50 protein-coding genes, 2 tRNA genes, 2 rRNA genes and 1 riboswitch (2 of these 55 cut by a window edge) are annotated in these 56,211 nt (G+C 64.8%); of the genes, 20 read left to right on the plus strand and 34 right to left on the minus strand.

Annotated elements, in window-relative coordinates:
* The 4 genes from F8237_RS11275 to F8237_RS11290 all read right to left on the minus strand — a co-directional run.
* Window positions 1–646 (minus strand): 23S ribosomal RNA (locus F8237_RS11275); it reaches 2,228 nt to the left of the window's first position.
* Between the two features lie 412 nt (window positions 647–1,058).
* A tRNA-Ala gene (locus F8237_RS11280) sits at window positions 1,059–1,134 on the minus strand.
* Between the two features lie 33 nt (window positions 1,135–1,167).
* A tRNA-Ile gene (locus F8237_RS11285) sits at window positions 1,168–1,244 on the minus strand.
* 191 nt (window positions 1,245–1,435) lie between these two features.
* Window positions 1,436–2,924 (minus strand): 16S ribosomal RNA (locus F8237_RS11290).
* The 16S and 23S rRNA genes sit together here with 2 tRNA genes alongside, the layout of an rRNA operon.
* 976 nt (window positions 2,925–3,900) lie before the next feature.
* Between F8237_RS11290 and F8237_RS11295 the strand changes: the two genes are divergently transcribed.
* A complete protein-coding gene (locus F8237_RS11295; protein WP_151644640.1) occupies window positions 3,901–5,979 on the plus strand; it encodes a M23 family metallopeptidase in 2,079 nt (692 codons plus the stop codon).
* A gap of 88 nt (window positions 5,980–6,067) precedes the next feature.
* Here F8237_RS11295 and clpB read toward each other — a convergent pair whose 3' ends face one another.
* On the minus strand, window positions 6,068–8,707 hold the full coding sequence (gene clpB / locus F8237_RS11300) for an ATP-dependent chaperone ClpB (RefSeq protein WP_151644642.1): 2,640 nt from the start codon (window positions 8,705–8,707) through the stop codon (window positions 6,068–6,070).
* Between the two features lie 241 nt (window positions 8,708–8,948).
* Here clpB and F8237_RS11305 point away from each other — a divergent pair, with 241 nt between their 5' ends.
* Window positions 8,949–9,734, plus strand: coding sequence for an MOSC domain-containing protein (locus tag F8237_RS11305; RefSeq protein ID WP_151644644.1), 786 nt, complete (start codon window positions 8,949–8,951; stop codon window positions 9,732–9,734).
* 155 nt (window positions 9,735–9,889) lie between these two features.
* On the opposite strand, the gene F8237_RS11310 is transcribed toward F8237_RS11305, so the two are convergent.
* Window positions 9,890–10,549: an NlpC/P60 family protein gene (locus tag F8237_RS11310; protein ID WP_151644646.1), complete on the minus strand. Its 660-nt coding sequence runs from the start codon at window positions 10,547–10,549 to the stop codon at window positions 9,890–9,892.
* Between the two features lie 204 nt (window positions 10,550–10,753).
* On the opposite strand from F8237_RS11310, the gene F8237_RS11315 reads away from it, so the two are divergent.
* Window positions 10,754–11,617, plus strand: a complete 864-nt coding sequence (locus F8237_RS11315; protein ID WP_151644647.1) for an alpha/beta fold hydrolase — start codon at window positions 10,754–10,756, stop codon at window positions 11,615–11,617.
* Window positions 11,618–11,730: 113 nt separating this feature from the next.
* Here the strand turns inward: F8237_RS11315 and metW are convergent, their stop codons facing one another.
* Window positions 11,731–12,393 (minus strand): methionine biosynthesis protein MetW, encoded by a 663-nt coding sequence (metW, locus tag F8237_RS11320; RefSeq protein WP_151644649.1) that lies wholly within the window; start codon window positions 12,391–12,393, stop codon window positions 11,731–11,733.
* 2 nt (window positions 12,394–12,395) lie between these two features.
* Entirely contained in the window at window positions 12,396–13,598 is a 1,203-nt protein-coding gene (gene metX / locus F8237_RS11325; protein WP_151650520.1) for a homoserine O-acetyltransferase MetX, read from the minus strand.
* An 86-nt stretch (window positions 13,599–13,684) separates the two neighbouring features.
* Window positions 13,685–13,764, minus strand: a riboswitch (SAM riboswitch).
* Between the two features lie 217 nt (window positions 13,765–13,981).
* Here metX and F8237_RS11330 point away from each other — a divergent pair.
* The 3 genes from F8237_RS11330 to F8237_RS11340 are packed head-to-tail and all read left to right on the plus strand — an operon-like array spanning window position 13,982 to window position 16,894.
* A complete protein-coding gene (locus F8237_RS11330) occupies window positions 13,982–14,830 on the plus strand; it encodes a chorismate mutase (RefSeq protein WP_151644651.1) in 849 nt (282 codons plus the stop codon).
* Window positions 14,831–14,864: 34 nt separating this feature from the next.
* Window positions 14,865–15,959 carry a histidinol-phosphate transaminase gene (hisC, locus tag F8237_RS11335; RefSeq protein WP_151644653.1) on the plus strand — a complete coding sequence of 365 codons (1,095 nt, stop codon included), beginning with the start codon at window positions 14,865–14,867 and terminating at the stop codon, window positions 15,957–15,959.
* Window positions 15,956–16,894, plus strand: coding sequence for a prephenate/arogenate dehydrogenase family protein (locus F8237_RS11340; RefSeq protein ID WP_151644655.1), 939 nt, complete (start codon window positions 15,956–15,958; stop codon window positions 16,892–16,894). Before hisC ends, F8237_RS11340 begins: the two co-directional genes overlap by 4 nt.
* An 11-nt stretch (window positions 16,895–16,905) precedes the next feature.
* Here F8237_RS11340 and F8237_RS11345 read toward each other — a convergent pair whose 3' ends face one another.
* The 3 genes from F8237_RS11345 to F8237_RS11355 all read right to left on the minus strand — a co-directional run bounded on the left by F8237_RS11345 (window position 16,906) and on the right by F8237_RS11355 (window position 20,295).
* Window positions 16,906–18,474, minus strand: a complete 1,569-nt coding sequence (locus tag F8237_RS11345) for a hypothetical protein (protein ID WP_201280191.1) — start codon at window positions 18,472–18,474, stop codon at window positions 16,906–16,908.
* A 264-nt stretch (window positions 18,475–18,738) separates the two neighbouring features.
* The gene (locus F8237_RS11350) at window positions 18,739–18,966 is read right to left on the minus strand and encodes a hypothetical protein (protein ID WP_151644657.1); all 228 of its coding nucleotides are present in this window, start codon (window positions 18,964–18,966) and stop codon (window positions 18,739–18,741) included.
* A gap of 144 nt (window positions 18,967–19,110) precedes the next feature.
* Complete coding sequence (locus F8237_RS11355) at window positions 19,111–20,295, minus strand: DUF2125 domain-containing protein (RefSeq protein WP_151644659.1); 1,185 nt, start codon at window positions 20,293–20,295, stop codon at window positions 19,111–19,113.
* A gap of 110 nt (window positions 20,296–20,405) precedes the next feature.
* On the opposite strand from F8237_RS11355, the gene F8237_RS11360 reads away from it, so the two are divergent.
* The gene (locus tag F8237_RS11360) at window positions 20,406–21,017 is read left to right on the plus strand and encodes a gamma-glutamylcyclotransferase (RefSeq protein WP_162005995.1); all 612 of its coding nucleotides are present in this window, start codon (window positions 20,406–20,408) and stop codon (window positions 21,015–21,017) included.
* Here the strand turns inward: F8237_RS11360 and F8237_RS11365 are convergent.
* From F8237_RS11365 to ftsE, 4 genes are all read right to left on the minus strand, one after another.
* Complete coding sequence (locus F8237_RS11365) at window positions 21,014–21,787, minus strand: lysophospholipid acyltransferase family protein (RefSeq protein WP_151644663.1); 774 nt, start codon at window positions 21,785–21,787, stop codon at window positions 21,014–21,016. The two genes, F8237_RS11360 and F8237_RS11365, sit on opposite strands and share 4 nt — an antisense overlap.
* A 46-nt stretch (window positions 21,788–21,833) precedes the next feature.
* Window positions 21,834–22,538, minus strand: coding sequence for a YdcF family protein (locus tag F8237_RS11370; RefSeq protein WP_151644665.1), 705 nt, complete (start codon window positions 22,536–22,538; stop codon window positions 21,834–21,836).
* 228 nt (window positions 22,539–22,766) lie between these two features.
* Window positions 22,767–23,735, minus strand: a complete 969-nt coding sequence (locus F8237_RS11375) for a cell division protein FtsX (RefSeq protein ID WP_151644667.1) — start codon at window positions 23,733–23,735, stop codon at window positions 22,767–22,769.
* A complete protein-coding gene (gene ftsE / locus F8237_RS11380) occupies window positions 23,728–24,387 on the minus strand; it encodes a cell division ATP-binding protein FtsE (protein WP_015688842.1) in 660 nt (219 codons plus the stop codon). The genes F8237_RS11375 and ftsE overlap by 8 nt, the downstream gene beginning before the upstream one ends.
* 181 nt (window positions 24,388–24,568) lie before the next feature.
* On the opposite strand from ftsE, the gene F8237_RS11385 reads away from it, so the two are divergent.
* Both F8237_RS11385 and F8237_RS11390 read left to right on the plus strand, forming a co-directional pair.
* Window positions 24,569–25,447 carry an MJ0042-type zinc finger domain-containing protein gene (locus tag F8237_RS11385; protein WP_151644669.1) on the plus strand — a complete coding sequence of 293 codons (879 nt, stop codon included), beginning with the start codon at window positions 24,569–24,571 and terminating at the stop codon, window positions 25,445–25,447.
* A 50-nt stretch (window positions 25,448–25,497) separates the two neighbouring features.
* Window positions 25,498–25,872 (plus strand): response regulator, encoded by a 375-nt coding sequence (locus F8237_RS11390; protein WP_151644670.1) that lies wholly within the window; start codon window positions 25,498–25,500, stop codon window positions 25,870–25,872.
* Between the two features lie 145 nt (window positions 25,873–26,017).
* Here the strand turns inward: F8237_RS11390 and F8237_RS11395 are convergent, their stop codons facing one another.
* Both F8237_RS11395 and F8237_RS11400 read right to left on the minus strand, forming a co-directional pair.
* Window positions 26,018–26,908: a DUF4175 family protein gene (locus tag F8237_RS11395; RefSeq protein ID WP_151644672.1), complete on the minus strand. Its 891-nt coding sequence runs from the start codon at window positions 26,906–26,908 to the stop codon at window positions 26,018–26,020.
* Window positions 26,909–26,911: 3 nt separating this feature from the next.
* Window positions 26,912–29,041: a TIGR02302 family protein gene (locus tag F8237_RS11400; protein WP_151644674.1), complete on the minus strand. Its 2,130-nt coding sequence runs from the start codon at window positions 29,039–29,041 to the stop codon at window positions 26,912–26,914.
* 166 nt (window positions 29,042–29,207) lie between these two features.
* On the opposite strand from F8237_RS11400, the gene F8237_RS11405 reads away from it, so the two are divergent.
* Together F8237_RS11405 and F8237_RS11410 are read left to right on the plus strand one after the other, a co-directional pair.
* Window positions 29,208–29,591 (plus strand): carboxymuconolactone decarboxylase family protein, encoded by a 384-nt coding sequence (locus tag F8237_RS11405; RefSeq protein WP_151644676.1) that lies wholly within the window; start codon window positions 29,208–29,210, stop codon window positions 29,589–29,591.
* A 234-nt stretch (window positions 29,592–29,825) separates the two neighbouring features.
* Window positions 29,826–30,734, plus strand: coding sequence for an NAD(P)-dependent oxidoreductase (locus F8237_RS11410; RefSeq protein ID WP_151644679.1), 909 nt, complete (start codon window positions 29,826–29,828; stop codon window positions 30,732–30,734).
* Between the two features lie 182 nt (window positions 30,735–30,916).
* Here F8237_RS11410 and lysA read toward each other — a convergent pair whose 3' ends face one another.
* The 3 genes from lysA to argH form a co-directional block, all read right to left on the minus strand.
* Entirely contained in the window at window positions 30,917–32,182 is a 1,266-nt protein-coding gene (gene lysA / locus F8237_RS11415) for a diaminopimelate decarboxylase (RefSeq protein ID WP_151644680.1), read from the minus strand.
* A gap of 23 nt (window positions 32,183–32,205) precedes the next feature.
* The gene (gene lptM, locus F8237_RS11420) at window positions 32,206–32,496 is read right to left on the minus strand and encodes an LPS translocon maturation chaperone LptM (protein WP_151644682.1); all 291 of its coding nucleotides are present in this window, start codon (window positions 32,494–32,496) and stop codon (window positions 32,206–32,208) included.
* Between the two features lie 93 nt (window positions 32,497–32,589).
* Window positions 32,590–33,987, minus strand: a complete 1,398-nt coding sequence (gene argH / locus F8237_RS11425) for an argininosuccinate lyase (protein WP_151644684.1) — start codon at window positions 33,985–33,987, stop codon at window positions 32,590–32,592.
* 105 nt (window positions 33,988–34,092) lie between these two features.
* Between argH and tlpA the strand changes: the two genes are divergently transcribed.
* Window positions 34,093–34,758 carry a thiol:disulfide interchange protein TlpA gene (tlpA, locus tag F8237_RS11430; protein ID WP_151644686.1) on the plus strand — a complete coding sequence of 222 codons (666 nt, stop codon included), beginning with the start codon at window positions 34,093–34,095 and terminating at the stop codon, window positions 34,756–34,758.
* Here the strand turns inward: tlpA and F8237_RS11435 are convergent.
* From F8237_RS11435 to F8237_RS11460, 6 genes are all read right to left on the minus strand, one after another.
* Window positions 34,755–34,949 carry a hypothetical protein gene (locus F8237_RS11435; RefSeq protein WP_151644688.1) on the minus strand — a complete coding sequence of 65 codons (195 nt, stop codon included), beginning with the start codon at window positions 34,947–34,949 and terminating at the stop codon, window positions 34,755–34,757. The two genes, tlpA and F8237_RS11435, sit on opposite strands and share 4 nt — an antisense overlap.
* Window positions 34,950–35,126: 177 nt before the next feature.
* On the minus strand, window positions 35,127–36,008 hold the full coding sequence (locus tag F8237_RS11440; protein ID WP_151644690.1) for a 3-hydroxybutyryl-CoA dehydrogenase: 882 nt from the start codon (window positions 36,006–36,008) through the stop codon (window positions 35,127–35,129).
* A 193-nt stretch (window positions 36,009–36,201) separates the two neighbouring features.
* Entirely contained in the window at window positions 36,202–37,152 is a 951-nt protein-coding gene (locus tag F8237_RS11445; protein ID WP_151644692.1) for an electron transfer flavoprotein subunit alpha/FixB family protein, read from the minus strand.
* Window positions 37,152–37,901: an electron transfer flavoprotein subunit beta/FixA family protein gene (locus F8237_RS11450; protein WP_151644694.1), complete on the minus strand. Its 750-nt coding sequence runs from the start codon at window positions 37,899–37,901 to the stop codon at window positions 37,152–37,154. Before F8237_RS11450 ends, F8237_RS11445 begins: the two co-directional genes overlap by 1 nt.
* Before the next feature lie 139 nt (window positions 37,902–38,040).
* Entirely contained in the window at window positions 38,041–38,613 is a 573-nt protein-coding gene (locus F8237_RS11455) for a cob(I)yrinic acid a,c-diamide adenosyltransferase (RefSeq protein WP_151644696.1), read from the minus strand.
* Window position 38,614: 1 nt separating this feature from the next.
* Window positions 38,615–38,809 (minus strand): twin transmembrane helix small protein, encoded by a 195-nt coding sequence (locus F8237_RS11460; protein WP_015688858.1) that lies wholly within the window; start codon window positions 38,807–38,809, stop codon window positions 38,615–38,617.
* A gap of 248 nt (window positions 38,810–39,057) precedes the next feature.
* Here F8237_RS11460 and F8237_RS11465 point away from each other — a divergent pair, with 248 nt between their 5' ends.
* Window positions 39,058–39,951: a YihY/virulence factor BrkB family protein gene (locus F8237_RS11465; RefSeq protein WP_151644698.1), complete on the plus strand. Its 894-nt coding sequence runs from the start codon at window positions 39,058–39,060 to the stop codon at window positions 39,949–39,951.
* On the opposite strand, the gene F8237_RS11470 is transcribed toward F8237_RS11465, so the two are convergent.
* Together F8237_RS11470 and gluQRS are read right to left on the minus strand one after the other, a co-directional pair.
* A complete protein-coding gene (locus tag F8237_RS11470) occupies window positions 39,878–41,170 on the minus strand; it encodes an ATP-binding protein (RefSeq protein ID WP_151644700.1) in 1,293 nt (430 codons plus the stop codon). The two genes, F8237_RS11465 and F8237_RS11470, sit on opposite strands and share 74 nt — an antisense overlap.
* 104 nt (window positions 41,171–41,274) lie before the next feature.
* Window positions 41,275–42,147, minus strand: a complete 873-nt coding sequence (gluQRS, locus tag F8237_RS11475; protein ID WP_151644702.1) for a tRNA glutamyl-Q(34) synthetase GluQRS — start codon at window positions 42,145–42,147, stop codon at window positions 41,275–41,277.
* A 127-nt stretch (window positions 42,148–42,274) separates the two neighbouring features.
* Between gluQRS and F8237_RS11480 the strand changes: the two genes are divergently transcribed.
* The 4 genes from F8237_RS11480 to F8237_RS11495 all read left to right on the plus strand — a co-directional run bounded on the left by F8237_RS11480 (window position 42,275) and on the right by F8237_RS11495 (window position 46,828).
* Window positions 42,275–42,922 (plus strand): DNA-3-methyladenine glycosylase family protein, encoded by a 648-nt coding sequence (locus F8237_RS11480; protein ID WP_151644704.1) that lies wholly within the window; start codon window positions 42,275–42,277, stop codon window positions 42,920–42,922.
* Window positions 42,923–43,109: 187 nt separating this feature from the next.
* Window positions 43,110–44,873 carry an NAD(P)/FAD-dependent oxidoreductase gene (locus tag F8237_RS11485; protein ID WP_151644706.1) on the plus strand — a complete coding sequence of 588 codons (1,764 nt, stop codon included), beginning with the start codon at window positions 43,110–43,112 and terminating at the stop codon, window positions 44,871–44,873.
* Window positions 44,874–44,996: 123 nt separating this feature from the next.
* Window positions 44,997–45,974: a peptidyl-alpha-hydroxyglycine alpha-amidating lyase family protein gene (locus F8237_RS11490; RefSeq protein WP_162005996.1), complete on the plus strand. Its 978-nt coding sequence runs from the start codon at window positions 44,997–44,999 to the stop codon at window positions 45,972–45,974.
* 296 nt (window positions 45,975–46,270) lie between these two features.
* The gene (locus tag F8237_RS11495; protein ID WP_008142962.1) at window positions 46,271–46,828 is read left to right on the plus strand and encodes an HNH endonuclease; all 558 of its coding nucleotides are present in this window, start codon (window positions 46,271–46,273) and stop codon (window positions 46,826–46,828) included.
* 67 nt (window positions 46,829–46,895) lie between these two features.
* Here F8237_RS11495 and F8237_RS11500 read toward each other — a convergent pair whose 3' ends face one another.
* On the minus strand, window positions 46,896–47,897 hold the full coding sequence (locus F8237_RS11500) for a glycoside hydrolase family 16 protein (protein ID WP_151650522.1): 1,002 nt from the start codon (window positions 47,895–47,897) through the stop codon (window positions 46,896–46,898).
* A 308-nt stretch (window positions 47,898–48,205) separates the two neighbouring features.
* On the opposite strand from F8237_RS11500, the gene F8237_RS11505 reads away from it, so the two are divergent.
* Window positions 48,206–49,465 carry a glycosyltransferase family 87 protein gene (locus F8237_RS11505; RefSeq protein WP_151644708.1) on the plus strand — a complete coding sequence of 420 codons (1,260 nt, stop codon included), beginning with the start codon at window positions 48,206–48,208 and terminating at the stop codon, window positions 49,463–49,465.
* 180 nt (window positions 49,466–49,645) lie between these two features.
* On the plus strand, window positions 49,646–49,867 hold the full coding sequence (locus tag F8237_RS11510; protein ID WP_151644710.1) for a dodecin: 222 nt from the start codon (window positions 49,646–49,648) through the stop codon (window positions 49,865–49,867).
* A 6-nt stretch (window positions 49,868–49,873) separates the two neighbouring features.
* On the opposite strand, the gene F8237_RS11515 is transcribed toward F8237_RS11510, so the two are convergent.
* Complete coding sequence (locus F8237_RS11515) at window positions 49,874–52,348, minus strand: autotransporter domain-containing protein (protein ID WP_244626110.1); 2,475 nt, start codon at window positions 52,346–52,348, stop codon at window positions 49,874–49,876.
* Window positions 52,349–52,596: 248 nt separating this feature from the next.
* Complete coding sequence (locus F8237_RS36860; RefSeq protein WP_244626111.1) at window positions 52,597–52,854, minus strand: hypothetical protein; 258 nt, start codon at window positions 52,852–52,854, stop codon at window positions 52,597–52,599.
* Between the two features lie 377 nt (window positions 52,855–53,231).
* On the opposite strand from F8237_RS36860, the gene F8237_RS11520 reads away from it, so the two are divergent.
* Entirely contained in the window at window positions 53,232–54,200 is a 969-nt protein-coding gene (locus F8237_RS11520; protein WP_244626112.1) for a helix-turn-helix domain-containing protein, read from the plus strand.
* A 6-nt stretch (window positions 54,201–54,206) separates the two neighbouring features.
* On the opposite strand, the gene F8237_RS11525 is transcribed toward F8237_RS11520, so the two are convergent.
* The 3 genes in view from F8237_RS11525 to F8237_RS11535 are tightly spaced (each overlapping or abutting the next) and all read right to left on the minus strand, a layout consistent with a single transcriptional unit that may run on beyond the window.
* Window positions 54,207–55,175, minus strand: a complete 969-nt coding sequence (locus tag F8237_RS11525) for an ABC transporter ATP-binding protein (protein ID WP_151644714.1) — start codon at window positions 55,173–55,175, stop codon at window positions 54,207–54,209.
* Window positions 55,172–56,167, minus strand: coding sequence for an ABC transporter ATP-binding protein (locus F8237_RS11530; protein WP_151644716.1), 996 nt, complete (start codon window positions 56,165–56,167; stop codon window positions 55,172–55,174). Before F8237_RS11530 ends, F8237_RS11525 begins: the two co-directional genes overlap by 4 nt.
* Window positions 56,167–56,211: the end of an ABC transporter permease gene (locus tag F8237_RS11535; protein ID WP_151644718.1), read on the minus strand. The gene runs 873 nt beyond the window's last position; only the last 45 of its 918 coding nucleotides appear in the window; the start codon falls outside the window, past its right edge — the gene reads right to left on this strand; it ends in the stop codon at window positions 56,167–56,169. Before F8237_RS11535 ends, F8237_RS11530 begins: the two co-directional genes overlap by 1 nt.

The following is a 56,211-nucleotide window of genomic DNA, read 5'->3' on the forward strand; positions in this document are numbered from 1 at the left end:
GGCTCCATCTGTTTGTAGGTGTCCGGTTTCAGGTCTATTTCACTCCCCTCGTCGGGGTGCTTTTCACCTTTCCCTCACGGTACTGGTTCACTATCGGTCGCTGAGGAGTACTTAGGCTTGGAGGGTGGTCCCCCCGCGTTCAGACAGGATTTCACGTGTCCCGCCTTACTCGTGGATACATCATCGCATTACTCGTACGGGGCTATCACCCTCTGAGGCCCAGCTTTCCTGACTGGTTCCGATTGTCTTTGATGTATCACTGGCCTGGTCCGCGTTCGCTCGCCACTACTAACGGAGTCTCTGTTGATGTCCTTTCCTCCAGGTACTTAGATGTTTCAGTTCCCTGGGTTTGCTTGAAACCTCCTATGTATTCAGAAGTCTCATACCTTCTCTTGATAACCGGAAATCCAAAACCTCTTCGATCGAAATCTAAAGGTCCAGGCATCTTCCATTATCTGGTCGAACCCCACACCACAGTCTTTCGACTGAGGTCTTGGAGTTCCGGCTATCGAAGGTGGGTTTCCCCATTCGGAAATCCGCGGATCAAAGCTTCTTCGCAGCTCCCCACGGCTTATCGCAGCGTAGCACGTCCTTCATCGCCTCTCAGCGCCAAGGCATCCACCGAACACCCTTAAGGCACTTGATTGCTCTCATTATCAATGTCCACACACTCGGCAGAATGTTGTCTGCAGAATTACCTTGCGGCACGCGCCCTCGATGAACGCTATCTGCAGCCGGACAATGATTAGAAAGACCAGCTTGCTTCGTAAGATCGTTCCGATAGCGAGGCGGTCAAGCTTCGCTAAAAGGATCATTTACAACTCACGCATCTCCCAGATGCAGCCTTGTGAGCTACACTGAAAGGCGCACGAGCGCCGAAATGATCCGGAGATAATGAAGTCTCGCGTGGCAATTGCTTGCCGCACGATCCAACTCGGATCGATCTCCTCTTTACGATGTCAGAAATCACGCAGCTTGCTGTCCATCCGGACTAACAAGTGCGAAGTGATGTTTCGCGGACGATTTTGGTGCACGATCAGTCGATCGATCAAACCATCTGGTGGAGCCAGACGGGATCGAACCGACGACCTCATGCTTGCAAAGCACGCGCTCTCCCAGCTGAGCTATGGCCCCGTAACCAGAAGACGAATGCTCACTCGATGAAAGTGGTGGGCCTGGGAAGACTTGAACTTCCGACCTCACGCTTATCAAGCGCGCGCTCTAACCAACTGAGCTACAAGCCCCTAACGCATATCCAGTCAAGGACCAGGGATCTGCAAGGTTGCAGCCCCAGCGCGTGTTCGTCCGCGAAGAAAGAGAAACGTAGACGGCGAAATCCCGCCAATGCAGCTCAACGATCCTGACGACCGTTGGCCACTGATGTTTCTAAAACGATCCGATAGTGAGCCGAAGCTCTCTGAAGGATCATCCTTAGAAAGGAGGTGATCCAGCCGCAGGTTCCCCTACGGCTACCTTGTTACGACTTCACCCCAGTCGCTGACCCTACCGTGGTTAGCTGCCTCCCTTGCGGGTTAGCGCACTACCTTCAGGTAAAACCAACTCCCATGGTGTGACGGGCGGTGTGTACAAGGCCCGGGAACGTATTCACCGTGGCGTGCTGATCCACGATTACTAGCGATTCCAACTTCATGGGCTCGAGTTGCAGAGCCCAATCCGAACTGAGACGGCTTTTTGAGATTTGCGAAGGGTCGCCCCTTAGCATCCCATTGTCACCGCCATTGTAGCACGTGTGTAGCCCAGCCCGTAAGGGCCATGAGGACTTGACGTCATCCCCACCTTCCTCGCGGCTTATCACCGGCAGTCTCCTTAGAGTGCTCAACTAAATGGTAGCAACTAAGGACGGGGGTTGCGCTCGTTGCGGGACTTAACCCAACATCTCACGACACGAGCTGACGACAGCCATGCAGCACCTGTGTTCCAGGCTCCGAAGAGAAGGTCACATCTCTGCGACCGGTCCTGGACATGTCAAGGGCTGGTAAGGTTCTGCGCGTTGCGTCGAATTAAACCACATGCTCCACCGCTTGTGCGGGCCCCCGTCAATTCCTTTGAGTTTTAATCTTGCGACCGTACTCCCCAGGCGGAATGCTTAAAGCGTTAGCTGCGCCACTAGTGAGTAAACCCACTAACGGCTGGCATTCATCGTTTACGGCGTGGACTACCAGGGTATCTAATCCTGTTTGCTCCCCACGCTTTCGTGCCTCAGCGTCAGTATCGGGCCAGTGAGCCGCCTTCGCCACTGGTGTTCTTGCGAATATCTACGAATTTCACCTCTACACTCGCAGTTCCACTCACCTCTCCCGAACTCAAGATCTTCAGTATCAAAGGCAGTTCTGGAGTTGAGCTCCAGGATTTCACCCCTGACTTAAAGACCCGCCTACGCACCCTTTACGCCCAGTGATTCCGAGCAACGCTAGCCCCCTTCGTATTACCGCGGCTGCTGGCACGAAGTTAGCCGGGGCTTATTCTTGCGGTACCGTCATTATCTTCCCGCACAAAAGAGCTTTACAACCCTAGGGCCTTCATCACTCACGCGGCATGGCTGGATCAGGGTTGCCCCCATTGTCCAATATTCCCCACTGCTGCCTCCCGTAGGAGTTTGGGCCGTGTCTCAGTCCCAATGTGGCTGATCATCCTCTCAGACCAGCTACTGATCGTCGCCTTGGTAGGCCATTACCCTACCAACTAGCTAATCAGACGCGGGCCAATCTTTCGGCGATAAATCTTTCCCCGTAAGGGCTTATCCGGTATTAGCACAAGTTTCCCTGTGTTGTTCCGAACCAAAAGGTATGTTCCCACGCGTTACTCACCCGTCTGCCGCTGACGTATTGCTACGCCCGCTCGACTTGCATGTGTTAAGCCTGCCGCCAGCGTTCGCTCTGAGCCAGGATCAAACTCTCAAGTTGGACTTGAACTTTGAACCGGCTGATCACAACGTTTGACGAGGTCCCACCATTTGTCGACCGAGATCGACTTGCTGCCTGCGATTCACATCGCGGGCAACGATGGTGTTTCCTTGAAAACGTGTACCGCCGAAGTCTTTCGTCCCCTCTCAGAACTCAAAAGCCGAAGCTCTTCAGTACCCGAGAGGCGCAAGGACTCCGCCGTCCACGTTTCTCTTTCTTCATCTTCACTTGTCAAACAGCCCGGGACCATGAGGCCCCAACCCTCCGGAGTGGAAGGGTTCCGACACCCTTACCGGCGACGAATGAACTCCAACCGATTTGTGTCGGCTGTTGTGCACTCAACGAGGTGAGGAGCATCAGTGGCGCGTCCGCTCGCCTTGGTCAGTGACCCGGCGGCGCCGCGCTCAGTGGTCGGGTTATAGGCCCCCCCGCCCGGGATTGTCAACGCCCATCGTCAACAAATCGTCGCACAGTGGATCGTCGCGAAAAATGAAGCGATTACAGTCGATTAGAGAGAGTCAGGGTTCGCGGGGCGAAGTTGCTCGGCAAAAAATCTCAAAAAAAGTTTGCTCGCCAGGGGGCACCGGAGGGGGCTTTTGGCGCCCCCCGGACGGGCCACCAGCGCCCGGCCATTCAGGAAACTTTTTCCATATCGGACGCCGTACTTGAGCCACATTCCCGCGGCGTTCTGATAAGAGACAAGCTTGAATCGCGGGAATGCCAGTGGGGGCTGCCGCGGTTTTCATGGGGTCAGAGGAAGGCGATCTTACGGATGACGCGACCTTCCTCAGACATTCGAGAGACATCGAGAGCGCTTTTTCCGTCCAGCTGTTCGTAATTTCGGCCGGCCCCGAGCTGGGGCTTTCTGAGCGCGGGCGCCTGTGCGGCTTGCCTTTTCCGGCAATCCCCCTTGAAGAGGGCGGCCAGGACGAGGTTCGAAACCGGGCACCTTGGGTCGTTGATTGGGGGACTTCAGTTGAACCACAGGACGTCACGCGGCGCTTACGGGCGTGAGACCGGGATCATCGATCTCGGCCACGAGCCGCCGCTGTCCGTCGACGGTTCCGAAGCTGCCGTCATCGATCGCCGTCGCGTTTCGGTGCAATGGTTCAGCGGCACAATCCTGACCGGACTTTGCGGCGCAGCCCTGATCGGCGGCGCCGTTTTCGCATCTCTGGACGGCGAAATGACCTTCGCCAAGGTGCCGGAGCGCGTCGAAGGTGCGCTGCGTGGCGCGTTCGGCGCCGCCGATCGCGCCGCCACGCTGCACAAGAGCGACCGCCTGCCGCCGCCGAACGAATCCTCCGCCTCGCGCAACATCGTGCGCGTCTCGACGGTCGCCCGGGTCGGCAATCGCGACGTGATGCGCGTGCGCCCCTTCATCCGGATCGCCGGCAATTTGTCGATGACGACGAGCGATCTGTCGGCGAAGATTCCGCCGTTCAACGCGCAACGTCTGCTCACCGACGTCGGCTCCGATCCGAAGGCCGCGTCGGAGGATCCGAACAATCCGGAAGCCGTCGAGCCCGACGCCGAGGTCTCCTTCGTCACCAAGGACCTGTCGCCGGTGCTGCCGAAGGCGAAGATTTCCGCCGTGGTGGCGCTCGACGACATCCTGATGCGGGTGCGCGACGCCGCCAACTGGCGCGGCAATGGCGGGGTGCGTTACGCCTCGCTCGCCAATGCCGCCGCCGACGTTTCCGGCGCGACCGGCAAGTCCGACATCAGCGGGTCCGACATCAAGATGGCCTATGCCACCGAAGTGTCGCCGTCCGATCCCTATGCCGGCTTCGAGACGCGCGTGGTGCCGGAAAACGTCACGTTGCTGCCGAAGACCAAGGAACAGATCACCGGCGGTAATCCCAACGGTGAACGCGTCCACATGGTCAAGAAGGGCGACAGCGTCGGTTCCGTCCTGCGCGATCTCGGCGCGACGGCCGAGGAAATCAAGGCGATCACCGCGACGCTGGGGCCCCGCGGCCGCGACGGCGGCCTGAAGGAAGGCGAGAAGCTCCGCATCCTGATGGCGCCCGCAAGCCCCGGCGCGAGGCTGCAGCCCTACCGCGTCGTCGTCGCCAACGACACCATGGTCGAGGCGATCGCCGCGCTGTCCGATCTCGGCAAATACGTCGCGGTCGACGTCTCCAGCATGAACACCGTCGCGGACGCTGCGGCCAACGCCAACAGCGACGACGATGACGACGATGACGGCACCGGCGTGCGGCTCTACCAGAGCATCTACGAGACCGCGATGCGCAACAAAGTGCCGATGCCGGTCATCGAGGACATGATCAAGATCTACTCCTACGACGTCGATTTCCAGCGCAAGGTGCAGCCCGGCGATTCCTTCGACGTGTTCTACGCCGGCGAGGACGAAGGCGTGACTGCGAGCGAAAAGAACGACGTGCTGTTCGCCTCGCTCACGATCGGCGGCGAAACCAAGAAATACTACCGCTACCAGAGCCCCGACGACGGAGTCGTCGACTACTATGACGAGACCGGCAAGAGCGCGAAGAAGTTCCTGGTCAGGAAGCCCGTCAACAACGCCATCATGCGCTCCGGCTTCGGCGGCCGCCGCCACCCGATCCTCGGCTACGTGAAGATGCACACCGGCGTCGACTGGGCCACCTCTTACGGCACGCCGATCTTCGCCTCCGGCAACGGCGCGATCGAGAAGATCGGCCCCGAGGGCGGCTACGGCAAATACATCCGTATCAAGCATTCCAACGGCTACGAGACCGCCTATGGCCACATGTCGGCTTTCGCCAAGGGCATGGAGCCCGGCAAAAAGGTGCGGCAGGGCCAGGTCATCGGCTTCGTCGGTTCCACCGGCGCGTCGACCGGACCGCACGTCCACTACGAAATCCTGGTCAATGGCCGCTTCGTCGATCCGCTGCGCGTGAAGCTGCCGCGCGGTCGTTCGCTGGAAGGTCCGGTGCTGGCAGGCTTCGAGAAGGAGCGGGACCGGCTCGACGGCATGATGAGCGGCCGCAACGGCGCCATCGCGAGGATGTCGGACGCGACGGGCGGACCGTTGCAGGTGACGAACCGGTAGGTTTCACGTACAGACAGCGCGTCAGAACGAATAGGCCCCGGAGAGGAAAACCTCTCCGGGGCCTATGTCGTTTTCGGCCAGCAGCCGCTCAGTTCAGCTTCCGCTTCGACACCGGTGCCTCGAACTGGGCGATTTCCGCGGTCTGCGGGGCCGTGCCGTTGAAGGTCAGCACGTTGTCTTCGGACGAGATCGCGACCGCATCTCCGTCCTTGATGTCGCCCGCCAGGATCATCTCGGCGAGCGGATCCTGGACGTAGCGCTGGACCACGCGCTTGAGCGGCCGTGCGCCGTAGGCGGGATCCCAGCCCTTCTCGGCGAGCCAGTCGCGCGCCTTGCCGTCGAGCGTCAGCACGATCTTGCGATCGGTCAGGAGCCGCTCGAGGCGGCTGAACTGGATCTCGACGATCCGGCCCATCTCGCTCTTCTGCAAGCGATGGAACAGGATGATCTCGTCGACGCGGTTCAGGAACTCCGGCCTGAAATGCGTCCGCACCGTTGCCATCACGTGCTCGCGCACGGCCGACGTGTCTTCGCCCTCCGGTTGATTCACCAGGAATTCCGAACCGAGGTTCGAGGTCATGATGATCAGCGTGTTGCGGAAATCGACGGTACGGCCCTGCCCGTCGGTCAGTCGGCCGTCGTCGAGCACCTGCAACAGGACGTTGAACACATCAGGATGCGCCTTCTCGATTTCGTCGAACAGCACGACCTGATAGGGCCGGCGTCGCACCGCTTCGGTGAGCGCACCGCCCTCGTCGTAACCGACATAGCCCGGAGGCGCGCCGATCAGCCGCGAGACCGAATGCTTCTCCATGTACTCGGACATGTCGAGGCGAACCATCGCGGTCTCGTCGTTGAAGAGGTATTCCGCGAGCGCCTTGGTCAGCTCGGTCTTGCCGACACCCGTGGGCCCCAGGAACATGAACGAGCCCATCGGACGGTTCGGGTCCTGCAGGCCTGCCCGCGAGCGGCGCACGGCGGTCGCGACCGCACGCACGGCCTCGGCCTGGCCGACGACGCGCTGTCCGAGCTGCCCCTCCATCTTGAGAAGCTTCTCCTTCTCGCCCTCCAGCATCTTGTCGACGGGCACGCCGGTCCAGCGCGAGACCACCTGCGCGATGTGGTTGGCAGTGACAGCCTCCTCCATCATCTCGCCGGAGTTCTCCTTGGCCTCGATATCCGCAAGCTGCTTCTCGAGCTGCGGAATCCGGCCATAAGCCAGTTCGCCGGCCTTCTGGAATTCGCCGCGGCGCTGCGCGTCGGCGAGATCGACCCGCAGACCGTCGAGCTCTGCCTTCAGCTTCTGGGCGTCGGACAGCTTGTTCTTTTCCGCGCTCCAGCGCGCCGTCAGCGCGGCCGACTTTTCCTCGAGCTCGGCAAGCTCCTTCTCCAGCGTCTGCAGGCGGCTCTTCGAACCGGCATCGCTCTCCTTCTTCAAGGCTTCCTGTTCGATCTTCAGCCGGATGATCTCCCGATCCATCGAATCGAGCTCTTCCGGCTTGGAATCGACCTGCATCTTCAGCCGCGCTGCCGCCTCGTCCATCAGATCGATGGCCTTGTCCGGCAGGAAGCGGTCGGTGATGTAGCGGTTCGACAGCGTGGTCGCGGCGACCAAGGCGGAATCGGTGATGCGCACGCCGTGGTGCTGCTCGTACTTGTCCTTCAGGCCGCGCAGGATCGAAATGGTGTCCTCGACCGTCGGCTCCGGCACGAAGATCGGCTGGAACCGGCGCGCCAGCGCGGCGTCCTTTTCGACGTGCTTGCGGTACTCATCCAGTGTCGTCGCACCGATGCAATGCAGTTCGCCGCGCGCCAGCGCGGGCTTCAGCAGATTGGACGCGTCCATTGCGCCGTCGCCCTTACCCGCGCCGATCAGCGTATGCATCTCGTCGATGAACAGGATGATCGAGCCCTCGGCCGAGGTGACTTCCTGCAGAACGGCTTTCAAACGCTCCTCGAACTCGCCGCGATATTTGGCGCCCGCGATCAGCGAGCCCATGTCGAGCGACAGCAGCTTCTTGTCCTTCAGGCCTTCAGGCACGTCGCCATTCAGGATTCGCAACGCGAGCCCTTCGACGATCGCGGTCTTGCCGACGCCGGGCTCGCCGATCAGGACGGGATTGTTCTTGGTCCGGCGCGAAAGCACCTGAATCGTACGGCGGATCTCCTCGTCGCGGCCGATGACCGGATCGAGCTTGCCGTCGCGCGCAGCCTGGGTCAGGTCGCGAGCATATTTCTTCAGCGCGTCATAGGCGTTCTCGGCCGTTGCCGAGTCCGCAGTGCGGCCCTTGCGCAGCGCTTCGATCGCCGCATTGAGGTTTTGCGGGGTGACGCCACCCTTGCTGAGGATTACGCCGGCCTCACTGGTCTTCTCCAGCGTCAGGCCGAGCAACAGCCGCTCGACGGTGACAAAGCTGTCGCCGGCCTTCTCGCCGGCCTTTTCGGCGGCGTCGAAGGTACGGGCGAGCTCAGGCGCGAGGTAAATCTGGCCGGCACCGCCGCCGGAGACTTTCGGCACCTTGGCGAGGGCGTCCTCGGTCGCCTTGAGAATTGCGCGGGAATTGCCACCGGCGCGGTCGATCAGACCCGCAGCCAGCCCCTCATTGTCGTCCAGCAGCACCTTGAGGACGTGCAGCGTCGAAAACTGCTGATGCCCCTCGCGCACCGCAAGCGATTGCGCGGACTGGACGAAGCCCCTGGAGCGTTCGGTATATTTGTCGATATTCATATCTTTTCTTTCCCTCGGCCTGCCCATGGAGCCCACTCAGGCACTCCAAACGGCATCTTCATTGGGTTTCCGCCGGCCATGTTGACGCTGGTCAACCGGCAGTGGTCGTTATCAGCCGGCGCTGGCGTCGGCCTGACCCAAATGTGGGAAGCGTGGCCGCGGATCGGAAGAGGCGAGTTCACAATTTCGTGCGCGGATTCGCGTGCTTGGCGCCACCGGGGCGAATCCCCTAAGTAGCGTCATGACAGCCAGCCAGACCGCCGAAATCACCGGCCTTTACCGCTACCCGATCAAGGGGCTGACGCCGGAGCCTTTACCCCGCGTCCCGTTGCGGGCCGGCCAGACCCTGCCCGCCGACCGCCGCTACGCCATCGAGAACGGCCCGAGCGGGTTCGATCCCGAACAGCCCCAATGGAAGCCGAAGATCCAGTTCCTGATGCTGGCGCGCAATGAGCGGCTGGCGTCCCTCGACAGCCGGTTCGAGGACGCCACCAACCGCCTGACCATCCGGAAGGACGGCCAGATCGTCGCCAGCGGCGATCTGGAGACCTCCGCCGGGCGCGCCGCCCTCGAGGATTACTTCCGCGAGAATTTTCAGCCGGAGCTGAAGGGACCGCCAAAGATCCTGTCAGGACGCGACCACAGTTTTTCCGACGTCGCCCGCAAGGTCGTGTCCATCATCAATATCGGCAGCGTTCGCGCCATCGAGACCATGCTCGGCGCCGCCGTGCATCCGCTGCGCTTCCGCGGCAATCTCTACGTGAAAGGCTGGCCGGCCTGGTCCGAGCTCGACCTCGTCGGCCAGACGCTCGCGATCGGCCAGGCCCGGCTGAAGGTGGTCAAGCGCATCGTCCGCTGCCTGGCCGTCAACGTCGACCCCGAGACCGCCGTGCGCGATCTCGAGATTCCGCCGACGCTCTCGCGCAATCTCGGTCATATGGATTGCGGCATCTATGCCGAGGTGATCGCCGATGGCGAGATTGGCTTGGGGGATGCAGTGGCGGTGGAAGAGCCGAGATTGGTTTGAGCTGCGGTAGGGTGGGTTAGCCCTGCAGATGCGCAAAGCGCATCTGCTCGGCGTAACCCACCACGTCTGTCGACGCGAAAGCAGAAGAGGTGGGTTACGCCCGCGGATCGCGCTTCGCGCGGCCGCGAGCTAACCCACCCTACTTGCCTGCAACGTCAGTTCGGCATCACATACGCATAGATCCGGCCACGCGAGACCGGCGCCTCGCGGACACGGTTACCGTTGTTGCCGGAGATCATGATCGGATTTCCCTGCGCATCGACGCCGGTGATGATGCCAACATGACCGCCGCGGCGGCCGCGCGACATCACCGCGATGGCGCCGACCTGCGGGCCGGAGACACGGGTGCCGTAACGCGCGAACGAATTCGCCATGTCCGATCCGGTGCCATGGTGGCCGGTCTTCTCGAGCACCATGTTCATGAAGCGCGCGCACCACAGGCTGCCGCGCCCGGTCGGATTGCCGCCGACATAACGCCGAGCCTCGGACACGAGACCCGATCCACCGCCGAAGCCAGCGCTTGCAGCCATGCCGCTGTTGGCCATGCCGCCGCTGTTGGCGTTCGGATTGTAGCTGGCCTGGGTGTCCGCGAAGCCGCTCGCCTGCATCTGCGCTGCGCTTCGCTCGAAGCGCGAGCTGCGGGCATGGTGGCGATAATGATGATATCTGGCGTGATGCACGTGAGCGTGCCGCTCCGCGCTATGACGATGATGCGGCCGTGCCGAGGCCGGAGAGGAAAACGCGGCGACCGCCGCGAAGAAGAACGCCAGCGCGACAACACAACGCGACAGGCGAGACGCAAACAACTCGAACATTCTTCATCCTTCGTTGACACCCCCAGTTCCCGATCGGCCCGTGCACGGCCGACATCCGTCTGGCCGTTAAGCCGCCCGATGTGGCGAGAAAAAGACGCGGCGGCAGCGAATAGCTGCGATGATTTTGTGTCGACGCTGCCGCGTTGCGGACAACAGCATTAACTGCGATCCTCGGATCACGGCTTCAAGAGAGGGAAACAGTTAATGCCCCACGCCACGACCAGGGACGATATCCGCATCTATTTCGAAGAGGCGGGTCAGGGAACGCCGATTATTTTTCTGCACGAGTTCGCGGCCGACTACACCAATTGGGAGCCGCAGATGCGTTACTTCTCGCGCGGCCATCGTTGCATCACCTATTCGGCACGCGGCTACACGCCGTCGGATGTGCCTGAAGGCGAGGTCTACAGCTATCAGCATTTCTACACCGACGCGCTCGCCGTGCTCGATCATCTCGGGATCGAGCGCGCGCATCTCGTCGGTCTCTCGATGGGCGCCTATTCGTCGCTCCAGATCGGATTGAACGCACCGCAGCGCGCGCTGTCGATGACGCTCGCCGGCGTCGGCTCCGGCTCGGAGCTCGAGACTCTCGACGCGTGGCGCAGGCAATGCCGCGCCAATGCCGAACAGTTCGAGACGCTCGGCTCCGCCGAGGTTGCCAAGGTGACGCGGGAGGCGCCGAGCCGGATTCCCTTCCTGGTCAAAGACCCGCGAGGCCACGCCGATTTCTACGCCGCGCTGGCGCGGCACGACGCGAAGGGTTCGGCGAACACGATGCGCGGTTTCCAGGGCGGCCGTCCGTCGATCTTTACGATGACCGACGCAATCAAGAAGGCGTCCACATCCGCTCTGATCATCTGCGGTGACGAGGACGATCCCTGCGTCGGGGCAAGCTTGTTTCTAAAGAAGCATCTGCCCGCGGCGGGGCTCGCGATGTTTCCGAAGTCGGGCCACGTGCTCAACCTGGAAGAGCCCGCGCTGTTCAACGAGAGCGTGGAGCGGTTCGTGACGCTGGTGGAAGCCGGGCGCTGGCCGGTGCGCGATCCAAGGTCGCTCGCGGGGCATTAGCTGTCATTCCGGGATGCGCCGAAGGCGCAGGCCCGGAATCCATCGGACCGCAAACGCTGTGGGCCGATGGATTCCGAGCTCGATGCTTCGCATCGCCCCGGAATGACGAGAAACTACTTCCCCTGCCCGCGCGTCAGCAGGAACACGCCCTGCTCGCCGAACAGGTTCCACACCCACCACGGCATCCGCAGCCGCAGCGGGCGGCCGTAGAGATCGAGCGCCTCGGCGCGCTCCATCTTGACGCCGATCGCGTCGCAGAGCTCGACGAAATCCTTGATGGTGCAGAAATGAATGTTGGCGGTGTCGTACCAGCTTGCCGGCAGATTTTCGGTGCGCGGCATGTGGCCGCCGACCAGCAGCTGGAGCCGCATCCGCCAGAAGCCGAAATTCGGGAACGAGACGATGGCACGGCGACCGATGCGCAGCAGATTCTCCAGTACCACCTTCGGCTGCCGTGTCGCCTGCAGCGTCTGCGACAGGATCACGTAGTCGAAAGCGTCGTCGGGATAGTTGACGAGGTCGGTGTCGGCATCGCCCTGCACCACCGCAAGACCCTTGGCGACGCAGCGGTTGACGCCCTCGCGCGACAATTCGATGCCGCGACCGTCGATGCCGCGGGTCTCCAGCAGCTGGAGCAGGTCGCCCTCGCCGCAGCCGACATCGAGCACTTTCGAGCCCGGCTTGACCATCCCGGCGACCAGCAGATGGTCGGCGCGAAACTGGCCGGATTGCTCCTTGGCGAGGCCGTCCAGCGGCAGCACTTCCTGTACGGACATCGCTAGCCCTCCTTGCTGGTGAGCCCGCGCGCCTTGCCGGCCGATTGCAGGAAGGCGCGGGAGATGTCGAGGAATTCGGGCACGTCGAGCAGGAAGGCGTCATGGCCGCGATCGGTTTCGATCTCGGCGAACGACACTCGCGCGCTCGACGCATTCAGCGCATGCACCAGCGCGCGCGATTCCGAGGTCGGGAACAGCCAGTCGCTGGTGAAGGAGACGACGCAGAAGCGGGTCTCGATGCCGGCGAACGCCTTCGCCAGCACGCCGCCATGGTCGCCGGCGATGTCGAAATAGTCCATCGCGCGCGTCAGATAGAGATAGGAATTGGCGTCGAAGCGCTCGACGAAGGACGAGCCCTGGTAGCGAAGATAGCTCTCGACCTGGAAGTCGGCATCGAACGAGAAGGTCGGCAGCTCGCGGTCCTGCATGCGCCGGCCGAACTTGCGATGCAGCGCAGCGTCCGAGAGATAGGTGATGTGCGCGGCCATGCGCGCCACCGCGAGCCCGCGATGCGGATGGATGCCGTGATCGGCGTAGCTGCCATTGTGCCAGTCGGGATCGGCCATCACGGCCTGGCGGCCGAGCTCGTGGAAGGCGATGTTCTGCGCCGAGTGCCGCGTCGCGCAGGCGATCGCCAGCGCGGAGTACACGCGCCTGGGATAGGCCGCGGTCCATTGCAGCACCTGCATGCCGCCCATCGAGCCGCCGACGACGGCGAACAGCGTATCGATGCCGAGCCGGTCGATCAGCATCGCCTGCGCGCGCACCATGTCGGGAATGGTGATGACGGGGAAATCAAGGCCCCATACCTTGCCGGTCCCGGGATTGATCGAGGCCGGCCCGGTCGAGCCCATGCAACCGCCGATCACGTTGGAGCAGATGATGAAGTAGCGGTTGGGATCGAGCGGCCGGCCCGGGCCGACCAGGGTTTCCCACCAGCCCGGCTTGCCGGTGACGGGATGCAAATTGGCGACGTGCTGGTCGCCGGTCAACGCATGGCAGATCAGAACCGCGTTGGAACGGTCGGCGTTGAGCTCGCCATAGGTCTGATAGGCGATCTGGAACGGGGTGAGATCGACGCCGCAGTCGAGCCGCAGTGGCTGGTCCGCGCCGAACTGCGCAACCTGCGAACTCGGATGATCCACCTCATGCGACCGGTCGTCGGCACTGATCGCGGGACTCGGAATCGACTTGACGCCAACCATCATCGACCTCGTTTGCGACCGGTTGCCAAGCCGGCGCTGGATTCAGGCCATGAAAAACCCGGCCTGAACGATAGGTTCGGCCGGGATCGGAAGCGTCCCCGGCCTGTTTAGCGAGTTTTTTAACGTGGCTGCAAGCCGGCCGGCTCAAATGACCACGGAACAGGCAAAAACTACTGTCTTGGGCGGTTTTCGTCAAGTCGGGGTCCGGATTAACCAAAATAGTCCCTCACCGGGCGGCAGAGCAGGGCCAATTTCCCTTTGCATTTCTCTTTGCTTTCGCCGCTCCGACTGCCTAATCAGAACCTCGACAGCAGCGGGCCCGACCTTGCCAATCGACCTGGCCGGCCCGCATTGGAACGCCTCTCAACATTCCCTTGCCAGATATGTCCCAACGTCCGCCCGCGCCACCATCGCTCCAGGAATTGCGCAAGGAGATCGACGCGATCGACGAGGGCATGCACCGCCTGCTGATGCAGCGCGGCGACATCATCGACCGCCTGATCCAGGTGAAGCAGACCCAGGAGGTCGGCTCGGCATTCCGCCCCGCGCGCGAGGCCGCGATGATGCGTGACCTCGTGCAGCGTCATCGCGGCATCCTGCCGCTCGACACGGTCGAGAGCATCTGGCGCGTCATCATCTCGACCTTCACCTATGTCCAGGCGCCGTTCTCCGTGCATGCCGACATCTCGGTGAGCGAGCCCGCCATGCGCGATTCCGCGCGATTCCATTTCGGCTTCACGGTGCCCTACGTCGCGCATTTCAGCGCGCAGGCGGCGGTCGAGGCGGTGGCGAAATCCAAGGGCGATCTGGCGCTGGTCTCGGCGACCTCGAGCCGCACGCCGTGGTGGCTGGAGCTGGAAGCAGCGGGCGCGCCAAAGATCATCGCGCAGCTGCCCTTCGTCGAGCGCGCCGACCATCCGGCCGCGCTGCCGGTGTTCGCCATCTCGCGCGTCGCCGACAGCGCCCTGGTGACGGAGGTCGAGACCTTCAGTGTGCGCGTGTCCGGGTGGAACGCCGACGTCGCGCGCGCACTGTCGCCGCTCGCCGAGATCGTGGCGGTGCCCGATACCGCCTTCGACGGCGCGGCGCTGCTGGTCTCGGTCACCAGCGCAACCAGCATCGACAAAATCAAGGCTGCCCTGATCGAAGCGGGGGCCTCGGTGCGCTCCACGGCCCTCGTCGGCAGCCACGCAACGCGCTATACGGTGCCCCCGACCGGGCCGAAATCGTAAATCGCGAACCTAGCCTGCCATTCCGGAGTTGAAGATGTCCCGCCCCGTGCCGAATCCCGGCATTCTCGATATTGCGCCCTACACGCCCGGCAAGAGCCCGGTCGCCGAGCCGGGCCGCAAGGTGTTCAAGCTTTCGGCCAACGAGACGCCGTTCGGGCCCTCGCCGAAGGCGATCGAGGCCTTCAAGAGCGTGGCGGATCATCTGGAAGATTATCCGGAAGGCACCTCGCGCGTGCTGCGCGAAGCGATCGGCCGCAGCTTCGGCCTCGATCCCAACCGCATCATCTGCGGCGCCGGTTCGGACGAGATCCTGAACCTGCTCGCCCACACCTATCTCAGCCATGGAGACGAGGCGATCTCCACCACGCACGGCTTCCTGGTCTATCCGATCGCGACCATGGCGGTCGGTGCTAAAAACGTCGTTGCCGCCGAGAAGAACCTCACCACCGACGTCGACGCCATCCTCAAGGCGGTGACGCCGAAGACAAAGCTGGTCTGGCTCGCCAACCCCAACAATCCGACCGGGACCTATATTCCGTTCGACGAGGTCAAGCGCCTGCGCGCCGGCCTGCCGTCGCACGTGCTGCTGGTACTGGACGCCGCCTATTCCGACTACGTCTCGCGCAACGATTACGAGATGGGGATCGAGCTCGTCGCCACCACCGAGAACACCGTGGTGACGCACACTTTCTCCAAGATCCACGGCCTCGCGGCGCTGCGAATCGGCTGGATGTTCGGCCCGGAGCACATCATCGACGCCGTCAACCGCATCCGCGGTCCGTTCAACGTGTCGACCCCGGCGATGTACGCCGCCGTTGCCGCGATCGAGGACACCGCGCACCAGGCGATGTCGAAGCAGTTCACCGAGACCTGGCGCAATTGGCTGGCCGAGGAGATCACCAAGCTCGGGCTGAAGGTGACGCCGGGCGTTGCGAACTTCGTGCTGATCCACTTCCCGGAAACGGGCAAGACCTCGGACGCGGCCGACGCCTATCTCACCAGGCGCGGCCTCGTGCTGCGCGGGCTGAAGAATTACGGCCTGCATCATGCGCTGCGCATGACCATCGGCACCGAAGAGGCCAATCGTCTCGTCGTCGAAGGCCTGCGCGACTTCATGGCCGGCAAATGAGCGTCCAGCCGCACTTCCAGCGCGTCGCGCTGATCGGCTTCGGCCTGATCGGCGGCTCGATCGCGCGCGCTGCGAAGCTCCAGGGGCTGGCCGGCGAGATCGTCACCACCGCGCGCTCGGAGAAGACGCGCGCGCGGGTGCTGGAGCTCGGCATCGTCGACCAGGTCGTGGCGACCAATGCGGAGGCCGTGAAGGACGCCGATCTCGTCATCCTCTGCATTCCCGTCGGTGCCTGCGGGCCGGTGGCGCAGGAGATCGCTGATTATCTCAAGCCGGGCGCGATCGTCTCCGACGTCGGCTCGGTCAAGGGAGCGATCGTCAGGGATATGGCGCCGCATCTGCCGAAGAGCGTTCATTTCGTGCCGGCCCACCCCGTCGCGGGCACCGAGCATTCGGGGCCGGATTCCGGCTTCGCCGAGCTCTTCATCAACCGCTGGTGCATCCTGACGCCGCCGGAAGGCGTCGATCCGGCGGCCACCGATCGCCTGCGTGCATTCTGGGCCGCGATGGGCGCCAAGGTCGAGGTGATGGGCCCGGATCATCATGATCTCGTGCTCGCGATCACCAGCCATTTGCCGCATCTGATCGCCTACACCATCGTCGGCACTGCCGACGAATTGGCGCAGGTGACGGAGTCCGAGGTCATCAAGTTCTCCGCCGGCGGCTTTCGCGACTTCACCCGCATCGCGGCCTCCGATCCGACGATGTGGCGCGACGTCTTCCTCGCCAACAAGGAGGCCGTGCTGGAGATGCTCGGCACCTTCACCGAGGATCTGGCAAAGCTCACCCGCGCCATCCGCCGCGGCGACGGCGAGGCGCTGTTCGACCACTTCACCCGCACCCGCGCCATCCGCCGCGGCATCGTCGAGATCGGCCAGGATTCGGCCGCGGCGGATTTCGGCCGCCAGCATGGGCAGCTCGGCAAGAAGCCGTAGCGGCTTCATCGCTAGAACGGATAGTAGCGGATCTGCGTCATGACGACGTTGTCGTCGGTCTTCGGCGCGCCACCGACGCCGGCGAAAGCGAACCGCTGCGTGTAGGAATACTGCACGCCGGCTTTCAGCGTGCCGTAATTGCCCTGGTAGATGGTGTCGTATATCCCCGCCGTGATCTGGCGGACCTCCCTTGTGTTGCCGTTGCACGTCGCGGCCGGCGAGCTCTCGATGCCGCAGCCGGTGTTGTTGTAGAGCGGATTGCCATAGCCGAACGGCACCGTGCCGACATTGGCGAAATTGGCCTTGGCTTTTTCGAGACCTGCGTAGCTGTAGACCTCGAGGCTCGGCGTCGCATGCCAGATCAGGCCGACCGCCGCCGCCGTGATCGTCAGCGGCAGGATGGTGCCGTCCTGTGCGACCGCCGCGTCCGGGAATGGCGTCGCCGTGAAGCGGCCGAGCACGCCGCGCGAGCCATAGAGCTGAAGGTCGAGCGTTTTCGGAATCAGCTCGGCGTAGATGTGGCCGCCGAAACTTCCGGTGTCGTAGGTGTGATTGGCGTTGTTGAAGCGGTCGAACAGCTGGCGATAGAGCGCCCAGGCCTCGACATGCAGCTTGTAAGGCCCGAGCCGAGGGTCCCACGCCGCCTTCACCGTGACGTCAGGCACCTGGTTCAAGCTGACATTGTTGAGGTTGTTGAAGAAGCTGCCGCCCGGCCCGGTCAAATTGACCTGCAAATTCGGGTTGAGCACGCCCTGCGGTCCGGCGGCGGGGGTGCCGACGGAGGGCACGTTGCCGCCGAAGAACGCGGTCTGTGCATTCTCGACGGACGCGGCGAGCTTGAACTCGGGTCCGATGTCCTGCCAGACGCGCAAGCCCGGCTGCCGCGCGGCCAGAAATCCCGGAACGGATTCGAAATCGATTACGCCGGGCGCGTCGACGCCGCGAGGATCGATGCCGGACCTGGTCGGCGCGTTCAGCGACCAGGATTGTCCGGCGAGGAAATTTAGACCGAGATCGCTGCGATCGACCTCCAGGCTGAGCTGCCGCATGCGCGGATTGAACGAGTTGGTTGCAACCGAGCTCGCCGTCTGCGCCGCGCCTTCGAAGTCGATCTCGCCGTAGCCGGCCAGATGCGTGTCGGCATCGGCGTTGCCTTCCGCCAGCACCGAGAACCTGCTCTGGCGCGCGGAGAAGCGCGTTTCCGGAATGTTGAAGTTGCGGCTCTGCTGATAGGGGATGAAGTTGTAGACCGAGCCGGTGTCGGACGCGAGATTGCGCGAGCGGTAGATGCCGGTGAGATCGACCCAGCCGCCGAATGTCAGCGTGACGCCCTTGTAGCAGACCTTGCCAGCCGCGCATGGATCGGCGGCGAGCGTCTTGTAGCTTGCCGGCAGCTGGATTGACCTCGTCTGCGCTTCAACCTGCCGCTTCTTGCGTGCCTCCTGGTCCACGCGCTGCTGCAGTTCTTTCAGCTTCGCCTTCAGCGACTGGATTTCGGCTCCGACATTGTCGTCGGCACGCGCCTCTCCTGAACAGGCAGCGAGCATTCCGAGCATCAGTCCGCAATTGATGATCCGCACGTAGACCTCCCTCCACTTGGGAAACCCGCGCCGGCTGCGGCGCCTGCATGCTTCCCTGGTGTGGAGTGATTGGGGGCCGGCTGCGATTATTCTCGGCGGGCTGCATCTTCCGCATCACGTTTTCCTGACGGTCATGCTCGGAATAATTTCACGAGATCGCCGATCCGCACGTGCGATTGTCGCCATTGTCCGAGGTCGCGCGCATTGGGCCCGGCCGGGGCATGACCGAGCCCAACGACGCGACGTGCAAGTGGTGGACGGCATTTATTTGCCCTTGGTCGCGCGCATCACCGTGGGGCGCGGTGATTTCGGTGCGGGCACGGACGCCATCGTGTCCCGCGTTGCCGGGCTCGCAAGGCTGCGATCGCCGTTCGGATACATCGAGGCGTAGGCGGCCGGCTCCTGCGACTGCCATTGCCACTGCGCGAACGCGGGCGTTGCGAGCGCGGACGAGACCGCAATGGCGGCAACGAACAGTTTCGACTTGGTCATGATATCTCTCCTGCCTGGGCGAACCGCATCATCGTGCGGCCGACATGGAGAGAGAGCGGACCTTGCGGCTCCGCATTCCCGGCGTGCAATCACGATCCAGCGAAGAGATCGTGACGAGGGTTCTTCGCGCGAACGATGGAGAACCTAATACAACGGCGGGATCTGGCCGACCTTGACCGGGCCGAGCAGCACGGCGCCGTCGACGAATTTCAGCGGGAAGCTGCGGGCCTTCTTGCCTTCCAGCGTGCTTTCGGTGCCGATCGAATTGATGCCGGCGGCAAGTCCGGCATTGGCGTTCTGCTTGATGAGCTTGCCGAGACCAGGCACCGCGCGGTCGAGCGCGCCAAAGAGATTGTTGAGGTCCTGCGACTTCACGCCGGGCGCGACGCGGTCGAGCGTTGCCTGCGGCACGCCCTCTTCCAGCATCTTCTCGATACCGAGCGCCGGGATCACGCGCTCGAGGCCCGTCACCGTCATCTGCAGCTCGCCGTCGAGTCGGCCATTGGCCGAGAGTCCGAGCGTGCCAGCCGCGACCGCGATCATCTCGCCCTGCTGGATCCGCGACTGCACGATCTCGATATGGCCGCCGGCGGCCTGGATCTCGCGGAAGCGCTGCGGCCAGGGCTTTGGCGTGAGGTCGGAGAGGCCGGTGATCTTCGCGCGCGTGTCGGCTTCGAACGGCTCGGCCAGCAAGGGATGAACACCCTGGATGCTACCCTGCGCGATATGGGCCACGGTCTCGATCACGGGATGATCGGCCGGCGATCCGTCGGCGAGACGTCCGTGCAATTCGACCTGCTTGGCGCGCGCGAGCGGTACCTGCACGCTGCCGTCGAGACGGTTGAGGCTGGGATCGTCGAACACGATGGAGGCGCGGTCCGGGATTGCCGGCAGGCCGACCACGCTGCTGCGGCCCTTGCTCCAGTTCATCACGAAGGTGTTTTGCGTGACGCCGTCGGTCAGCGTCGCCGGCGCGGAGAATTCGGCGATGACGAGCTTGGGATCGTAGACCTGGGCGACGACCAGGATGTTGTCGAGCCTGGCCGTGAACGGCGTCTTGCTCGCATTCTGCGACACCAGGGCGACGCTGGCGCCCGAGCACTGGACCTCGAAGCGGAACGGGAAGCCCGCGATCGACCGCTTGGCGCAATCATAGATGCGGCCGGCTTTGGCCTCCTGCGCGCGCCAGGCATCTGCCGCCACCTCGGCCTGCGAGGCGGCATAGAACCAGAAGCAGCTCCACGCGACCGCGAGGATCAGGAGGAGAACGGGTGCGATGAAAAGGCCCCAACGGGAGCGCCGGCCTGCGGCAACGGTCATATCGGACATGCGGCGACCCTTTGACCCCAGATGATGGCAAATGTAAGCGAGGTTGGCTTGCGCCGAAAGGCGGAGAATTCGCTTCGCTTGGGGGCGCGGTTCTGGTAGCCGTGCCCGAAATGTCGGAAATCACCCTCCCCTCCGTCACCACAGCCAAGGGCGACCTCTGGGTGTTCGGCTACGGCTCCCTGATGTGGCGGCCGGGCTTCGAATTTACGGAACGCGTCCCGGCGCGGCTGGTCGGCGAGCATCGCGCGCTCTGTGTCTATTCCTTCGTGCATCGCGGCACGCCGGAAAAGCCGGGGCTGGTGCTGGGGCTCGACCGCGGCGGTGCCTGCCGCGGCATCGCCTTCCGCGTCGCCGAAAAGAACCGCACCGACGTCGTCGCCTATCTGCGCGCGCGCGAGCAGGTCACCTCGGTCTATCGCGAAGTGATGCGCTCGGTGTGGCTGGAGGGCGACGCGCGGCAGCGCGTTTCCGCGCTCGTCTATGTCGTCGACCGCGGCCATACGCAGTATGCCGGCCGCCTGTCGCTCGCCGATCAGCATCGCCACGTGCTCCAGGGCCACGGCCAGTCCGGCGCCAACCGCGATTATGTCACCGCGACGGTGAAGGCGATCGAGGCCGAAGGTTTTCGCGATACGCAATTGCATCAGCTCGCATTGATGCTGCATGGCGAGGCGCATTCCCCGCACGCTCCGGCTCCCGCGGAGGATCGAGAAAGCCGCTAGCTCTCCGACGGCGCGTAGCTCGGCGAGGCGCCGATGAGCTGCTCCTGCTCCTTGCGGCCCGCTTCGACGAGGCGGCCGGTCGCGTCTTCGATAGCGGTTTGCACGCGGAAGAGAAACTCGTCCTTCGGCAGGCCCGATGGCAGCGGATCGAGGAACTCCACCACCAGCGTGCCGGGATAGCGCATGAAGGTGCGGCGCGGCCAGAACAGGCCGGAATTGAGCGCGATCGGCAGGCACTGCACGCCGCAGGACGAATAGATCTGCGCGAAGCCGGTCTTGTAGTCGGGCGGAGCGCCCGGCGCGCGGCGCGTGCCTTCCGGAAAGATCACGAGCTGCCCGCCGCCGCGCACCGCATCGCGCGCACGGCGCGTCATGTCCAGCAGCGCCTTCACGCCGGCCTTGCGGTCGATCGCGATCATCCCGGTCTTGACCAGGAACTGCCCGAACACCGGGATTTGCATGAGCTGGCGCTTGAGGATGAAGATCGGGCGATTGAAGAAGCCCGGCAGCACGAAGGTCTCCCAGAACGATTGATGCTTGGCCACGATCACCAGTGGTCCCTGCGGGATCTTCTCCTGCCCGCGGAATTCCACCTTGATGTTGCAGACCACCCGCATCAGGAACAGCGTCGCCTGCGCCCACCATTTCGCGACCGTCAGCATGGCGCGCGGCGGCAATGCGAAGGTCGGCAGCGCCACGATCGCGAGGCACACCAGCACGGTGTAGAACAGCACGTTGAACACGAGCGAGCGCAGGAAAATCAAGAACATCGACGCTCCGAATAATTTGCCGATTAATTTGCCGATCAATTACCGGTCAATTGGCCTGTGCGGTGGCGGGCCGCTTCTGCTGCAGCCCGGGAGGCTGCTCCGACATCTCGGGCGAAAGGTCAATCCCGAAATCCTCCAGCCTCACCCTGAGCTCGGCCGCGATGTACTTGACATATTCGGACATCAGCAGCCGCAGCGTCGAGGCCGAGGTCCACCACGGCTCCTCGCGCCATTTGTCCCCGACCACCGCGAACGGGATCAGTGTCGCCTCTGGCATCGCGTGCGAGAATTCCACCAGCGCGCGCGGCATGTGGTAGTTCGAGGTGACCACGATCAGCGATTTGAAGCCGCGCCCCTCGGCCCAACGCCGCGCCTCGGCCGCGTTGCCGCGGGTCGAGACCGCGGTGCGATCGAGATCGACGCAGCAATGCATGAAGGACTGGTTCTCCGGCAACGTCCGCGAGATGTCGCTTGCCGTCGAGGTCGGATGCACGCCCGAAATCAGCAGTCGCTTGCCGTAGCCGGCCGCCAGCAGCTCCATCGCATCCGACACCCGCGAAGAGCCGCCGGTCAGCACCACGATGCCGTCCGCCTTGCGGTCCGGCGCGATCTCGGCGCCGCGCAATTGCGACAGGAACGCGACGAACCCCGCCGCCGCGCCGACGAAGACGAGCGCGATCGTCGATACCAATGCCGCGCGCAGCCAGCCGCGCGGCAATTTCGGCGATCGATCGTCGGTCGGCGAGGTCATGTGATGTCGGTGATCCCTTCCCCGGATGATTTTAGGACGTTTTGAGGCGAAGTGGAGTCCGGTTTCTTCACCCTCTCCCCTTGTGGGAGAGGGTGGCTCGCCGCTAAGCGGCGAGACGGGTGAGGGGTTCTCTCCGCGAATGATCTTGCACTGAGTACGCGGAGAGACCCCCTCATCCGGCGCTCCGCGCCACCTTCTCCCACAAGGGGAGAAGGAAGAAAACTGCACTCAATCCACATCATTCAGCGTCGCGAACAGCGTCTGGCGCGAGGCGACGGCCGTGATGGCGCCGATCAGCACCGCCTGCACCGCGAGCACGGCATAGCCGGACGGCCGCAGCGAGAAGGTGCCGAGCAGCGCGGCGAACTGGTCGCCCACGGGGGTTCCGGAAAACCAGCCGGCGATCGACTCGGAGAAGCCGAACACCAGCATGGCGGCGCCGCCGCCGATCACGCCGCCTTCCAGGCCGAGCCTGAGGAAATGGCGAAGGAAGCGATTGGCGATGTAACGGTCGCCGGCGCCGACGAAATGCAGCACCTCGACGATCGGGCGGTTCGCCGCCATGGCGCCGCGAGTCGCGAACGAGACCGAGATGATGGTGGCGACGATGACGAGCGCGAGAATGCCGAGACCCGCGAGCACCGTGGCGTTGGTCATCGAGCGCATTCGTTCGATCCAGGCGCGGTGATCGTCGACGCTGGCGCTTGGGGCCGCCTGGGTCACGCGGGCGCGCAAGGCGCCGAGATCGAGCGCCGTGCCCGGCTGCACGCGCGCGATGATCAGGCGCGGCACCGGCAGATCGTCCATCGACAATCCGGTGCCGAGCCAGGGCTCGAGCAGCTTGCCGCTCTCGTCCTTGGTAAACGGTTTGACTTCGACGATGCCGGCTTGTGCGCGCATCGCCTCGGTCACCGCCGCGGTGTCGCGATCGAGATCGCGGCCGGTCTGCGGGCGGACCTGGATGGTGATTTCGCTCGCGACATCCGACTGCCATTCGGCGGCGGAGGCGCTGACCAGCAGCACCGTGCCCGTGGTCATCGACGCCAGGAACGTCATGATGGCGACGACGGCGACCAGCGCGCGGCCCTGGATCGAGGCGCGCGGCACGATCGGCGACATGTTGCGCGCCCTGGCCGGAAGCTGCGGACGCTCTTGTCCGAGGTCGACCAGCACGCCGCGCTCATCGGTCCTACTCATAGACGTGCAGCCGCCCCTGATGCAGCACGAAGCGACGCGCCTCGTACTGGTCCATCAGGGCAATGTCGTGGGTGGCGATGATGACGGCCGTGCCGGACTTGTTGAGCTCGATGAAGAGCCGCAGCAGGCGGCGCCCGAGCGTCGGATCGACGCTGCCGGTCGGCTCGTCCGCGAGCAGGAGCTGCGGCCGCGAGATCACAGCGCGCGCGATCGCGGCACGCTGCTTCTCGCCGCCGGACAGGATCGGCGGCAACGCGTCCATGCGCTCGCCAAGCCCGACCCATTTCAGGAGGTCGATGACCTCCTTGCGGTAGCTCGACTCGCTGCGGCCCATGACGCGGAACGGCAGGGCCACGTTCTCATACGTCGTCATGTGGTCGAGCAGGCGGAAATCCTGAAGCACGATGCCGATGCGCTTGCGCAAATCCGCGATCTCGTCCTTGCCGAGTTGCGAGACGTCGTGGCCGAACAGATTGACGAGGCCCCGCGTCGGCCGGTGCGACAGAAACAACAGGCGCAGCAATGACGTCTTGCCGGCGCCGGACGGGCCGGTGAGGAATTGGAACGAATGCGCCGGGATCTGGAAATTGAGGTCGCGCAGGATCTCCGGCCCCAGACCGTAACGCAATCCGACATTTTCGAACCGAACCAAGTTCAGCTCCGTTCGAGAGGTGGCGACAGCCGCGCCGCGACGCTCCGCCACACGCGATCAAGGGGTTGTGCGGCCGTTATGGTTTCCGGTTCGTTAACGGTCGGCCTGTAGCATTTGGGGTGCCCGGCTCTCCCGGACCGGGGCATCGTCAAGACCTGTCCGTGCATCAAGGCTCGTGTCCATGCATATCGTCTGCCCCCATTGTACGACATCCTACGCCATCAAGCTTGGAAGCCTCGGGGCGAACGGCCGGACGGTCCGTTGCTCCCGCTGCAAGGAGACCTGGGTCGCCTATGCAGAGGATGCCATCGAGGAGGCCTCCGTCCCGGCCATGGCCGCCGCCAGCCGGGGCAACGACCAGTCCGACCTCGCCGCAGAGTGGAACTCCTACGCCGAGGACGACGGCGCCGCCGATACGCCTGTTGTCGACAGCCCATCGATCGCCAGCGACTGGCCGGCCGAGGATGCCAAGGAGATCGAGGACGAGTGGTCAGCGGCCGCCCGTGCCGCCGAGGAAGACGTCGCCGGCGCGCAGCACCAATCCTGGTTCCGTAGCCTGTTCCCCCGTCGCGGCGCGCGGGTCAGCCGCCCGTTCGCCACCACGGCTCCGCGAAAATCCTATTTCGGCCTGCCGGCCGCCTGCGCCGCCATGGGCGCGCTGGTGCTGGCGCTGGTGATCTGGCGCGGCGACATGGTGCGGCTGCTGCCGCAGACGGCGGCTTTCTACAAGATGGTCGGCTTTGAGGTGAACCTGCGCGGGCTGGCCTTCAGGGACGTCAAGCTCTCCAGCGAGACCGTGGAGGGTAAACAGGTATTGGTGATCGAGGGCGTCATCGTCGGCCAGGGCAAGAAGCCGCTCGATATCCCGCGCTTGCGCTTTGCGGTGCGCGACGCGCAGGGCGCCGAAATCTACGCCTGGAATACCGTGCTGGAGCAGACCGTGCTGCAGCCCGGCGAGCGCGCTTTCTTCCGGTCGCGCCTCGCCTCGCCGCCGCCGGAGGGCCGCAATATCGACGTTCGCTTCTTCAACCGGCGCGACATTTCCGGCGGCAGCGTATAATCAGCGACGCAGGGTCCCGCACGGGAAGGCGCGTCCCAAGGGTTGGTCTGATGCCGAAAGTCTTGATCGCCGACGACGAGGATTCGATGCGCCAGCTGGTGGCGCGCGCCATCGCCATGGACGGCCACCAGACCGTCACCGCGCAGGACGGCGCCGAGGCGCTGGAGATCCTGACCCGCGAGGACGGCGCGTTCGATCTCCTGCTCACCGACATCCAGATGCCGGTGATGGACGGCATCGCACTCGCCCTCTCCGTCGCGCGCGATTTCCCGGATCTGACCATTTTGCTGATGACCGGATTTGCCGATCAGCGCGAGCGCGCCTCGAACCTGAACGCGCTGGTGCATGACGTCGTGACGAAACCGTTCTCGGTCGCGGACATCCGCACCGCGGTGGCGGACGCGCTGGCGGCGAAGAGGGGCTAGCGGCGGGACTGTGTGCCCTGCATTCCGCTGTCATGCCCCGGCTTGACCGGGGCATCCAGTACGCTGTGGCTTCTCGGTTCAATCACAGTCGTCTCTGGAATACTGGATGGCCCGATTAAATCGGGCGATGACACCGGATGTAGCGTCAGAAGTCCTTCAGCAAGCGCTCGAGATAATCGAGCTCGATCTGCGGACGGGCGGGATCGCTCAGGCGGCGGCGGAGCTCTTCGAGGATGCGGCGGGCGCGCTGGGCGTCGATCTCGCCGGGAATCTTGACCGTGTAGTCGTCGCTATATTCCTTGCCGCGGAGCGGCCGGCCCAACGGGTCGGTCCGTTCGCCGTTACCCTGCTGGCGTCCGACAGCCTGGCCGGGGCCCTCGCCGTCGCCCGGCTCCTGGCCTTCGCCCTGTTGCTGCCCGCCCATCGAGTCGGCCAGATCCTGCATGCCCTTGCGCAGGGCGTCGATGGCCTTGCCCTGCGATGTCGCCGCGCCGTCGGAATCGCCCTCGCCGATCTGATTGCCGGCGTCGCCCATGGCGTTCTCGGCAGCGTCGAAGCCGTCATCGCCATCCTGGTCGCCGTCCTGACCCTGCTGTCCTTGTTGGCCCTGCTGCCCCGGCTGCTTCTGCCCGCGCTGGCCCTTCTGACCATCCTGCTGCAGGCCCATCTCGGCGAGCTTCTTCTTGAGGGCCTCGAGCCGCTTCTTCAATTGCTCCTGCCGGCCCTGAGTATCCTGAGATCCCTCGCGCTGGGCCGATGGATCGTTCGGATCGGGATAGAGATATTTCTCCATGTCCCGGATGGCCTTGGACTGCTGGCCGACGCTGTCGTCCGCGTTCTTGTCCTTCAGGCTGTCGGCGGATTGCTTCATCGACCGATCGGCACTGTCGAGCAGCGCGTCCAGACTCTTCTGATCGGCGCGCGACGACTGGGCCAGGCAGAGCGAAGCCGTGGAACAGGATAGCGCCAGGGCGAGGCATGCCGTCGCAAGCCCTCCCCGTGTCGTCCCGTTGTGCCAGATCGAGATGTGCTTCATGAGCTATCTGCTCCCCTGGGATTCACGCCAGGTCTTGAGCTCTTCACGCAAGGCTTCCTGCTGCTTTGCCAGATCCTGCAGCTGATCGCTGGTGGCGCCACGGGTCTTCTGCCGCAGTTCCCTCGATTTGCGCAGGATCTCCGCGACCTTGGGCGGCAGAGGCTTGGTACGCGGACCGCGCTTGGCGTCCTTGCTCTGGCGGTCGGTTTCGTCCCGAAGCGCGTTCTGCTCGCGGAGCAGATCGTTGAGCTCGCGCGCGATCTCGTCCATCTCGCGCTGTTCGGCGCTGGGCGGCCCCGGGGGCCGCTCCAGCAAACGCGCCAGCCGGTCCAGCTCGCGCGCAGCCGCGTCGCGGTTGCCGCGCTGGATCAGCCGCTCGATCCGCTTCATCTGGTCGTCGAGGCCGACGGCCGGCCGTGCCAGCGGATTGTTGCGCATCTGCTGCGCATACTGGCGCATGTAATTGTCCAGCGCGGTCCGCAGATTGTCCATGAGCTTCTTGAGCTCTTCGTCGCTGGCGCCGCGCTGAAGCGCCTGCTTGAGCGCATCCTGCGCCGCGCGCAGCGCCTTGGCGACGTCGCTGATGTTGCCGTCCTCGATCGTCACCGCCAGCGCCCACAGGCTCGCCACGACCTCGCGCAGGGAATCGTCGGTGCGCGCCGCCTCGAGCTGGCGCGCGACGCTGTGGAGGCCGAGATACTGGCCGGCTTCCGGTGTGAACATCTCGGGCGCGATCATCAGCGCGTCGAGCGCGGTGTAGACGTCGGAATTCCTGTTGGCGTCGAGCGCGAGGATGCGGCGCTGCTCGATCAGCGCGCGGGCCAGCGGCTTGGTGAACAGCCGCCCCGGCAGGCGCATGTTGAAGGGTTCACTCTTCGCTTCGTTGCCGGCCTCGTCCTTGGCGGTGAGCGTCAACGTAACGTCCGCGCCGGAATAGGGATCCTCGCTGAGGTCCTTCACCGTCTGGCCGACGCCGTTGCGGGTCCGCGCATTGGGCAGCGTCAGCGGGAATTGCGGCGGCTGGTATAGCGGCCGCGCGGCCTTGCCGTCGGTATCCCTGGTCGCGTCCTTGGCCCCTTCCGTGCCGTCGGCGGCGCGCGGAACGATCTGCGCGGCGGCGCCGGTGACGCCGTAATCGTCCTCGATCTTGTAGGAGAGCTGCAACGCGCCATAGGCCTGACGTTCGGGATCCTTGGCGAGCGCGATCGTCGGCGCGCGGTCTGGCATCGCCGTGAAGGCCCATTGCGGCTGGCCCGAGGGCGCGCGGACATGCGCGCTGCCGTCGCCCGCGATGGTGAAATGCTTCTCGTTGGTGCCCTTCGGCGCGGCCTCGGTGGGCACGACCTCCTTGAGGCCGCCGGAGATGGCGACGTCCAGACTGCCGCCCGACGAGCGCACGATCAGGGTCGAGCCGGCGGGCACCGCGAGCGGACCGCTGGCGGGCAGCGCCGCGGCTTCCTTGTTGGCGGCGGACAGTATGATCGGCGGCTTGCCGGTGTAGAGCGGCGGGCTGACCCAAGCATCGACGCGGACGTTGGTCGGTGCCAGCACGCCGTTCCAGTCGAACGCGGCCCCGAGCCGCATCGCGCGCTCGCTGCCGGCGGCGAAGAAGGTCGCGACCAGCATCACCATGACCAGCGCCCGCAGCGCCCAGGGATCATGCAAGGCAAGGCGCGGATGCGGCAGACCGGCACGGATACGCTTGAGCGAGGCCAGCGTGCGCTCGCGCTGCGCCTGCCACAGCGCCCGCGCGATCGGGTCCTGCGAGGTCAGCGTGTCCGTGAGCGTCGTCGCCGGGCGGTGCCGGATGCCGGAGCCGCGGTCGAGCCGGGCCAGAGCCTCTTCGCGAGCCGGCCATCGGAAACGAATCAGGGGAGCAAGGGCGGCAATTGCGATGCCGGCAAAGAGGACGAGACCAATGGCCCGGACGACCGACGGCAGCGCCAGCCACAGACCGGCCCATGACACCACCAGGAACAGGCCGACAACCGTCAACAGCCGAGCCAGATGCGGCCAAGCACGCTCCCACGCGATGGCATAAGTAGCCCGTTGCAGGGCCTGCGCCAGCTTCAGCCGCGACAGAGCGTCGCCATCGCGGATCGGGTCTGACGGGTCGGGTGTGACGCCGTTCAATCAACTCTCCAGGTTGCCCGGGAGAGAAGCGTACCACAACGGCAGCACTGAGGCATCCGTTCCGGTACGGGAGAGCCCCCTTTTCCCGCATAACACGAGGACGTGACTGGCCCGCCGCAACCCCGTACTTTCCGCGCCGCCATCCAAGGGAGACAGAGGGAACGCCATGGACAAGAAGATGCACGACAAGGGCCTGGAAGTCCGCAGAGCGGTGCTGGGCGAGGCCTATGTCAACAACGCCCTGAAGAACGTCGACGACTTCAACCGTCCGTTCCAGGAGATGCTCAACGAATATTGCTGGGGCACGGTGTGGGGCCGCGAGGAGTTGCCGCGCAAGACCCGCAGCATGCTCAACGTCGCCATGATCGCGATCCTCAACCGCCAGCACGAGTTTCGCGCGCATCTGAAGGGCGCGCTCACCAACGGCGTCAGCCGCGACGAAATCCGCGAAATCCTGATGCAGGTCGCGATCTATGGCGGCATGCCGGCCGCGGTCGACAGCTTCCGCATCGCGCGTGAGGTGTTCGCGGAGATCGACGGCAAGGCGTGAGGAGGCCGGTCTCTCTCCTCCGTCATCCCGGGGCGCGCGAAGCGCGAGCCCGGGATCCATAACCACAGGACGACGTGGTTAGCAGGACTCGGATTGACCGCCTTCGCGCAACGACTTCTCCCTGGGGGTATGGGTCCCGGATCTGCGCGCGCTTTGGGCGCGCTTGTCCGGGACGACACCGAGGGAGGAGCGCACATCTTCATAACAACAAAGCAACCAACACAAGGAAACACCATGGACATCGGATTCATCGGCCTCGGAAACATGGGTTTCCCGATGGCACGGCGGCTCATCGAGGCAGGCCACAAGCTCGTCGTGTTCGACACGCGCAAGGAGGTCACGGACAAGCTCGTGGCCCGCGGCGCGACTGCTGCGACATCGCCGAAGGACGTCGCCGACCAGGTCGAGACCGTGATGGCGAGCCTGCCCTCGCTGCAGGCTTCGCTCGAGGTCGCCACGGGGGCGAACGGCGTGATCGAGGGGAGCCGCGCCAAGCGCTTCATCGATCTGTCCACCGTCGGCTCGACGATGGCGACGAAGATTCACGGCCTTCTGGCAAAGCGCAACATCGTGCAGATCGACTGCCCCGTCTCCGGCGGCGTCGGCGGCGCCGAGAAGGGCACGCTGGCGGTGATGGTGTCAGGACCGAAAGTGGAGTTCGAGCTGCTCAAGCCCGCGCTCGACGTGATCGGAAAGGTGTTCTTCATCGGCGAGAAGCCGGGCGCGGCGCAGACCATGAAGCTCGCCAACAATTTCCTGTCCGCCACCGCGATGGTGGCGACCTCGGAAGCGGTGGTGATGGGCGTCAAGGCCGGGCTCGATCCTGCCGTGATGATCGACGTCATCAACGCCGGCTCGGGCATGAACACCGCCAGCCGCGACAAGTTTCCGCGCTCTGTGCTGCCGCGAACTTTCGACTTCGGTTTCGCCACGGGATTGATGGTGAAGGACGTGCGCCTCGCGCTGGAGGAGATGAAGTCGCTCGGCCTGTCGATGGAGGTCGCGGACGCGGTCGGGCGGCTGTGGGAGACGATCATCAGCGCGGAAGGTGCCGATTCCGATTTCACCGCGGCGATCAAGCCGATCGAGAAGAAGGCGGGGGTTGTGGTTGGTGGTGCAAAGGGTGGAGTGACAGGGAAGTAGCCATCCCACACACCTCTCGTCATCCCGGGGCGCGCGAAGCGCGAGCCCGGGATCCATAGCCACAGGGAGAAGTTTGGCGAAGACTCGGAGTTACCGGATCCGCGTCACAACTCCTCCCTGTGGTTATGGGTCCCCGCGTACGCGGGGACGACACCGAGATTGTTGCGCGGCCTTTCAGCCCCTCACAACCACGGCGCCGGCTTATCCATCGCGATGAGTTGCTCGACCTCGATGCGCGGGCGCACCACGGCGTATTGGTCGCCCTTCACCAGCACCTCGGGCACCAGCGGCCGCGTGTTGTAGGTGCCTGCCTGCACAGCGCCATAGGCGCCCGCGGTCATGATGGCGATGAGATCGCCGGGCTTCGGCGTCGGCAGGGTGCGGTCCAATGCGAGATAGTCGCCGGTCTCGCAGACAGGGCCGACGACGTCGGCCACCATCGTAGCCGCGCCCTTCGCAGCTTGCGTCACCGGCAGGATGTCGTGATGGGCCTCGTACAGCGTCGGCCGGATCAGATCGTTCATCGCTGCGTCGATGATGACGAAGTTCTTGCCGTCGCCGTGCTTCACATAGATCACCTTGGCGACGAGGATGCCGGCATTGCCGACGATCATGCGGCCCGGCTCGAACATCAGCGTGCAGCCGAGATTGTGGCTGACACGCTTGACCATGGCGGCATAGACGTCGGGCGCCGGCGGCGCCTCGCGGTCCATGTAATAGGGAATGCCGAGGCCGCCGCCGAAATCGACGTGGCTGATGTCGTGACCGTCGGCACGCAGCGTCTGCACGAATTCAGCAAGGATGCGGAACGCGGTCTCCATGCTGGTGAGGTCGGTGATCTGGCTGCCGATATGCACGTCGGTGCCCGTCACCTCGATGCCCGGCAGCTTCGCGGCGCGCGCATAGACCTCGCGGGCATGCACGATCGGGATACCGAACTTGTTCTCGGATTTTCCGGTCGAGATCTTGGCGTGCGTGCCGGCATCGACGTCCGGGTTGACGCGCAACGAGATGCGCGCGGTCTTGCCCATCTCGGTCGCAAGCCGCGACAACAGCTCGAGCTCGGGCTCGGATTCGACGTTGAGGCAGAGGATGTCGGCGGCCAGCGCAGCGCGAAGCTCCTCCTCCGTCTTGCCAACGCCGGAGAACAGGATCTTGCTGGCGGGGATGCCGGCGGCCAGCGCGCGCTTCAATTCACCGCCGGAGACGACGTCGGCGCCGGCGCCAAGTTTCGCCAGCGTGCGCAGCACCGACTGGTTGGAGTTCGCCTTCATGGCGTAGCAGACCAGCACCTTCTCGCCGGCGAAAGCGTCGGTGAAAACGCGGTAATGGCGCTCCAGCGTCGCGGTCGAATAGCAATAGAACGGCGTGCCGACGGCTGCGGCCAGCTCGGACAGGTTCACCGCCTCGGCGTGCAGCACGCCGTTGCGATAGTCGAAATGGTTCATGGCGTTGGCTCAGTTGCTCCAGCCTATCGGCTGGGTCTTTCGTCCAGGAGCGGGTCGAGAATGAACGGCTTTTTCTTGCCCTTGGTCGCAGCAGGCGCTGCATCCGCACCGTAGGTGGGATTGAACACGCTCGGCGTCTTCTGGGCTTCGGTCTCGGTGTCGGTCGGAGCTGCGATATTGGCCGTGGACGCGCTGGACGCGGTCGGCGGCAGATCCAGCGGGCCCTTGCGGCCGCAGCCGGCAAGCGCGAGCGCCGTCAGGCTCAAGACAATGATGGCCCACCCCGAGCCGGCCGGGCGAAACTTTGACGTCACGACGAAATCCCCACTACGCGGGGCGCACCATACAGAGATTGGCGCGCTCTGGCGAGAGCCGGATGACCATGAAACATAAGCGAAATTTTGCCCTCAGCCCAATTTTCGCTCTTTTTCCAGCCGCTTCGCCCAGGCCTTGGCCTGGGCCGCCACGTTCTTCGGCGCGGTGCCGCCAAAGCTGGTCCGGCTCTTCACCGACGATTCGACCGAGAGCACGCCGAGCACGTCCTTGGTGATCTTCGGCTCGATCGCCTGCATCTCCTTGAGCGGTAGCTCATGCAGCGCCACGCCGCTCTCGGCGGCCTTGGCCACGATGCGGCCGGTGACGTGGTGGGCGTCGCGGAACGGCATCTTCAGCGTCCGCACCAGCCAGTCGGCGAGATCGGTCGCGGTGGCGTAGCCCTCGCCCGCCGCCGCCTTCATCCTCGGCTCATCCGGCACGAGGTCGCGGACCATGCCGGTCATGGCGCGAATGGCCAGCGATAGCGCGGCGAAGCCTTCCATCGCGCCCTGCTTGTCCTCCTGCATATCCTTTTGATAGGCGAGCGGCAGGCCCTTCATCACGATCAGCAGCCCGTTGAGCGCGCCGATGACGCGGCCGGTCTTGGCGCGCACGAGCTCAGCAGCATCCGGATTACGCTTCTGCGGCATGATCGAGGAACCGGTGGTGAACTTGTCACTGAGCCGGATCAGGCCGACCAGCGGCGAGGTCCAGATCACGATCTCCTCGGCAAAGCGCGACATGTGCACGGCGCAGATCGAGGCCGCCGACAGCGTCTCCAGCACGAAGTCGCGGTCGGAGACCGCATCCAGCGAATTCGCCATCGGGCGGTCGAAGCCGAGCGCCTTGGCGGTGGCGTGACGATCGATCGGGAACGAGGTGCCGGCGAGCGCGGCGGCGCCGAGCGGGGATTCATTGAGCCGCTTGCGCGCATCCTGGAAGCGGCCACGGTCGCGCGCGGCCATCTCGACATAGGCGAGCAGATGATGGCCGAACGTCACGGGCTGCGCGGTCTGCAGATGCGTGAAGCCGGGCATGACGGTCGCGGCATGCTCGAGCGCGCGGTTGACCAGCGCCGCCTGGAACGTGGCGAGGGCGGCATCGGTCTCGTCGAGGATATCGCGGACATAGAGACGGAAATCGGTCGCGACCTGGTCGTTGCGCGAGCGCGCGGTGTGCAGGCGGCCGGCGGCGGGGCCGATCAGCTCCGACAGGCGGCTCTCGACGTTCATATGGATGTCTTCGAGCGCGCGGTTGAAGGTGAAGCCGCCCGAGCCGATCTCTGACAGAATCGTGTCTAGACCCTTGCCGATATTTTTCGCATCAGAAGCCGTGATGATGCCCTGGCTGGCCAGCATCGCGGCGTGGGCCTTGGATGCTGCAATGTCCTGGGCAAAGAGGTGACGATCGACGTCGATGGAGACGTTGATCTCTTCCATGATCTCATCGGGGCGTTCCGAGAACCGGCCGCCCCACATCTTGTTGCTCATGATCCCCTGCTCACGCCTTGCCTGCCGCTCGTCACGTTTGCTGGCCGGAGCCAGCCGTACTAAGAGGCCCCTGATAGCCATATCTGCGACCGGATGACAAACGATATGCTCGACCCGAAGCCCTCCGCCACGCGCCGGATCCCCCTCGTCATCGCCACCGTGGCGATCGGGGGGCTGGCCGGCTTCGCCGCGCTGTACGGGCTGGGCCTGGGCCGGGCGCCCTCAGGCGATCCGGCCTGCAAGCCGGCGGTAGCCACGGCCTCGAGGATCGCTCCGCTCGCTCATGGCGAACTGGCCGCCCTGACCATGGCGAGCGCGCCCTTGAAGCTGCCGGACCTCACTTTCGAGGATGCCGAAGGCAAGCCGAAAAAGCTGTCCGATTTCCGCGGCAAGACGCTGCTGGTAAACCTCTGGGCCACCTGGTGCGTGCCGTGCCGCAAGGAGATGCCGGCGCTGGACGAGCTCCAGGGCAAACTGTCGGGGCCGAATTTCGAGGTGGTGGCGATCAATATCGACACCCGCGACCCCGAAAAGCCCAAAACCTTCCTGAAAGAGGCCAATCTGACCCGGCTCGGCTATTTCAACGACCAGAAAGCCAAGGTTTTCCAGGATCTTAAGGCCATAGGCCGGGCCTTGGGCATGCCGACCTCGGTGCTGGTCGACCCGCAAGGCTGCGAGATCGCGACGATCGCGGGGCCGGCGGAATGGGCAAGCGAGGATGCGCTCAAGCTGCTCCGGGCCGCGACGAGCAAGGCCGCCGCATCGCTTTAGGCCGTGACGTTGAGATTTCCGCCGACGCCGGCGCCGACATTGGCGAGCGAGGGCTGACCGGCGCCGAGCAGCGTCAGGACGGTGGATTTCTCCGCATCCGCGTTCTGCTTCATCAGCGTCGCCGAAATATTCGACTGCACCGCGCCTTGCTGAGCGGCCAGCATGGTGCTGACCATCGCCATCATGTCCATTACGCAAACCCTCGTACCGGGCGAGAGCCTAGGGGCGATGGGTTAACGCGACATGAATTGTCACGACGCGGATGCTGTAGTGTGGGTTAGCCGAAGGCGTAACCCACCACTGTTCACATCCGCAGATACAGAAGTGGTGGGTTACGCTGCGCTAACCCACCCTACGGCACCGCCACCTTACCGCGTCGGAACCGGCTTGGCGCCGCGGTAATCGTAGAATCCGCGCTGGGTTTTGCGGCCGAGCCAACCCGCCTCGACGTACTTCACCAGCAGCGGGCACGGGCGGTATTTGGAGTCGGCCAGGCCCTCGTGCAGCACCTGCATGATCGACAGACAGGTATCGAGGCCGATGAAATCGGCCAGCTCCAGCGGACCCATCGGATGATGCGCGCCAAGCTTCATCGCCGCGTCGATCGCCTCGACGTTGCCGACGCCTTCGTACAGCGTGTAGATCGCCTCGTTGATCATCGGCAGCAGGATGCGGTTGACGATGAAGGCCGGGAAATCCTCGGAGACCGCGACCTGCTTGCCGAGCTTGGCAACGAATTCCTTGGACGCCTCGAAGGTCGAATCGTCGGTGGCGATGCCGCGGATCAACTCGACCAGCTCCATCAGCGGCACCGGATTCATGAAGTGAATGCCGATGAAACGCTCGGGCCGGTCGGTGGCGGCGGCCAGCCGCGTGATCGAGATCGACGACGTGTCGGAAGCGACGATCGCTTCCGGCTTCAGCACCGCGCAGAGCTCGTGGAAGATCTTGCGCTTGACCTCTTCCTTCTCGACCGCGGTCTCGATCACGAGATCGCAGTCGGCGAGGTCGTCGAGCTTCTCGGCCAGCGAGATGCGCGCCATCGCCTTGACCTTGTCGTCCTCAGTGACGCCCTTCTTGGAGACCTGGCGCGCCAGATTGCCATTGATGGTGGCCATGCCGGATTTGAGGCGGTCGGCCGAGATGTCGTTCAGCACCACGTCGAAGCCGGCCAGCGCCGCGACATGCGCGATGCCGTTGCCCATCTGACCCGCGCCGATCACGCCGACCTTCTTGATCACTGCCGCCATAATGTCATCCACCGGAACGGCGCGCATATCGCGCCTGCTTAATTCCCCGAGCCGGGAGGTCCGATTTAACCAGAACCTTGGCTCGAAACCTAGATTGGATCGCTTCCCCGGCGTGCCCCACGCCAAAGAAAACGCCTCGAAAAAGAAACACCGGCCGGAGTGTAGCACTCCGGCCGGTGTTTTTATCGCGTTTTTACTTGCCGAGCTTGGCGAGCGCGTCGGTGAGCTCAGGAACCGCCTGATAGAGGTCGGCGACCAGGCCGTAATCGGCGACCTGGAAGATCGGCGCGTCCTCGTCCTTGTTGATCGCGACGATCACCTTGGAGTCCTTCATGCCGGCCAGATGCTGGATCGCGCCGGAAATGCCGACCGCGACGTAGAGCTCGGGGGCGACGACCTTGCCGGTCTGGCCGACCTGCCAGTCGTTCGGCGCATAGCCGGCGTCCACCGCCGCGCGCGAGGCACCGACGCCGGCGCCGAGCTTGTCGGCGAGCGGCTCGATGTATTTGGCGAAGTTCTCGCGGCTCTGCATGGCACGGCCACCGGAGACGATGATCTTGGCCGAGGTCAGCTCGGGACGGTCGCTCTTGGCGACTTCCTCGCCGACGAAAGACGACAGGCCCGGATCGGCCGCAGCCGCCACGCTCTCGACGGCGGCGCTGCCGCCTTCACCGGTTGCGGCGAAGGTCGAGGTGCGGACCGTGATGACCTTCTTGGCGTCCTTCGACTTCACCGTCTGGATGGCGTTGCCGGCATAGATCGGACGCTCATAGGTATCGGGCGCGACCACCTTGATGATCTCCGAGACCTGCATGACGTCGAGCAGGGCGGCGACGCGCGGCATCACGTTCTTGAAGCGCGAGGTCGCGGGCGCGACGATCGCGTCATAGGACGGGGCCAGCGAGACGATCAGCGCGGCCAGCGGCTCGGCGAGATCGTGCGCATAGGGCTCGCCTTCGGCGACCAACACCTTGGCGACGCCCGCGAGCTTGGCGGCCGCATCGGCCGCAGCCTTGGTGCCCTGCCCGCCGCCGGCGACCAGCACGTGGACATCGCCGCCGAGCTGCGAGGCCGCAGTCAGCGCCTTGTTGGTGGAGTCCTTGAGGACCTCGTGTTCGTGTTCAGCAATCAGCAACGTCGTCATCAGAGCACCCCGGCTTCGTTCTTGAGCTTCGACACCAGCTCGGCGACGTCCTTGACCTTGACGCCGGCCTTGCGGCCCGCGGGCTCAGCCGTCTTCAGAACTTCGAGGCGCGCGGTGACGTCGACGCCGTAGTCGGCAACGGTCTTGTCCGCGATCGGCTTCTTCTTGGCCTTCATGATGTTGGGCAGCGAGGCATAACGCGGCTCGTTGAGACGGAGATCCGTGGTGACGATCGCTGGTCCCTTCAGCTTCACCGTCTGCAGGCCGCCGTCGACTTCGCGGGTGACCTTGAAGTCGGAGCCTTCGACTTCGAGCTTCGAGGCGAATGTCGCCTGCGACCAGCCCAGCAGCGCAGCCAGCATCTGGCCGGTCTGATTGCTGTCGTCGTCGATCGCCTGCTTGCCGAGAATGATCAGGCCCGGCTGCTCTTCTTCCGCGACCTTCTTCAGGATCTTGGCGACAGCGAGCGGCTCGACGATGCCCTCGGCCTTCACCAGGATGCCGCGATCGGCGCCCATGGCAAGACCGGTGCGTATCGTCTCCGACGCCTGTGCAGGTCCGATGGAGACCACCACGACTTCGGTCGCCTTGCCGGCTTCCTTCAGGCGCAGCGCTTCCTCGACCGCGATTTCGTCGAACGGGTTCATGGACATTTTGACGTTGGCGAGTTCAACGCCCGATCCATCGCTCTTGACGCGGACCTTGACGTTGTAATCGACCACCCGCTTTACCGGCACCAAGACCTTCATCGATCCTCTTTCACTCAATTTGGGAGGGGGGTTATCAACTGGCGCGGAACCTAAAGGCCTGATCCGGCCCGGTCAACGCGCGAAGGGGCCAAATTTTAGACCCTAGAAATGCGCTGCTGAATGGGCAGCGATCCTGGGGTCAGCGATTCTGACCGGGAACCCAAAGCACGTCACCGGCACCGTTATGGTTAGCGGCTCGGCTGGCCACGAACAGGAAGTCCGACAGGCGGTTCATATAATGGATGCCAGCCGTCCCGACGGGCTCGCCGGCCCGGGCCGCCAGTTCCACCATCACCCGTTCCGCCCTGCGGCAAATCGTGCGGGCGACGTGGAGGTAGGCGGCGGCAGGCGTGCCGCCCGGCAGCACGAAGGAGGTCAGCGGCGCGAGCTTGTCGTTGAGCGCGTCGATGTCGCGCTCGAGCCGCTCGACCTGGCTTGAGACCACCCGAAGCCGTTCGGCTTTGCCCTCGCGTTCGGGAACTGCGAGATCGGCGCCGAGATCGAACAGATCGTTCTGGATGCGGCCGAGCATCGCGTCGAACTCGGGCGCATCATGGGTGTGGAGCCGCACCACCCCGATCGCAGCATTGGTCTCGTCGACCGTGCCGTAGGCCGCGATGCGCAGATCGTATTTCGGACGCCGCTCGCCGGTTCCGAGCGCCGTCGTACCGTCGTCACCGGTCTTCGTATAGATGCGGTTGAGCGTGACCATGTTAGCGCCCCATCGCCCAGACTGCGAGCATGGCGACGACGATCGCCACGAACTGCAGCAGCACGCGCCAGCGCATCAGCTTCTGCGAGGTGTTGGGCGAGCCGCCACGCATCATGTTGACGAGACCGAGCAGCAGCACCACCGCCACGGCGCCGGCTGCTACCGGCAGGATGAAAGTACTCAAGAGAGATGCCATCGGGGGGTGATAACACCGTGTGCGCAGATGCGCTATCTCCCCACCCCGTCATTCCGGGGCGATGCGGCGGGACCGAGCGAAGCAAAGCCCGGCGTATCGAGCCCGGAATGACTGCGGGGCGCTTCGCGATCTGGCTTTTAGGCCAATAATATCAGATGGTAGCGGAATGACTTCCGATTTGCGCCAATCGCCTGCTCACCTCACCTCTCTCCACGCGCGGGGAGAGGAAGAAGCGGTGTAGGTGCCACGTGAAAGCCATCCGCACCATCTACGTCGTCGTGGAGGATGCCTTCTACACGTTCCTGGCCGACGACGGCTGGGCGATCGCGAGCCATATCGCGCTGTCGACGCTGATGGCGCTGTTTCCGTTCCTGATCGTGCTGACCTCGCTCGCTGGTTTCTTCGGCTCCAAGGAACTCGCCGATCAGGCCGCCAGCCTGATGCTCCAGATCTGGCCCAAGCAGGTTTCCGATTCGATCTCGGGCGAGGTGCACGACGTCCTGACCACGACCCGCTCCGGCGTGCTGACAATCGGCGCGGTGCTGTCAGTCTACTTCGCCTCCAACGGCGTCGAGGCGCTCAGGGTCGCGCTCAACCGCGCCTATGCGGTGGTGGAGATGCGGCGCTGGTACTGGTTGCGGCTGGAATCGATCGGCTACACGCTGGTCGCGGCCTTCACAGCGCTCGCCATGGCGTTCCTGATCGTGCTCGGCCCGCTCTTCATCGAGGCGGCGCGACGTTACATTCCGCTGTTCGTCGAATCCAACGAGAGCATCCTGACCTGGCTGCGCTACGGCATCACCGTCGGCGCGCTGGTGGTGGCGCTGCTGATCCTGCACGCCTGGCTGCCGGCCGGACGGCGCGGCCTGCTCCAGATCCTGCCCGGCATCGTCTTCACCATCGTGGCGTCGCTGATCTCGGGCATCGTGTTCGGACAATATCTGGCGCGCTTCGCCAACAACTACGTGACGATGTATGCGGGGCTCGCATCGGTGATCATCGCGCTGGTGTTCCTGTATTTCATCGCCGCGATCTTCGTTTACGGCGGCGAGCTCAACGCCGCGATCATCAAGTCGCGGCTTCCTCACGGCGTCTCGCTTCAAGCAGCGCAGTCGCTAAAGCCCTCGGAGACACAGGCTTGACCAGGAAGGCGTCGGCGCCCGCCTGGCGCGAGGCCGCCTCGTCCTCGCCACGGCCGGACACGCCGATGATGGGGATCTGAGCCAGCGGAGGCGCCATGGTGCGGATCCGCCTGATCGCCTCGACCCCGTCGATGCCCGGCAGCACCATGTCCATCAGCACCGCGTCGAACGCGCCTTTGGCGAGCCGGTTCACCGCGTCCTCGCCGCGCCCGATGAACTCGGCATGATGGCCGAGCTCGGTCAGGATGGTGTTGAGCACGACGCGGCCGAACGGATTGTCCTCGACGCTGAGCACGCGCATTGCGGCCATTGCATCCACATCGGCTTCGTCCTTCGACTTGCGGGATCTGCCCGATCCCGTCGCATCAAGAGACACCGTCAATGTGAAGGTGGCACCGCCGCCGCGCCGCGGCGCAACCGCGATGTCGCCGCCCATGGCGCGCGCCAATTGCTTCACCGAGGACAGCCCGAGGCCGGCGCCGCCGAAGCGCGAGGCGATGGTGACATTGGCCTGGGTGAACGGGCGGAACAGCCGCTTGATCTCGGCCATGGCGAGGCCAATGCCGCTGTCGGAGACCGAGAAGGCGACGCCGACTTTGCTCCTCTGTTTTGCCTCACCCTTTGCCCTGCCCTTCGCCTTGGGCTTACCCTTGGCGGGACGCCAAGGCGCGACCGCGAGCGCCACGCCGCCGTGCTCGGTGAATTTCACGGCATTGTCGATCAGGTTCTCGAGCGCGGCGCGCAGGCGGACGGGATCGCCGACCACCAGCCCCGGCAGCTTTTCGGAGATATCGACCTGGGACTGGAGGCCCTTGGCCGCGGCACGGCCGGCCAGCGAATCGCCCGCGCTGCGCGCCAGCGTCCGCAGGTCGAACAAATCCTGCCGCAGCGTGCCGCCGCCCTTGCCCTTGCCGGTTCTGGCGGCATCGACGAACAGGGTGGCGAGGCTCGCCAGATGCTCGGCGCCGGCCTTGATGGTGTCGGCCCAGCGCCGCTCCCGCTCGCCAAGATCGGAGGTTGCGAGCAGGTCGCTGATCGCCAGAATTCCGGTCAGTGGGGTACGGACCTCATGGGCAAAGGCGGCAAGCGCCGCCTGGACCACGTCCGGCGTGACCGCCTTGGGGCTGCGCTTGCGCACCTTCGCGGCTGGCCCGGACCGCTTCCGAACCACTCGCCTGGACGTCCGCGTAGTGCGCGCTGCGCGCGTTTTCGCCGCCATAACTCCCCTTCGAAGTATCCCCTTCGAACCCCGGGCCGTCAGGCAAGCATGGCACGGCGGAACCCCTGGAGTCACGGCGGCGTTTCGCTAACCCCCAGAGAAACTTAGTCTAATCCCACCAACCGGCGGATCCTGTCCGGCGATACGCCGGCGTTGCGCAACTCCCGCAGGCCGGTCGAGAGGCTCGATTTCGACAACTTCCGCCCCTCGCCGTCCCGAATCAGGAGGTGGTGGCGGTAGGCCGGCTCCGGCAAACCGAGCAGGGTTTGCAGCAGACGGTGCACCGCGGTGGCGTGAAACAGGTCCTGCCCCCGCACCACCTCACTGATCCCCTGGAGGGCGTCATCGACGACCACGGACAGGTGATAGCTGGTCGGCGTCTCCTTACGGGCGAGGATCACGTCGCCCCAGGCCTCAGGCCGCGCGGGAACGGTGCCGCGCTCGCCATCGGGCCCCTCGCCCAGCTCATTCCAGGTCAACCCGGCGACGCGGCTGCAGGCGGCCGTCATGTCGAGCCGCAGTGCATAAGGCGCGCCGGTCTCGATCAACCTCGTCCGTTCGTCGGCCGGCAGCGATTTGGCGTCGCCGGGATACAGCGGCGCGCCGTCGGGATCGCGGGGCCACGCCCCGTCGGCCTCGCGCGCGGCCACCAGCCTTGCGATCTCGGCGCGGCTTTCGAAGGCGGGATAGACGAGGCCGAGCGCGGACAGCTTTTCCAGCGCGGCGCGATAGTCGGACAGATGCTCGGACTGGCGGCGGACCGGCGTCTCCCAGGCCATGCCGAGCCAGGCGAGGTCCTCTTCGATCGCTGTCTCATATTCGGGCCGGCAGCGCGCCGCATCGATGTCCTCGATCCGCAGCAATAGCCGTCCGCCGGTCTCGCGCGCGCGGTCGAAGTTCAGCAGAGCCGAATAGGCGTGGCCGAGATGCAGGTGGCCGTTGGGGCTGGGGGCAAATCGGAAAACGGGTGGCGCCATGCGACAGATCTCGTCATGGCCGGGCCTGTCCCGGCCACATTTGTCATTCCGGGGCGATGCTCGCCCCGGAATGACGGAGTAGGATATTCAAGAACGGGTCAAGCCCGCGCACGACGAGTGAGACGCGATGACCATCCACCTCGAAACCCAGTCCGATCTCGAAGAGGCCGTGCAGGCGCTGGTCAAGCGCGATCCGCGCCTCAAGCCCGTGCTGGACATCGCGGGCATGCCGGCGTTGCGGCGGCGTGAGCCGGGGTTCGCCGGGCTTGCCCATATCGTCTGCGGGCAGCAGCTCTCCACGGCCAGCGCCGCGGCGATCTGGGGACGGTTGTCCGCCGCCTTCGATCCGTTCGATCATGACGCGGTGCGCCGCGCCCGTACCGACCGTCTGGGACGGCTCGGCCTGTCCGCCGCCAAGATCAAGACGCTGAAACATCTCGCGCGCGAGATCACCGCGGAGCGGCTGAATCTCGAGGTGCTTGCCGAGGAAGACGCCGACGCGGCGCATCACACGCTGATCGCGCTGCCCGGCATCGGGCCGTGGACCGCGGACGTCTATCTGTTGTTCTGTCTCGGCCATGGCGACGCCTGGCCGGCCGGCGATCTCGCGGTGCAGGAGGGAATCAAGATTGGCCTCGGCCTGCAGGCGCGGCCGACGGAAAAGCAGATGGCGCCGCTGGCCGAACCCTGGCGCCCCCTGCGCGGCGCGGCCGCGCATCTGTGGTGGAGCTATTATCGCGCGGTGAAGAAACGCGAGGGCGTGCTGTCGGCGTAACACCAGCGCATTCCGCCTGAGCAGGGCCACATGCTCTCGCTGCTCGGGTAAAGCGCTTTTGGCGGCCGGAGAACCGGTATAGCGTTCGAGCTCATATAATATGAGCATGATCTCTTCGGCAAACCGCAGCCCACTTTTCCGGATCATGCTCGAGAGGAAACGCCGCGAAGACGGCACGAGGTCGCGCATGCTGGACAAGACGAAAGATATTGCCATCTCCGCGCAAGCCTGGCTCGACGCGTTCGAGCGAACGCTTGGCAAGCCCGATCGAGCCGCGCTCGACCGCCTGTTCGTGGCCGAATGCTTCTGGCGCGATGTGCTGGCGCTGAGCTGGAACCTGCAGACGCTTGCCGGCCGCGAGGAGGTCGCACAAGCGCTGACCCTATTCGCACCAAAGGCAGCGCCAACCAGCTTCAAGATCGCCCCCAACCGCGCACCGCCACGCTGGGTGACGCGCGCCGGCACCAACACCATCGAAGCCATCTTTGACTTCGAAACCGCGACGGGACGCGGCAGCGGCATCGTGCGGCTCGTGCCCGATCCTGCCGACGGCGATCGGCTGAAGGCGTGGACACTCCTCACCGCGCTCGACGAGCTCAGGGGGTTCGAGGAACAGCTCGGCACATCGCGGCCGCGCGGCCAGGCCTATTCGCGCGACTTCCGCGGTCCGAACTGGCTCGATCTGCGCAACGCCTCACGCGACTATGCCGATCACGATCCCACCGTGCTCGTGGTTGGCGGCGGCCAGGCCGGGCTTGCCATCGCGGCGCGGCTGAAGCAACTGAAGATCGACACGCTGATCGTCGATCGCGAGGCCCGGATCGGCGACAATTGGCGCAAGCGCTACCATGCGCTCACCCTGCACAACCAGGTACAGGTCAATCACATGCCCTACATGCCGTTCCCGCCGAACTGGCCGACCTATATCCCCAAGGACAAGCTCGCCAACTGGTTCGAAGCCTATGTCGACGCCATGGAGCTGAACTTCTGGACGGGCACCGAGTTCGAGGGCGGCGCCTATGACGAGGCCAGGGGCCACTGGACGGTCACGCTGCGACGCGCCGACGGCAGCAAGCGCACCATGCATCCGCGCCATGTGGTGATGGGGACCGGCGTCAGCGGCATCGCCAACGTGCCTGACATTCCGACCCTCGACAATTTCAAGGGCACGCTGCTGCATTCGAGCCGCTACGAGGACGGCGAGAACTGGCAGGGCAAGCGCGCCATCGTCATCGGCACCGGTAACAGCGGCCACGACATCGCGCAGGACCTTTGCTCCAGCGGGGCCGAGGTGACGCTGGTGCAGCGCTCGCCGACGCTGGTCACCAATATCGAGCCGTCCGCGCAGCTCGCCTATGCGACCTACAACGAGGGCACGCTGGAGGACAATGATCTGATCGCGACCTCGATGCCGACGCCGCTGGCGAAGAAAACGCATGTGATGCTGACGGAGCAGTCGAAGGAGCTCGACAAGGAGCTGCTCGACGGCCTCGCCCGCGTCGGCTTCAAGCTCGATTTCGGCGAGGCCGGCACCGGCTGGCAGTTCAAATACCTCACCCGCGGCGGCGGCTATTATTTCAACGTCGGCTGCTCCAACCTGATCGTCGAGGGCAAGATCGGGCTGAAACAGTTTTCCGACATCGAGGGCTTCACGGCCGACGGCGCGCAGATGAAGGACGGCACCACCATCACGGCGGATCTCATCGTGCTCTCCACCGGCTACAAGCCGCAGGAATATCTGGTGCGAAAGCTGTTCGGCGACGGCATCGCCGACCGCGTCGGCCCGGTCTGGGGCTTCGGCGACGGTCTGGAGCTGCGCAACATGTATGCGCGCACCGCACAGCCCGGTCTGTGGTTCATCGCCGGCAGCCTCGCGCAGTGCCGGATCAACTCGAAATATCTCGCGCTCCAGATCAAGGCGATCGAGGAAGGGATTTTGGGGCGGGTGTAGGCACCCCCGTCATTCCGGGGCGCGCATAGCGCGAACCCGGAATCCATCCATCCGCAAGATATGCTGTACAATGGATTCCGGGTTCACGCTTCGCGTGCCCCGGAATGACAGAAAGGAATATCCATGCCAGCCATTCTCGGAACCGGCGAACACCGCTACCGCGTCGTCGACAACTTCGCGAAGCTGCCGGACGGCTGGACGCTGACCGACGTCGCCTCGGTCGCGGTCGACAGCAAGGATTGCGTCTACGTCTTCAACCGCGGCGCCCATCCGATGGTGGTGCTCGACCGCGATGGCAATTTTCTGCGCAGCTTCGGCGAAGGCCTGTTCTCGCGCGCGCATGGACTGCACATCGACTCTGACGACAATCTCTATTGCACCGATGACGGCGACCATACCGTGCGCAAATGCACCACCGACGGCAAGGTGCTGTTGACTATCGGCATCCCCGCCAAGCCGGCGCCATTCATGAGCGGCGAGCCGTTCCACCGCTGCACCCACACCGCGCTGTCGCCGAAAGGCGAGATCTACGTCTCCGACGGTTATGGCAATGCGCGCGTGCACAAGTACACGCCGGACGGCAAGCTGATCAAGAGCTGGGGCGAGCCCGGCACCGATCCCGGCCAGTTCAACATCGTGCATAACATCGCCACCGATGCCGACGGCTGGGTCTATGTCGCCGACCGCGAGAACCATCGCGTGCAAGTGTTCAACGGCGAGGGCAAATACGAGACGCAGTGGAACAATCTGCACCGTCCCTGCGCGCTGTGCTGTTGCGGCGGGGCCAGGAGCCCGACCTTCGTGATCGGCGAGCTCGGCCCCGGCCTCGACATCAACCGCAATGTGCCCAATCTCGGCCCGCGGCTGTCGATCGTCGATGCGCAAGGCAAACGTATCGCGCGGCTCGGCGGCGAAGACGGCCCAGGCGTTGCGAGTGGCAAATTCCTGGCGCCGCACGGCATCGCCGTGGATTCGACGGGCGACATCTATGTCGGCGAAGTCGGCGTCACCAACTGGAAAACGAGCTTTCCGGACCAGGAGATGCCGGCAGTCGTACGTGCGACGCGGTGTTTGCAGAAGCTCGAGCGGGTACGGGAGTAGGTATCCCAACGTCATCCGGGCGAAGGCCAGGACCCGTTACCGCCGGAGCGGTTTTGCAAGGGGCGGTATGGCTCCTGGCCTTCGCCAGGGACAGCGGCGGTGGGCGTGGCTGCGCCATTTGGCGCATCCGCCGTTCGAGCGCTCAAATCGCGGCACTTTTAAGTGTTTTGCCACCCCGCCGCCGCATTGCATGCGCCTGAATAAGTCGCTCAACGGGCTTCACAATCCCGTCACGCTGCATGTAGTATGTCAACACATGCTGCTTCGCAGCGTATGTTGGAGGCCGGGAGCGTTACTTGAACGCACATGTCTCGCAAGGCAGTTGGCCGGTGCTGGTCCTGAACGCGGACTTCCGGCCGCTGAGTTACTACCCACTGTCTCTGTGGTCGTGGCAGGACGCGATCAAGGCGGTATTCCTCGACCGCGTCAACATCGTCGCGCATTACGATCAGGCGGTTCACAGTCCCACGCTGCAAATGCAGCTGCCGAGCGTCGTCTCGCTCAAATCCTTCGTCAAGCCGACCACCCATCCTGCCTTCACCCGGTTCAACGTCTTCCTGCGCGATCGTTTCGCCTGCCAATATTGCGGCTCGCCCGAAGACCTCACCTTCGATCACATTATCCCGCGCAGCAAAGGCGGCCAGACCACCTGGGAGAACGTGGTCGCGGCATGCTCGCCCTGCAATCTGCGCAAGGGAAATCTGACGCCCGCGCAAGCCAAGATGTTTCCACGCCAGAGCGCGTTCGCGCCGACCGTGCACCAGCTCCACCGCAACGGCCGCCTGTTCCCGCCGAACTATCTGCACGACAGCTGGCTGGATTATCTCTACTGGGATACGGAGCTGGATCCGTAGGGTTGGCACCCGGCCTTACGCTTTGATCGCAAAGTGCGCCGCCGCCGAGAGAGTTCGTCAAGCATCCCTATCTTCGCGCCTGTTCCAGATCGATCTGATAGGCGGAAATCCGGTCGATCTCGAATGCGACCGTCGGTGGCGATTCCGCATCGACGGCTCCGACGCCGGGAAAGAACTTTGATCCGATCGCGAGATTGACGATCATGTACATGGGATCATCGAAGCCGATCGGCACCTTGATGTCGGAAACCGGCCTGCGGTCGATGAAATAGACCAGACGATCCTCCTCCCACAGCACACCGTAATTGTGGAAAGCGCGCGAGGCGTCGCCGACCGCGAAGTCGAAGCCGCAGGACTGGATCTTCTGGGTCGACGGAATCCGCCAATGCGTCGTCATCACGAGATCGCCCGGCCGCTCGCCGCGGCCTTCCAGCACGTCGACCTCCGGAGGCCAGCCGCCATCGTCCGCCAGCATCCAGAACGCCGGCCATACCGCGTGGCCGACCGGCACCTTGGCCCGGATTTCGAAATAGCCGTGCTTCTGCGCGAACGTACCCTGGGTCGTGAGGATCCCCGAGACGTACTCGTTGTTGAACAGCACCGGCTTCAAGTCCGGCGGCGTGCGGCTGGCGACGATCGAGAGCACGCCGTCCTTCACCCTGAACGGATCGAGTCCGAGCGGCGTCGCGGCACGGCCGGCGTAGCGCGGATCGACATAGATCTGCTGCTCGCCATTGGCGCTGGTCTTGCGCTTGAAGTCGGAGCCGTCGCCGCCCCAATAGCGCGCTTCCGGCCAGACTGCGCCGCCGGCGTAGTGCGGTACCCAGCGTCCGTTCGCGAGCGGATGATCGTCGAAATCGTCGTTGAACGTCCGGCGCAGCGGCAGGAACGTGAGCGCGTCGGGATTGACCGTCTCCAGCTTGCGACATTCGATCATGGCGGGATCGGTCGTCACTTGCAGCGACATCGTGCCGGGCGCGCCACCGAGATCGTCCCGCGCGACGACGGGTGCTGCCACGGCCAACAGACCGATCGTGATCAAGATGCCCTTCGCCCAACGACCGATCATCACGCACCGCGCTTCGAAGCTGCAGGAAGGATGTTCAAGCTAGCCCCTCCGCATTCCCGCGGACAAGCGGGCTGCGCGACGCCATCCGGCGAATCCGAACGGAACATTTCGATATCGCACGGGAATCTGCCGCAGATCAGGCCTTCCCGACACGACCGCGCAGCGTGGCCAGTTTCCGACTCGCCGCCGGCACACGCCCGCAAGCCGCCAAAATCCTTTCCGGTTCGTTACCGTCCCTTAAGACTAAGGCGGCAATCTCGCGCGCGGATCGGCGGCGCTGCCGCCCTGTCGCCAGAGGGTGTGAACGCGTGCTCGCGAAGACGCTGGAGCAAATTCAGTCCTCGCCGGGAAGGCGAGCGACGTATGTACGCTGCCTTCTCGCAACGCTTGCCGCCATCGTGGGTTTCAAGACCTACTGGTTCTTCCGGTGGGGCTTCTGGCACGGCCACGAGATACCCGACTTCGCTGCCTTTCACCTCGTCGCACAGCGGGTCTGGCTCGGCGATCTCGACCTGACCTATCGATTCGCGGCGTTCATGAAGATGCAGGCGGGAATGTCAGGCGGCGCGACCGGTTTCATGCCGTGGACCTACCCGCCACAGTTCGGCCTGTTGCTGGCCCCCCTCGCATTCCTGCCCATCTGGGCGGCCTATTTCGTGTTCACCGCCACGACGCTCACTGCTTATCTGATGACGCTGCGCGCGATTGCGCGAGAGCACTTCGCACAGATCCTCGTCGTGCTGTTTCCTGCCATGGCGATCACGATCGGCTCCGGACAGAACGGCTTTCTCTCGGGTGCGCTGATCGGGCTTGTCTGCATCAACCTGCAGAAGCGCAAGGTATTCGCGGGCCTCGCGCTCGGCGCCATGGTCATCAAGCCGCACCTCGCCATTGCAGTCGGCTTGTATCTGCTGGCAACCCGCCGCTGGGCAACGATCGTCACGGCCGCCACGGTCGTGCTCGTGAGCTCCCTGCTCTGCACCGTGGCTTTCGGGCCGCATATCTGGATCGCGTGGCAGGGCGCGATCAGGGAGTCGGCGGGCTTTCTGGAACAGGGCATGTATCCCCTGTTTCGAATGATCTCGGCCTACGCGGCGCTCTTCAATGCCGGCGTCCCCGCCAGCGCCGCGTTCTGGGGGCAGGTCACCGTCGCAGGACTGGCACTCGTTGCGGTCGTAGCTTGCATCGCCCGTGGGATGCCTCCGTCCTTCACGCTCGGCGTCGCTGCGACCGTCTCGGTGATGATCAGCCCCTATGCTTATGACTACGATCTACCCATCGTGGGAATCGGCCTGGCGCTGCTCATTCCCGATCTGCCCAAAGTGACCAGCCCTGGCGAACGCAGCATCATGTACGGGCTCGTGATGCTGGCCGGCGCCTACGGCCTGCTGCAATCGATCGGCCTTGCGGCCGGTCTCAACGAGCGCTTCAAGCCCGCCATCGCCGGTATCGCCCTCATCGCACTGCTTGCGATGCTGCTGCGAATACTTTGGCGCAATGCACAGCCGGTTGCCGCGACACGCCTGGCCGCCGTCGAGCTCGGCTCCCCGGCGCGCCTGCCGGAATAGCCCTCCGCAACATCCGGTCACGCCGCCGGGCGTCGGCGCCCATCGCGGCCGGCGCCTGCGGGTTGGCCACATCACGGAACCCAAACCGCCGGCGCCCGTTCAGATTGATCCCGCTGCGGCGGCGTTTCACGGCAGGCGCGATGTCCTGCCTGTCGCAGCGGAGCCAAGGGAGGACTGAACATGCCGGCAGCCGAAAAAGATCACGTCTACAAGATCCTGGAACTCGTTGGATCGTCCGACACCTCGATCGATGATGCGATCAAGAACGCGATCAGCCGCGCCGCCAAAACCATTCGCGAAATGAAATGGTTCGAGGTGACGCAGACGCGTGGTCACATCGAGAACGGCACGGTCCGTCACTACCAGGTGACGCTACGCGTCGGCTTCACACTGGATGCGTGAGGCGGCTCACCAGGCGTAACGAACGCTGCCCTTGCCTGCGTAGCTGCGGGTGACGTCCGAGAATTCACCCTCAAACGTCGCCGCCGCGGACCAGCCATTCAGCCAGCTCATGTCCACAGAAGCCGTGGTGAGCGCGGAATCGCGGGCCTGCGCGGCGCCGTTGACGACGAAGCTTGCGCCAGGCAACGCCTGGAAGGTCGCTGCAATCGAACGGTCCGGATTGAAATCATGCGCCCACGCAAGGCGGCCGCGCAGTGTCAGCACGCCAGCCTGCATGGCGAAGGATTTATCGGTGCGCAAGCCAAGCTCACCACGGGTGTCCGTGACGCTCCTCGCCGCGTAGCGCAAGGCGAAGGCGGCGGATCCGGCAACGGCCTGCTCGGCATAGGCGGGCAGATCCAGCGTCGTGAACTGCACCGCGCCGTAGGGCGTGACGCCGATCCCGCCGATCCATGGCCCGACATGGCGATAGCCGCCCTCGATACGGCCGGAATACGCATTGACGTCGAACTCGGCGCGCAGGCGATCGGCGCCTGCAATCGTCACAGTGCGGTCGGTCGTGATGTCCTGCCAGCCATAGGCCAGCGCCGCCGACAGATATGCCGGCCCGCTCGTGTGTCGAAGATATGCGGCGGCCTGGAACAGGTCGGAGCGGCCCGACCCGAGGCCGTTCACGCCGAAGCCGGTGCCGCCACCGGCAAGCGCGAAGCCAAGCAACGTGTGCGGTGAGAGCAGATAGTCGGCTCCGATCACGGTGCCGGCGATGCGGCTGGTCGCTCCATTCGAGCCGGCCACCGCGTTGCCGTCTGTCGACTGCGACCCGCCGAAGCCCGCGGCCCACAAGCTCCAGCGTTGCGCAAAGGTCTGCGGCCGGGCTTTTGTCATCATCGCGAATGCGTCGGCGCGTTTGCGTACGGCGTAGGCGCTGGCCTGATCCTCCTCGACGAATCCGGCAGCGCCACCGGCCGAACCCGGCCCGCCGTCACGCTGCGCGGCGGGATCGGTGAGCAATCCCATGAACTGGCTCATCGCGTTGAACGTCGTCTGCTGCGCGCCTGTTGCCGACTCGCCGGAGGCCTGCGTCAGCCCGCCGGCCGTCAGCGTCGCGTAGACCGCGGCGATGCCGCCATTGGCATTGAAGACATTGGTCAGCGCGTCGCCGACGCGCTGCTGGTTGCCGTTGAGGACGGACGGAATCCCGAAATTCAAGGCCAGGTCGAGATAGACGTCATTGGCGTCGTAGCTCAGGCTACTGTGGAAATTGGACGGCAGGCTGGTGTTGACGATGGTCGTATTGAAGGTGCCGCTGACGCCGCCGCTCGCGGTCAGAATCATGTACCGCTTCGCAACGTAACTACCCGCAGCGAAATTCGCCGTCACCGTCGCGCCACCGAGCTGCGCTGCGCCGGTGACACTCGCATAGGACGCCGTCGACGGATCGAGCTGGACGAGATAGATCGCGCCCGACTGAAAGGCGAGACTGCCGTTCACCGCCATCGCGCTGCCGGGCGTGCCGTTACCAGGTGCAAACGTACCGCCGGCATGGACGGACGTTGCGCCGAGCGAGCCATCGCCCATCAACACACCGCCGTTGACAGTCGTGCCGCCGCTATAGGTATTGCTCCCAATCACGACCGTGGTCCCGCCCGTCGTCGTCAGGCTCGCGGTGCCGCCGATGCCGTTGACGACACCGCCGCTCGATGTGATCGACGCGTCGAGGCTACCGTTCCGGATCGCGCCGCCGGCGAGGTTCACTGTTGCCTGGACCTGCGTCGTACCTCCGAGATCGAGCGTGCCACCGGACACCGTGGTCGTGCCGGTCGCGGCGCCGAGCGTGCCCGCGCCGGAGAGAAGCAAGGTTCCGCCGGAAACGATCGTGCCGCCGCTATAGGTGTTGGCGCCCGAGAGCGTCAGCGTGCCGCCAGTGCTCTTGGTGATCGCGACACTGCCGCCCTGGTCGGCGGCGTTGGTGCCGCCGCCGGGATTGCTTCCCCCGGAGCCGGTGTAGTCGGCGATGCCGTTGGCGATGGACTGGTTGCCAGAGCCGAAGCCGAGCACGGTGCTCGTGCCGCTGGTGCCCTGGAAGAAGATGCCGGATCCGAAGGCGGAGCCATTGGTCCCACCGTTGTAGCCGGTGCCGCCCGAGACGCTGCCATTCGTCTGGGACAGATCGCCCTGAACGGTCACCGTTCCGCCGCTCTGCACGAAGACCGCGCCGCCGGCGCCGAGACCACCACCACCGCTCGCAACCCCCCCGGCTCCCCCGGTTGCCGGACCACTGGCGACATTTTGAGATGCACCGCCATTGGGTCCACCGCCGCTCAGGATCGGGGCGTCCGAGCCGACGAACAGTCCCCCGCCCCCGGCAGGAGTAGCAGGATAGGACGTGCCGGCCATGCCGCCGCCGCCGCCCATATTTCCGGCATTGTCCACGACGCTGCCGCCCTTGGCCTGCGTGTTCGAGACAGCGACGTTCGACAAGGTCAATGCGCCGTTGCTGGAAACGAAGACCGCGCCGCCGAGTCCGGCGCCGGCCCCGGAGCCCAAACCGGCTCCGCCCTGCGCCACCGCGTTGGCGATGGTCAGGCTCTTCAGTGTTACCGAATAGGTCGAGCCGGTGGTGCCGGCATCGCCGATGAAGAACGGCCGGTAGGTACCGGCGCCACTGATGGTCGGGTTGTTGCCGTTGCCGTCGATGGTGATGTTCTTGGTGATGACCGGCAGCTCACTCAGGAGCGTGATGGTACCGCTGACCTGAAACAGGATGGTGTCGCCGCTCGTGGCGGTGGTGATGGCGTCCGCAGGCTGCCGGCGCCGCTGTCGGCCGTGGAGGTCACCACCAGCGTTGCAGCGCGCGCCGCGCCGGGCAGGCCGAGCGTCATTGCCGTGACGGCGATGCCGGCGAGGACCTCCCGCCGCCGGGCGGCAAGCCGGGACTTCGTCGGTCCAATCAAGGGCACGAGCGGCGGACGCAATCTGATTGTCATGACATGCCTCGGACGCGAACCTTGCCGCAAGCGTTCGCGCGGTAGGCCGGGATTTCGAGATGCTCGTTGGCAGACCGGCCAGCTGCGCGATGTGCCCGCCGTCTCAGCCTTTGATTTCGGCGAACACTGATGCGCGCATGGCACATCGGCGCTGCGTTCGCGCGAAGTCCGCTGCATCCCGTCGCGTGAACTCGCTTGCGCACCGATTTCCAAACGATTACATCCCGGGAAGATGCTGGTGCACCGCCGGTTCTGAAACGTCGGGTTGAAGCGGTGCGGCTGCATCGTGGGGTGATGTGGACGGAACGGCGGTGAGCGGAAGCATGGTGGCGGACGACCCCGAACGCGGGGCGCGTGCGCTTGCACAGTTACAAATCATGACGGCCGACATCTGCGATGTCATCCCTCACACCGCGGCAGGCGATTTCCACATCACCACGACCACGATGATGGCCGGCAACGCATTGCTGGTCGACACCGCCGCCACCGACCTGGAATACGACCGAACCCCCGCGCACATCGCCCGCGGCGGCCTCGATCACTATCACATCACCCTCTGCGTCGCTGGCGAGATGCGGTTCAGCTCCGGCCGCCGCGAGATAACGCTGCGGCCCGGCGACATCGGCCTGCTCGACATGGCGCAACCGAACCGCACGAAGCTGCACGCGGCCGGCGGCCGCACCCACCTGATCACGATCATCCTGCAACGCGCCATGCTCGCACCGCGGCTCGCGCATCCAGACTCGGCCACGGCAACCCTGCTGCCGTCGGACCACCCGCATGCCCGCCTGATCGCCAGCCATTTTGCTGCGCTTGGCCTGCCACCGGGTCCCGAGGCCGGCAACGTCGAGGTGACGGTCGAGGCGATCGCCGACCTCGTGGCCGCAGCCGCCGGCGGGACGGCCGACATCCTGGCGGGCGTCGAGCGAGTTGCGCGGCATCTTTATCTTGCGATGATCAAGCGCCGCATCGCGGACAATCTTCAGACCGACGCGCTCACCGCGGACGAGCTGTGCCGTCACTTCCGGATATCGCGCGCGACCCTCTACCGGCTGTTCGAGGCCGATGGCGGGCTTGCGCATTACGTGCGCGAGCAGCGGCTCAATCTTGCCTTCCGCGAGCTGATTGCTCCGTCAGCACACGACATGCGGCTGATCGATCTCGCCATCGGCATGCGCTTCAGCAGCGACTCGACCTTCATCCGCGCATTCCGCCGCAAGTTCGGGCTGACACCGGGCGAGCTCCGCGAGCTGGCCGACAATTGGCTCCGCGAAACCGGCGCGGTCCCGGCCGTCGACACCGTGCTGCATCAGCTGGCCCGCCGCCGCACGTCGCAACCGCGATAACGGACGTCAGGCGAGATGACACGCCACGAAATGCCCGCCCGCGCCTTCTCTCAGCTCCGGCGCGCTCTCCGAGCAGCGCGGCTGGGCGATCGGGCAGCGGGTGTGAAAGTGGCAGCCTGACGGAGGCTTCATCGGGCTCGGCACGTCGCCCTTGAGACGGATGCGCTCGCGCTTGAGCTTGGGATCCGGCACCGGCACCGCCGACAACAGCGCCCTGGTGTAGGGATGCTGCGGATTGCGGTAGAGATCGCTCGCCTTCGCCAGCTCGACGATGCGGCCGAGATACATCACCGCGACCCGGTCGGAGATGTGCTCGACCACCGAGAGGTCATGCGCGACGAAGAGATAGGTGAGGTTCAGCTCGGCCTGGAGATCTTCCAGCAGGTTGATGACCTGCGCCTGGATCGACACGTCGAGCGCGGAGACCGGCTCGTCGCAGACGATCAGCTTCGGCTCCACCGCGAGCGCGCGCGCGATCACGATGCGTTGGCGCTGGCCGCCGGAGAATTCGTGCGGATAACGGCGCATGTGCTCGGCCTTGAGCCCGACCTTGACCAGCAGGCTCGCGACGCGCTCCTCGCGCTCCCTGGCGTTGGCGCCGAGGTTGTGAATGATGAGCGCCTCGCCGAGGATCGCGCCGACCGTCATGCGCGGATTGAGCGAGGCGAACGGGTCCTGGAACACCAGCTGCATGTTCCGCCGCATCGCGCGCAGATCGTTGCCGCTCAGCTGGCGCACGTCCTGGCCGTCGAACACGACCTCGCCGTCGGTCGGCTCGATCAGGCGCAGCACGCAACGTCCCGTCGTCGACTTGCCGCAGCCGGATTCGCCGACAAGGCCGAGCGTCTCGCCGCGGTTGACCGAGAACGAGACCCCGTCGACCGCATAGACGCTGCCGACCTGGCGCGACAAGAGACCACCGAGCACGGGGAAATATTTCTTCAGGCCGCTGACGCGGAGCAAGGGCTCGGTCATGCCGTGCCTCCCAACTGCGTATCTCCGAGGTGGCAGGCCATGCGGTGGCCGGGCGCGATCTCTCGCAGCAGCGGCTCCCTCTCGGTACAGACGTCCATGGCAAACTTGCAGCGCGGGGCGAAGCGGCAGCCGACCGGCGGGTTGATCAGGATCGGCACCGAGCCGCCGATCGCCTCCAGGCGCGTCTTGTGCTCGCTGTCGAGATCGATGCGCGGGATCGAGCGGATCAGCCCCTGTGTATAGGGGTGGCCGGGATGGCCGAAGAGGTCGTCGACGAGCGCTTCCTCCACCACCTTGCCGGCATACATCACGACGACGCGCTGCGCGGTCTCGGCGACGACGCCCATGGCGTGGGTGATCAGCATCACCGCCATGCCGAAGCGCTCCTTCATGTCCTGCAGGAGGTCGAGGATCTGCGCCTGGATGGTGACGTCGAGCGCCGTGGTGGGCTCGTCGGCGATGATCAGCTTCGGCTTGCAGGCGAGCGCCATCGCGATCATCACGCGCTGGCGCATGCCGCCGGAGAACTGGTGCGGATAGTTGTGCACCCGGCCCTCGGCGTTGGGGATCTGCACCAGCTTCAGCATCTCGATGGTGCGCTCGAGCGCCTGCTTTCTGGTGACGTTCTCATGGCGGCGCAGGCTCTCGGCGATCTGCTCGCCGATGGTGAGCACCGGATTGAGCGAGGTCATCGGCTCCTGGAAGATGAAGCCGATCTCCTTGGCCCGGATCTCGTCGAGCTGATTGCTCGTCAGCGGCACGAGATCGCGCCCCTCGAAGATGATCTGGCCGGCGGCGATGCGGCCCGGCGGCATCGCGATCAGCTTCAGGATCGACATCGCCGTCACGGTCTTGCCGCAGCCGGACTCGCCGACGACGCAGAGCGTCTCGCCTCTGTTGATGGAGATGTCGACGCCGTCGACGGCCTGGAGGATGCCGTCGTCGGTGGAGAAGTGGGTTTTCAGACCCTTGATCTCGAGCAGCGGCGCCATCAGATCACCCGTCTCGCATCGAGCGCGTCGCGCAGGCCGTCGCC

This window comes from Bradyrhizobium betae, from assembly GCF_008932115.1.
Classification (GTDB): domain Bacteria; phylum Pseudomonadota; class Alphaproteobacteria; order Rhizobiales; family Xanthobacteraceae; genus Bradyrhizobium; species Bradyrhizobium betae.

What these genes read in the sequence shown, in the direction of transcription:
- F8237_RS11365 (WP_151644663.1), bottom strand. Translation starts at nt 21,787, where the DNA reads ATGTTCTTGATTTTCCTGCGCTCGCTCGTGTTCAACGTGCTGTTCTAC.
- F8237_RS11375 (WP_151644667.1), bottom strand. Translation starts at nt 23,735, where the DNA reads ATGAGTAGGACCGATGAGCGCGGCGTGCTGGTCGACCTCGGACAAGAG.
- F8237_RS11450 (WP_151644694.1), bottom strand. Translation starts at nt 37,901, where the DNA reads ATGAAGGTCTTGGTGCCGGTAAAGCGGGTGGTCGATTACAACGTCAAG.
- F8237_RS11310 (WP_151644646.1), bottom strand. Translation starts at nt 10,549, where the DNA reads ATGTTCGAGTTGTTTGCGTCTCGCCTGTCGCGTTGTGTTGTCGCGCTG.
- F8237_RS36860 (WP_244626111.1), bottom strand. Translation starts at nt 52,854, where the DNA reads ATGACAATCAGATTGCGTCCGCCGCTCGTGCCCTTGATTGGACCGACG.
- F8237_RS11500 (WP_151650522.1), bottom strand. Translation starts at nt 47,897, where the DNA reads ATGATCGGTCGTTGGGCGAAGGGCATCTTGATCACGATCGGTCTGTTG.
- F8237_RS11390 (WP_151644670.1), top strand. Translation starts at nt 25,498, where the DNA reads ATGCCGAAAGTCTTGATCGCCGACGACGAGGATTCGATGCGCCAGCTG.
- F8237_RS11490 (WP_162005996.1), top strand. Translation starts at nt 44,997, where the DNA reads ATGCCAGCCATTCTCGGAACCGGCGAACACCGCTACCGCGTCGTCGAC.
- F8237_RS11355 (WP_151644659.1), bottom strand. Translation starts at nt 20,295, where the DNA reads ATGTCCGATATGACCGTTGCCGCAGGCCGGCGCTCCCGTTGGGGCCTT.
- F8237_RS11530 (WP_151644716.1), bottom strand. Translation starts at nt 56,167, where the DNA reads ATGGCGCCGCTGCTCGAGATCAAGGGTCTGAAAACCCACTTCTCCACC.
- F8237_RS11520 (WP_244626112.1), top strand. Translation starts at nt 53,232, where the DNA reads ATGACGGCCGACATCTGCGATGTCATCCCTCACACCGCGGCAGGCGAT.
- F8237_RS11315 (WP_151644647.1), top strand. Translation starts at nt 10,754, where the DNA reads ATGCCCCACGCCACGACCAGGGACGATATCCGCATCTATTTCGAAGAG.
- metW (WP_151644649.1), bottom strand. Translation starts at nt 12,393, where the DNA reads ATGTCCGTACAGGAAGTGCTGCCGCTGGACGGCCTCGCCAAGGAGCAA.
- F8237_RS11395 (WP_151644672.1), bottom strand. Translation starts at nt 26,908, where the DNA reads ATGAAGCACATCTCGATCTGGCACAACGGGACGACACGGGGAGGGCTT.
- F8237_RS11305 (WP_151644644.1), top strand. Translation starts at nt 8,949, where the DNA reads ATGACAGCCAGCCAGACCGCCGAAATCACCGGCCTTTACCGCTACCCG.
- F8237_RS11330 (WP_151644651.1), top strand. Translation starts at nt 13,982, where the DNA reads ATGTCCCAACGTCCGCCCGCGCCACCATCGCTCCAGGAATTGCGCAAG.
- F8237_RS11340 (WP_151644655.1), top strand. Translation starts at nt 15,956, where the DNA reads ATGAGCGTCCAGCCGCACTTCCAGCGCGTCGCGCTGATCGGCTTCGGC.
- F8237_RS11510 (WP_151644710.1), top strand. Translation starts at nt 49,646, where the DNA reads ATGCCGGCAGCCGAAAAAGATCACGTCTACAAGATCCTGGAACTCGTT.
- F8237_RS11440 (WP_151644690.1), bottom strand. Translation starts at nt 36,008, where the DNA reads ATGGCGGCAGTGATCAAGAAGGTCGGCGTGATCGGCGCGGGTCAGATG.
- F8237_RS11460 (WP_015688858.1), bottom strand. Translation starts at nt 38,809, where the DNA reads ATGGCATCTCTCTTGAGTACTTTCATCCTGCCGGTAGCAGCCGGCGCC.
- F8237_RS11455 (WP_151644696.1), bottom strand. Translation starts at nt 38,613, where the DNA reads ATGGTCACGCTCAACCGCATCTATACGAAGACCGGTGACGACGGTACG.
- F8237_RS11370 (WP_151644665.1), bottom strand. Translation starts at nt 22,538, where the DNA reads ATGACCTCGCCGACCGACGATCGATCGCCGAAATTGCCGCGCGGCTGG.
- metX (WP_151650520.1), bottom strand. Translation starts at nt 13,598, where the DNA reads ATGGTTGGCGTCAAGTCGATTCCGAGTCCCGCGATCAGTGCCGACGAC.
- F8237_RS11485 (WP_151644706.1), top strand. Translation starts at nt 43,110, where the DNA reads ATGCTGGACAAGACGAAAGATATTGCCATCTCCGCGCAAGCCTGGCTC.
- F8237_RS11360 (WP_162005995.1), top strand. Translation starts at nt 20,406, where the DNA reads ATGTCGGAAATCACCCTCCCCTCCGTCACCACAGCCAAGGGCGACCTC.
- argH (WP_151644684.1), bottom strand. Translation starts at nt 33,987, where the DNA reads ATGAGCAACAAGATGTGGGGCGGCCGGTTCTCGGAACGCCCCGATGAG.
- F8237_RS11525 (WP_151644714.1), bottom strand. Translation starts at nt 55,175, where the DNA reads ATGACCGAGCCCTTGCTCCGCGTCAGCGGCCTGAAGAAATATTTCCCC.
- F8237_RS11385 (WP_151644669.1), top strand. Translation starts at nt 24,569, where the DNA reads ATGCATATCGTCTGCCCCCATTGTACGACATCCTACGCCATCAAGCTT.
- clpB (WP_151644642.1), bottom strand. Translation starts at nt 8,707, where the DNA reads ATGAATATCGACAAATATACCGAACGCTCCAGGGGCTTCGTCCAGTCC.
- F8237_RS11405 (WP_151644676.1), top strand. Translation starts at nt 29,208, where the DNA reads ATGGACAAGAAGATGCACGACAAGGGCCTGGAAGTCCGCAGAGCGGTG.
- F8237_RS11480 (WP_151644704.1), top strand. Translation starts at nt 42,275, where the DNA reads ATGACCATCCACCTCGAAACCCAGTCCGATCTCGAAGAGGCCGTGCAG.
- F8237_RS11435 (WP_151644688.1), bottom strand. Translation starts at nt 34,949, where the DNA reads ATGGACATGATGGCGATGGTCAGCACCATGCTGGCCGCTCAGCAAGGC.
- F8237_RS11470 (WP_151644700.1), bottom strand. Translation starts at nt 41,170, where the DNA reads ATGGCGGCGAAAACGCGCGCAGCGCGCACTACGCGGACGTCCAGGCGA.
- F8237_RS11445 (WP_151644692.1), bottom strand. Translation starts at nt 37,152, where the DNA reads ATGACGACGTTGCTGATTGCTGAACACGAACACGAGGTCCTCAAGGAC.
- F8237_RS11350 (WP_151644657.1), bottom strand. Translation starts at nt 18,966, where the DNA reads ATGACCAAGTCGAAACTGTTCGTTGCCGCCATTGCGGTCTCGTCCGCG.
- gluQRS (WP_151644702.1), bottom strand. Translation starts at nt 42,147, where the DNA reads ATGGCGCCACCCGTTTTCCGATTTGCCCCCAGCCCCAACGGCCACCTG.
- tlpA (WP_151644686.1), top strand. Translation starts at nt 34,093, where the DNA reads ATGCTCGACCCGAAGCCCTCCGCCACGCGCCGGATCCCCCTCGTCATC.
- lysA (WP_151644680.1), bottom strand. Translation starts at nt 32,182, where the DNA reads ATGAACCATTTCGACTATCGCAACGGCGTGCTGCACGCCGAGGCGGTG.
- hisC (WP_151644653.1), top strand. Translation starts at nt 14,865, where the DNA reads ATGTCCCGCCCCGTGCCGAATCCCGGCATTCTCGATATTGCGCCCTAC.
- F8237_RS11410 (WP_151644679.1), top strand. Translation starts at nt 29,826, where the DNA reads ATGGACATCGGATTCATCGGCCTCGGAAACATGGGTTTCCCGATGGCA.